The 49945-nt window shown below is 57.7% G+C and carries 46 protein-coding genes and 3 pseudogenes; 37 read left to right on the plus strand and 12 right to left on the minus strand.

Going from position 1 to position 49945, the window contains the following annotated elements; all coding sequences use genetic code 11:
- Positions 1-72: 72 nt before the first annotated feature.
- Complete coding sequence (locus ACR0AO_RS22280) at positions 73-696, minus strand: hypothetical protein (protein ID WP_480608637.1); 624 nt, start codon at positions 694-696, stop codon at positions 73-75.
- A 433-nt stretch (positions 697-1129) separates the two neighbouring features.
- On the opposite strand from ACR0AO_RS22280, the gene nadA reads away from it, so the two are divergent.
- The 3 genes from nadA to nadC are packed head-to-tail and all read left to right on the plus strand — an operon-like array spanning position 1130 to position 4601.
- Positions 1130-2182 carry a quinolinate synthase NadA gene (nadA, locus tag ACR0AO_RS22285; protein WP_480608638.1) on the plus strand — a complete coding sequence of 351 codons (1053 nt, stop codon included), beginning with the start codon at positions 1130-1132 and terminating at the stop codon, positions 2180-2182.
- A gap of 8 nt (positions 2183-2190) precedes the next feature.
- Positions 2191-3756 (plus strand): L-aspartate oxidase, encoded by a 1566-nt coding sequence (locus ACR0AO_RS22290; RefSeq protein WP_480608640.1) that lies wholly within the window; start codon positions 2191-2193, stop codon positions 3754-3756.
- Entirely contained in the window at positions 3753-4601 is an 849-nt protein-coding gene (gene nadC / locus ACR0AO_RS22295; protein ID WP_480608642.1) for a carboxylating nicotinate-nucleotide diphosphorylase, read from the plus strand. The genes ACR0AO_RS22290 and nadC overlap by 4 nt, the downstream gene beginning before the upstream one ends.
- Positions 4602-5007: 406 nt before the next feature.
- Here nadC and ACR0AO_RS22300 read toward each other — a convergent pair.
- Positions 5008-5172, minus strand: a pseudogene (locus tag ACR0AO_RS22300) (IS6 family transposase); the annotation flags it as partial.
- A gap of 489 nt (positions 5173-5661) precedes the next feature.
- Positions 5662-6303, minus strand: coding sequence for a TetR/AcrR family transcriptional regulator (locus tag ACR0AO_RS22305; protein WP_480608644.1), 642 nt, complete (start codon positions 6301-6303; stop codon positions 5662-5664).
- 156 nt (positions 6304-6459) lie between these two features.
- Here ACR0AO_RS22305 and ACR0AO_RS22310 point away from each other — a divergent pair, with 156 nt between their 5' ends.
- The 8 genes from ACR0AO_RS22310 (at position 6460) to ACR0AO_RS22345 (ending at position 16920) form a co-directional block, all read left to right on the plus strand.
- Positions 6460-7872 carry an aminotransferase gene (locus tag ACR0AO_RS22310; RefSeq protein WP_480608646.1) on the plus strand — a complete coding sequence of 471 codons (1413 nt, stop codon included), beginning with the start codon at positions 6460-6462 and terminating at the stop codon, positions 7870-7872.
- A 50-nt stretch (positions 7873-7922) separates the two neighbouring features.
- A complete protein-coding gene (locus ACR0AO_RS22315; RefSeq protein ID WP_480608647.1) occupies positions 7923-9014 on the plus strand; it encodes an extracellular solute-binding protein in 1092 nt (363 codons plus the stop codon).
- Positions 9015-9106: 92 nt separating this feature from the next.
- Positions 9107-10270: an ABC transporter ATP-binding protein gene (locus tag ACR0AO_RS22320; RefSeq protein WP_480608649.1), complete on the plus strand. Its 1164-nt coding sequence runs from the start codon at positions 9107-9109 to the stop codon at positions 10268-10270.
- Between the two features lie 10 nt (positions 10271-10280).
- Positions 10281-11177 carry an ABC transporter permease subunit gene (locus ACR0AO_RS22325; protein WP_480608651.1) on the plus strand — a complete coding sequence of 299 codons (897 nt, stop codon included), beginning with the start codon at positions 10281-10283 and terminating at the stop codon, positions 11175-11177.
- Positions 11174-11995 carry an ABC transporter permease gene (locus ACR0AO_RS22330; RefSeq protein ID WP_480608653.1) on the plus strand — a complete coding sequence of 274 codons (822 nt, stop codon included), beginning with the start codon at positions 11174-11176 and terminating at the stop codon, positions 11993-11995. The genes ACR0AO_RS22325 and ACR0AO_RS22330 overlap by 4 nt, the downstream gene beginning before the upstream one ends.
- Before the next feature lie 27 nt (positions 11996-12022).
- Positions 12023-13450: an aldehyde dehydrogenase family protein gene (locus ACR0AO_RS22335; protein WP_480608655.1), complete on the plus strand. Its 1428-nt coding sequence runs from the start codon at positions 12023-12025 to the stop codon at positions 13448-13450.
- A gap of 28 nt (positions 13451-13478) precedes the next feature.
- Positions 13479-14831, plus strand: coding sequence for an NAD(P)/FAD-dependent oxidoreductase (locus ACR0AO_RS22340; RefSeq protein WP_480608657.1), 1353 nt, complete (start codon positions 13479-13481; stop codon positions 14829-14831).
- 196 nt (positions 14832-15027) lie between these two features.
- The gene (locus ACR0AO_RS22345; RefSeq protein ID WP_480608659.1) at positions 15028-16920 is read left to right on the plus strand and encodes an SLC13 family permease; all 1893 of its coding nucleotides are present in this window, start codon (positions 15028-15030) and stop codon (positions 16918-16920) included.
- Between the two features lie 417 nt (positions 16921-17337).
- Here the strand turns inward: ACR0AO_RS22345 and ACR0AO_RS22350 are convergent, their stop codons facing one another.
- From ACR0AO_RS22350 to ACR0AO_RS22365, 4 genes are read right to left on the minus strand one after another with little or no spacing between them, the layout of a single operon-like run.
- On the minus strand, positions 17338-18120 hold the full coding sequence (locus ACR0AO_RS22350; RefSeq protein WP_480608660.1) for an arginine deiminase family protein: 783 nt from the start codon (positions 18118-18120) through the stop codon (positions 17338-17340).
- A 3-nt stretch (positions 18121-18123) separates the two neighbouring features.
- Positions 18124-19728 (minus strand): 5-guanidino-2-oxopentanoate decarboxylase, encoded by a 1605-nt coding sequence (locus ACR0AO_RS22355; protein ID WP_480608662.1) that lies wholly within the window; start codon positions 19726-19728, stop codon positions 18124-18126.
- On the minus strand, positions 19725-20909 hold the full coding sequence (locus ACR0AO_RS22360; RefSeq protein WP_480608664.1) for a pyridoxal phosphate-dependent aminotransferase: 1185 nt from the start codon (positions 20907-20909) through the stop codon (positions 19725-19727). Before ACR0AO_RS22360 ends, ACR0AO_RS22355 begins: the two co-directional genes overlap by 4 nt.
- 14 nt (positions 20910-20923) lie before the next feature.
- Positions 20924-21547 (minus strand): TetR/AcrR family transcriptional regulator, encoded by a 624-nt coding sequence (locus ACR0AO_RS22365; RefSeq protein WP_480608666.1) that lies wholly within the window; start codon positions 21545-21547, stop codon positions 20924-20926.
- Positions 21548-21641: 94 nt separating this feature from the next.
- Between ACR0AO_RS22365 and ACR0AO_RS22370 the strand changes: the two genes are divergently transcribed.
- The 15 genes and pseudogenes from ACR0AO_RS22370 (at position 21642) to ACR0AO_RS22440 (ending at position 37883) form a co-directional block, all read left to right on the plus strand.
- Positions 21642-22439, plus strand: coding sequence for an ABC transporter ATP-binding protein (locus ACR0AO_RS22370; RefSeq protein WP_480608668.1), 798 nt, complete (start codon positions 21642-21644; stop codon positions 22437-22439).
- A gap of 37 nt (positions 22440-22476) precedes the next feature.
- The gene (locus ACR0AO_RS22375; RefSeq protein ID WP_480608669.1) at positions 22477-23241 is read left to right on the plus strand and encodes a transporter substrate-binding domain-containing protein; all 765 of its coding nucleotides are present in this window, start codon (positions 22477-22479) and stop codon (positions 23239-23241) included.
- Positions 23242-23250: 9 nt separating this feature from the next.
- Positions 23251-24003: an ABC transporter permease gene (locus ACR0AO_RS22380; protein WP_480608671.1), complete on the plus strand. Its 753-nt coding sequence runs from the start codon at positions 23251-23253 to the stop codon at positions 24001-24003.
- Positions 24000-24782, plus strand: a complete 783-nt coding sequence (locus tag ACR0AO_RS22385; protein WP_480608673.1) for an ABC transporter permease — start codon at positions 24000-24002, stop codon at positions 24780-24782. The genes ACR0AO_RS22380 and ACR0AO_RS22385 overlap by 4 nt, the downstream gene beginning before the upstream one ends.
- A 628-nt stretch (positions 24783-25410) precedes the next feature.
- Positions 25411-26079 (plus strand): annotated as a pseudogene (locus tag ACR0AO_RS22390) (IS6 family transposase).
- Between the two features lie 319 nt (positions 26080-26398).
- On the plus strand, positions 26399-27070 hold the full coding sequence (locus ACR0AO_RS22395; protein ID WP_480608675.1) for a NapC/NirT family cytochrome c: 672 nt from the start codon (positions 26399-26401) through the stop codon (positions 27068-27070).
- A gap of 66 nt (positions 27071-27136) precedes the next feature.
- On the plus strand, positions 27137-27793 hold the full coding sequence (locus tag ACR0AO_RS22400) for a c-type cytochrome (RefSeq protein ID WP_480608677.1): 657 nt from the start codon (positions 27137-27139) through the stop codon (positions 27791-27793).
- A 15-nt stretch (positions 27794-27808) separates the two neighbouring features.
- A complete protein-coding gene (locus ACR0AO_RS22405; RefSeq protein ID WP_480608679.1) occupies positions 27809-30514 on the plus strand; it encodes a molybdopterin-dependent oxidoreductase in 2706 nt (901 codons plus the stop codon).
- A 63-nt stretch (positions 30515-30577) separates the two neighbouring features.
- Positions 30578-31150, plus strand: coding sequence for a 4Fe-4S dicluster domain-containing protein (locus ACR0AO_RS22410; RefSeq protein ID WP_480608681.1), 573 nt, complete (start codon positions 30578-30580; stop codon positions 31148-31150).
- Between the two features lie 24 nt (positions 31151-31174).
- The gene (locus ACR0AO_RS22415) at positions 31175-32179 is read left to right on the plus strand and encodes a 4Fe-4S binding protein (protein ID WP_480608683.1); all 1005 of its coding nucleotides are present in this window, start codon (positions 31175-31177) and stop codon (positions 32177-32179) included.
- Positions 32176-32790, plus strand: coding sequence for a 4Fe-4S dicluster domain-containing protein (locus tag ACR0AO_RS22420; protein ID WP_480608685.1), 615 nt, complete (start codon positions 32176-32178; stop codon positions 32788-32790). The genes ACR0AO_RS22415 and ACR0AO_RS22420 overlap by 4 nt, the downstream gene beginning before the upstream one ends.
- Before the next feature lie 111 nt (positions 32791-32901).
- Positions 32902-33423, plus strand: a complete 522-nt coding sequence (locus ACR0AO_RS22425) for a hypothetical protein (RefSeq protein WP_480608687.1) — start codon at positions 32902-32904, stop codon at positions 33421-33423.
- A 54-nt stretch (positions 33424-33477) separates the two neighbouring features.
- On the plus strand, positions 33478-35034 hold the full coding sequence (locus tag ACR0AO_RS22430; RefSeq protein WP_480608689.1) for a 4Fe-4S binding protein: 1557 nt from the start codon (positions 33478-33480) through the stop codon (positions 35032-35034).
- Positions 35035-35043: 9 nt separating this feature from the next.
- On the plus strand, positions 35044-35646 hold the full coding sequence (locus ACR0AO_RS22435; protein ID WP_480608691.1) for a 4Fe-4S dicluster domain-containing protein: 603 nt from the start codon (positions 35044-35046) through the stop codon (positions 35644-35646).
- Positions 35646-37883, plus strand: coding sequence for a thioredoxin domain-containing protein (locus tag ACR0AO_RS22440; protein WP_480608692.1), 2238 nt, complete (start codon positions 35646-35648; stop codon positions 37881-37883). Before ACR0AO_RS22435 ends, ACR0AO_RS22440 begins: the two co-directional genes overlap by 1 nt.
- A gap of 43 nt (positions 37884-37926) precedes the next feature.
- Here the strand turns inward: ACR0AO_RS22440 and ACR0AO_RS22445 are convergent.
- Together ACR0AO_RS22445 and ACR0AO_RS22450 are read right to left on the minus strand one after the other, a co-directional pair.
- Positions 37927-38115, minus strand: a pseudogene (locus ACR0AO_RS22445) (transposase); the annotation flags it as partial.
- Between the two features lie 347 nt (positions 38116-38462).
- Positions 38463-39485 carry a LacI family DNA-binding transcriptional regulator gene (locus ACR0AO_RS22450; protein WP_480608694.1) on the minus strand — a complete coding sequence of 341 codons (1023 nt, stop codon included), beginning with the start codon at positions 39483-39485 and terminating at the stop codon, positions 38463-38465.
- Positions 39486-39621: 136 nt separating this feature from the next.
- Between ACR0AO_RS22450 and ACR0AO_RS22455 the strand changes: the two genes are divergently transcribed.
- The 11 genes from ACR0AO_RS22455 to ACR0AO_RS22505 all read left to right on the plus strand — a co-directional run bounded on the left by ACR0AO_RS22455 (position 39622) and on the right by ACR0AO_RS22505 (position 48643).
- Positions 39622-39837 carry a hypothetical protein gene (locus ACR0AO_RS22455; RefSeq protein WP_480608696.1) on the plus strand — a complete coding sequence of 72 codons (216 nt, stop codon included), beginning with the start codon at positions 39622-39624 and terminating at the stop codon, positions 39835-39837.
- Positions 39830-40978 (plus strand): TRAP transporter substrate-binding protein, encoded by a 1149-nt coding sequence (locus tag ACR0AO_RS22460; RefSeq protein ID WP_480608697.1) that lies wholly within the window; start codon positions 39830-39832, stop codon positions 40976-40978. Before ACR0AO_RS22455 ends, ACR0AO_RS22460 begins: the two co-directional genes overlap by 8 nt.
- A 107-nt stretch (positions 40979-41085) precedes the next feature.
- Positions 41086-41598 carry a TRAP transporter small permease gene (locus ACR0AO_RS22465; RefSeq protein ID WP_480608699.1) on the plus strand — a complete coding sequence of 171 codons (513 nt, stop codon included), beginning with the start codon at positions 41086-41088 and terminating at the stop codon, positions 41596-41598.
- Between the two features lie 11 nt (positions 41599-41609).
- Positions 41610-42938, plus strand: a complete 1329-nt coding sequence (locus ACR0AO_RS22470; protein WP_480608700.1) for a TRAP transporter large permease — start codon at positions 41610-41612, stop codon at positions 42936-42938.
- 12 nt (positions 42939-42950) lie between these two features.
- Positions 42951-44258 (plus strand): histidinol dehydrogenase, encoded by a 1308-nt coding sequence (hisD, locus tag ACR0AO_RS22475; RefSeq protein WP_480608702.1) that lies wholly within the window; start codon positions 42951-42953, stop codon positions 44256-44258.
- Entirely contained in the window at positions 44251-45012 is a 762-nt protein-coding gene (locus ACR0AO_RS22480; protein WP_480608703.1) for an SDR family NAD(P)-dependent oxidoreductase, read from the plus strand. Before hisD ends, ACR0AO_RS22480 begins: the two co-directional genes overlap by 8 nt.
- Positions 45009-45989 carry a zinc-dependent alcohol dehydrogenase gene (locus ACR0AO_RS22485; RefSeq protein ID WP_480608705.1) on the plus strand — a complete coding sequence of 327 codons (981 nt, stop codon included), beginning with the start codon at positions 45009-45011 and terminating at the stop codon, positions 45987-45989. Before ACR0AO_RS22480 ends, ACR0AO_RS22485 begins: the two co-directional genes overlap by 4 nt.
- A gap of 20 nt (positions 45990-46009) precedes the next feature.
- Positions 46010-46426, plus strand: coding sequence for a universal stress protein (locus tag ACR0AO_RS22490; protein WP_480608707.1), 417 nt, complete (start codon positions 46010-46012; stop codon positions 46424-46426).
- Between the two features lie 49 nt (positions 46427-46475).
- Positions 46476-46982, plus strand: coding sequence for a sulfopyruvate decarboxylase subunit alpha (gene comD, locus ACR0AO_RS22495; RefSeq protein ID WP_480608708.1), 507 nt, complete (start codon positions 46476-46478; stop codon positions 46980-46982).
- On the plus strand, positions 46979-47533 hold the full coding sequence (gene comE / locus ACR0AO_RS22500) for a sulfopyruvate decarboxylase subunit beta (RefSeq protein ID WP_480608710.1): 555 nt from the start codon (positions 46979-46981) through the stop codon (positions 47531-47533). Before comD ends, comE begins: the two co-directional genes overlap by 4 nt.
- Before the next feature lie 3 nt (positions 47534-47536).
- Entirely contained in the window at positions 47537-48643 is a 1107-nt protein-coding gene (locus ACR0AO_RS22505; RefSeq protein ID WP_480608712.1) for an alpha-hydroxy acid oxidase, read from the plus strand.
- 80 nt (positions 48644-48723) lie between these two features.
- Here the strand turns inward: ACR0AO_RS22505 and ACR0AO_RS22510 are convergent, their stop codons facing one another.
- From ACR0AO_RS22510 to ACR0AO_RS22520, 3 genes are all read right to left on the minus strand, one after another.
- Positions 48724-49122, minus strand: coding sequence for an MFS transporter (locus ACR0AO_RS22510; RefSeq protein ID WP_480608713.1), 399 nt, complete (start codon positions 49120-49122; stop codon positions 48724-48726).
- A 24-nt stretch (positions 49123-49146) separates the two neighbouring features.
- A complete protein-coding gene (locus ACR0AO_RS22515) occupies positions 49147-49779 on the minus strand; it encodes a hypothetical protein (protein ID WP_480608715.1) in 633 nt (210 codons plus the stop codon).
- Between the two features lie 24 nt (positions 49780-49803).
- On the minus strand, positions 49804-49945 hold a 142-nt coding region (locus tag ACR0AO_RS22520; RefSeq protein ID WP_480608717.1), incomplete at its 5' end, for a transposase.

Here is a 49945-nt window from a genome sequence, read left to right on the forward strand (position 1 = left end):
CCCGCCAGCGCCCGAAACCATCATCCCGATGGATTACAGGCCGACGATGCACTAACAATCAATTTGGACCAGTCAGATGAGGCTGCTCACCACAACTTCGATGTCTACCCGCTGTGCCCCTGTTTCATAGTAGGCACTCACCTTGGCCATCTCGTTCATTGTTATACGGGTTCGACCAGTGAAATCTTCGATGATCCCCGAGAAGGTAACGGAGTCAGCATCGAAGTCAGCGCCGGAAGCGCTGTACTCCTCCAGCGCCATATTCACTCGGCCAACAGAACTGTCGAAGGTAATGTCTCCCGCTTCGCCAGTAGCCAGCAATTCAAAATTTTCCAGTTCGAACCCAACTGTCATGCTGATTTCGTCCTGCTCGGAAAGCTCTGCCGAAATTTTCAGAACAGCCGGCTCCACGTATCCTATGCTGACAGAACCATCGTCATTTTCCTTCAGCGTCATTCCTGGAGCCGTTACGTTGATAGCCCCGAGTTCAAACGGCAATTCGAAATGGAGTGAAATATCCCTGATCGTTTCCGTCTTGCCTGACCGTCTACCATATCCGGTTAGTTGGCCGCCTATGGTTTCGAAGTAGTCTTGCTGAATTTGCCAGACATCAGATGCGGAAATCTCCGCAGACGAAATGCCCGGAGCGCACAAGGCAATGGCAGTAAAACAGACAAATTGATGGGAGCGGATCATTCAGGCGACCTCAAATTTCTGAAAGTACAAACAACGACCCGGCATTACTGATGGTGTCAGGCATTTTTGTGACATCCTACGAACAAATTGGATCGAAAAGTGAAACTACACGCCTGGAAGTAGAGCCGCGTCAAAAGGTGCAAATTCGCAGGTGTCAACGGCGGTACGATTTCCGGCCACGGGCCTGCGCTATACTCGGCCATTTCAGGAGTGACTGGCGCATTGGCACGCGTGAACTCCACGAAGGTCAATGGTCAAAAGATTGCAACACAACCCCACAATGTTTCTATCGAAGGAGCAAGTTGGCAATTCCAGTCAATTGGTTCTGCAATGACGACGAAAATTGGCACGTTTTCCTTTATTGATTGGTGTTCAATTTAAAACGAGTCCGATACATAAGGTGTCACAAGTAAGCTAGGCAGAAATCAGACCCGTGTTCGACCTACCCGCGCAGCGCGCGCACCTTTCCGAAAAGTATGATCTGACTCCATCGCCCGAACTGGCCGCCAGTATGAGCGATATCTATGACCGCATGTCCCGTGTGGTCTCTCCCGTCGATTGGGCGATCTATGCGCCATATGTGAAGGCGATCAGCGATCTCAAGGCCAAGCGCAACGCGGTCATTCTGGGTCACAACTACATGACGCCCGAGATCTACCACGGCATTTCGGATTTTGGCGGGGACAGCCTGCAGCTTGCCATCAAGGCGACCGAGGTCGAGGCCGATGTAATTGTGCAATGTGGTGTGCATTTCATGGCCGAAACGTCCAAAATTCTCAGCCCGGACAAAACAGTCCTGATGCCGGATATGGAGGCTGGGTGCTCGCTGGCGGAATCGATCACCGCCGAAGGCATCGAAGAAATGCGCAACCGGTATCCCGGGGCTCCGGTTGTGTCTTATGTAAACACCACTGCAGAAGTCAAAGCGGCGTCGGATATCTGCTGCACATCGTCCAATGCAGCGCAGATCGTTGCGGCCCAGGACAGCCACACCGTGATCATGACCCCCGACCAGTATCTGGCGCAGAACGTTGCGCGCGATGTGCCCCAAAAGAATGTTGTCTGGTGGGAAGGGTCCTGCATTGTCCACGAACAGTATAGCGCCAGCGATCTGCGTGATTTTCGCGAATGGAACCCCGGGACACGCCTGATTGCGCATCCGGAATGTCCGCCGGACGTTGTGGCGGAATCCGATTTTTCCGGATCAACCAGCGGCATCATCAAATACGTCACCGACGAAAAACCTGAAAAGGCGTTGCTCATTACCGAATGTTCGATGGCATCGAATATTGCCGATGAACTGCCCGAGGTCGAGTTCGTCGGCCCCTGCAACATGTGCCCGTACATGAAGAAAATTACTCTGGAAAAGGTGCTCTTTGCGCTCGACACCATGACCGGTCAGGTTGAGGTTGACGCCGACGTTGCAGTCAAAGCGCGGCAGTCCGTACAGCGCATGATAGACCTGTCGCGGCAATTGGGTATCTGATCGTCCCAATGCAACACATAACCACAAATCGCGTGGTCATCATTGGTGCCGGTTTAGCCGCCGTTTATGCGGCGTTGAAACTGGCGCCGCGACCGGTTGTCATGATCTCACCGGAACCTTTGGGAACGGGGGCCAGTTCTGCCTGGGCCCAGGGCGGTGTGGCCGCTGCGCTGGCTCCAACCGACAGCGCCCAGGCCCATGCGGATGATACGATACGGGCCGGATCCGGGTCGGTTTTGCGCGAAGTGGCCGAATTTGTAACCCGTTCGGCGCGCGAGCACGTTCTGGACCTGTCAGATCTTGGCACCGGTTTTGATCGCAGGGCTGACGGAAGCTTTGTTCAATCGCGCGAGGCCGCCCACTCTGCTGCCCGTGTGGTGCGGGTCAAGGGCGATCAGGCCGGTGCTGAAATCATGCGGGCGCTGATTGCGGAATTACGCCGGACTTCTTCTGTTCAGGTGGTCGAAGGTGCGCAGGCTGTTGGATTGGAAAGTGACGGCGCTCAAGTCACCGGAGTATTTCTGACCAGCATCGACGCGCCTGATGCGCACCCGGTTTTGTTACGGGGAAGTGCGCATGTTCTGGCTACGGGTGGCTCATCGGGCCTGTATGAACAGACCACCAATCCTGCGCGCATCCGTGGGCAGGGGATCGGGATGGCGGCCCGTGCCGGCGCGCGTATTGCCGATGCGGAGTTCGTGCAGTTTCATCCCACAGCAATCGACGTGGGAGAAGATCCTACGCCGCTGGCAACCGAGGCGCTGCGCGGGGAAGGCGCTGCCCTGATCGACGAGACCGGCAATCGGTTCATGGCCGATATTCATCCCGATGGTGAACTGGCCCCACGCGACATCGTCGCCCGCGCCGTCTATCTGCACGCGCAATCCGGGCTACGCCCTGCGCTCGATACACGCGCGGCTATCGGGGCCGAGATTGCGACCCAGTTCCCTTCTGTTACCGACGCCTGCACCCGCAATGGCGTCGATCCGGTTTCCGAAGCCATCCCGGTAACGGCATCGGCGCACTATCATATGGGCGGAGTAGCGACGGATATGACGGGCCGTAGTTCATTGGCCGGGCTTTGGGTTTGTGGTGAGGCTGCCTGCACCGGTTTGCATGGTGCCAACCGTCTGGCCTCCAACGGACTACTTGAGGCTCTGGTTTTTGCCCGCGCCTGCGCCTGTGATATCGCAGAGGTTATACCTGCGCAAAACGCTCCGCCGGTCGATATCCGTTTGGCCTGCGGTATGCATAATGCAGATGAAAATGCCGTGTCCGCCTTGCGCCGAACCATGACCGTATATGTGGGCGTTGTACGCGAGCAGGCAGGGTTGAAAAGCGCCCTTTCCGATATCGCAGCGCTCGAGGCTCATCACGCGGATTCAGAAGTTTTCCTAAACATGACCGCAACGGCCACCCTGATAGCCGCAGCGGCGCTGATCCGCGAGGAAAGCCGCGGTGCGCATTACCGATCTGATTTTCCTGAATCCAACCCCGGCCCCGGCCAACGCTCGATTCTGACGCTGAGCGAAGCTATGGCGTTGAGGGACTGTATCGCAAAGGAAGCCACATGAGTTATCCGGCACTGCCCGACTTGATCCTTGAACCGCTGGTCCGGTCAGCGCTGATGGAGGATCTGGGGGCCAACGGGGACATAACCACCCTGACCGTTATCCCTGCTGCGGCTACTTACAGCGCTAGGTTGAACGCCCGCGAAGATGCTGTCGTCTCGGGTATGCAAGTGGCAGAGCTGGCCTTTCGTCTGGTCGATCCCAAGCTGGATATCGTCACCCATTTTCATGATGGTCAGCATTGCGCAAAAGGGGACACGCTGATGGAGATTCGGGGCAGCGCGGCCTCGATCCTTTCTGCGGAACGGGTGGCTTTGAACTTTGTTGGACGACTGGCAGGGATCGCCACTCTAGCTGCGGCGTTGGTTGCCGAAACAAAGGGAACCAAGACGCGTATAACCTGTACACGCAAAACGACCCCCGGGCTCCGCATTGTCGAGAAACAAGCCGTTCTGCACGGCGGCGGATTCAACCACCGCTTTTCGCTTTCAGATGCGATCCTGATCAAGGACAACCACATCGCCGCCGCCGGCGGCGTGCGCGCGGTTCTGGAATCCGCAAAAATGCGCGCCTCGCACATGATGAAGATCGAAATCGAGGTGGATCAATTGGGTCAGTTGGCCGAAGTGATTGAAGTCGGTGGGGCGGATGTCGTCTTGCTGGACAATATGTCTCCCGACGAACTGCAGCAGGCAGTAAAAATGGCCAATGGCCATCTGGTGACCGAAGCTTCTGGTAACGTCAGTCGTGACACTGTTGCGGCCATCGCCGCGACCGGGGTGGATTACATATCCTCTGGAGCGTTGACCCATTCATACCGCTCTGTTGATGTCGGTTTGGATTTTTGAATGTCATTGAAGGTGTTGTCTAATCGCACGGCTCGGATCAAGTTTTTCTTGCACTTTGAAGACCGGTTGCCGGGTGCTTGGTTGCCTTCGCGGTCGACAACAGCCGCCGCATGATGGAGCTTCGCGAGAGGAGCCTTCTAAATGTAGAAGACGCACTCAGCTGATCCAGCGGTGCAACACCTTCGGCGGCTTTGTCAGGTTGTTGAACGTTTTCGGAGGAGTTTGACCAGAACTCCCGTCATTCGATCAGTTCGAGTGTATACTCGCGCCAAAGTTCGAATGCGTCAGCACGGGTGTGGCGATAGGATTTGGCAGAAAGGCGGTGGCGTTTTGGGCGGAACAAAATGGCAGTTTGATCATGGGTGGAGAGGAACGAAGCTTGTCTGTTTCCAGCACGCGCAACCCGGTCCCGCACGGTTTCGTAGGAGACGTCGATCCCGCGTGACGCAAGAAGGTCCTCGACGTCTCTAAAGCTGAGGGCAAACCGATGATACAACCAGACAGCATAACCGATCACCGAACGAGGAAAACGGAACACTTTTATGCGGGGCAGGTCGGATAAATTCAGCATGAAAATTCTCTACCCTGACGTTACGCAGTCAACAACCTGACAAAGCCCGCTGGAGTTGGCGGTCATGGATAGGGAAATCCTCGGTCTACGCTTTGGGACAAATATCCGGTCTTAGAGAGAGGTCACCCGTATCGAATTTGGTCAGGCGGTATTCGAGTGGTAAACAAGACCCTGAAACAGGTCGATTGCGCGTCCAAGGCACAAACAATCGGGCCCGAATTTCTATGAACAACCTGATTGTACAGGATCACCGGTCTATCAAACTGCCTGTCCAGCACATGCGGGATCAAGTCTTTCGGATCTGCTTCAGCAACACTGGATGGGATCGAAGTACCCAACTTGATCCGAAAGAAGCAATTCGACATGCCGTGGACTCTGGGTTTCGCCGATATGCTGAAGTCGCGGGACAACGGTGTCAAACAGGGCGAACGTTTCCGGTCTCTCCGAAAATACTCGACACAGCCCACGAGTAATTTCCAGCGCTAATGCTCAGAAGTAACCTGGGAAGAAAGCGTGAGCGGTCGTTTGACAGATTTCCACCGCAGTTTCCCTGCTGAACTCTTCGGGATGAGCGTGAAAATCGGTCCACAACCCTTCCAGCAAAGACATGATTGCCATAGCCACTTTTTCGGGATCACCTTGAGTGCCGCAAGCCTCGCAGAGCACTTTGCAGCAGCCGCGTACATGATCATGCAGGTCAGTTCCTCGGGTCTCGATGTAACCTGACCCAACTGCCTGAAGATCAGGTTCAGCGCGGAAGGCGAAGGTTAGTCGCGCGCTGCGCTTGTTCAGTACGGCTTCTGAAAAATCCGTCTCGAAAAGCGCCTGCAGACGGGCAGCGGCATCTTCCGGGGTGCTTACTTCTTCCGGTGCCTGACTGGTAAAGCATTGCCAGGCCGCATTGTATTCCCGCGTCATGTGTAGAGCGAGTTCGCGAATCAGATTGTCCTTTGACTGAAAATGCAGGTTGATCATGCCGCGAGAGAGTCCGGATTCTTCCTGGATACGGCTGATTGTCGCGCCGCTCACCCCATGGCGCAGGATCACGCTGGCAGCAGCCTCCAGCAGCACTTCACGGTGCAGATCTTTGTCCACCTTCCGCTTTTTCTTTGTATCTTCGATACTTGTCATTTGCCTGCCCTTTTCTTTTCTCGACCGGGTTGGTGACCTTGGAGCACCTTGCCCGTGATTGGAACAAATTTCCATCGACAATGAACGATCATTCACTTATGTCATAATGTATGAACGTTCATTCATGAGAGCAACAACTCCGGACAGAGGGCCGTGATGACCAAACTTGGAAACGACTTCGAAAACTTCAAAACCTGGGACAAGGAGAATTACTTCCATCCGTGGGAAGGGCTGGAAGTCCAAGGCGCCGGAAAAGCCGACAGGACGTTCAGCGAATATGCCGAAGGCATCTATGTATACGACGAGCACGGCAACAAGGTGATCGACGGTCCCGGCGGCATGTGGTGCATGCAGCTCGGCTACGGCAACACTGAAATTGCCGAAGCAATGGCGGCGCAAGCCCGCAAGATGGCCTATTGCTCCCCCTTCAGCGAAGCAACATCGGTGAGCGCCGAGTTTGCCCATGCAATTGCCGAGCGGGCACCGGGCGACCTCAACCGGGTTTATTTCACCACCGGTGGCTCCACCGCAGTTGATACCGCCATCCGCTTTGTCCACTTCCGCAACAACCTGCTGGGCAAACCGTCCAAGAAGCGCATCATCACCCGGGCGCATGCCTATCACGGCGGCACATACCTTACTGCGTCACTCAGCGGCAAACCCAGCGAACGCCAGTGGTTCGACACCGATCAGGTTATTCCCCACTTTTTGCCAGACGTGAACGCCTTCCGCCGCCCGAATGGCATGAGTATCGAAGCCTTCCTCGACGAAAAAGTGGTGGATCTGGAAAATGCTATCCTTGATTTGGGCGCCGATAACGTCGCCGCTTTTGTCGCCGAACCGGTGCTAGGCTCCGGTGGCGTGATTGTACCGCCCGCCGGGTACCATAAGCGTTGCATGGAGATCTGCCGCAAACATGACGTCCTATACATTTCTGATGAGGTCGTCACCGGCTTTGGCCGCCTCGGCCACTGGTTCGCGTCCGAGGAACTCTTTGGTGTTACTCCGGATATTATCACCTGCGCCAAGGGGTTGACTTCGGGCTACGCACCGATGGGGGCGGCGATCTTTTCCGACCGTCTGTTCAAGGAAATCGAGGGTGATATCTCCAAGGACGTCTATTTCACCAGCGGCTACACTTATTCCGGACACCCGGTTTGTGCCGCCGCCGGTCTCAAAAACATCGAGATCTTTGAGCGCGACGGCATTCTGGAGCACGTCCGCAGCGTGACCCCGCATTTCCAGAAGCGCCTGAGTCAAATGTTGGAAATGCCGCTGATTGTGGATGTGCGTGGAATGGGGTTGGTGGGATGCATCGAATGCTCGCTGACCCGCGATGGTCTGGGCAGCGCCGAGATTGACGCGAACATTGGCGCAGTCATCGATGCCCGCTGCCAGGAACTTGGCCTGATGGTACGCCCCTATGGCAACATGGCGATTTTCTCACCACCGCTGGTGATCACCGAAGCGCAAATCGACGACATGTTCGACATGCTTACCGAAGGTGTCGAGCGTGCCACACAGGAATTGCTGGGCCAAGGGCTCGAACTGGAACAGGAGAGGGCCTGAGGTCACCACCGCAAGGAAAGAATGACACAACCCCAACACGGGAGGGAACCATGAAAACCAAGCTCACAACCAACTTGTTGGCCGGGGCCGCCACTATCTGGGGCGTCACCGCTGCAGCAGAGGGCGAACTGGTGATTTATAACTGGAGCGACTATCTCGACCCCGCGATCATTGAAGCCTTTGAAGCGGAAACCGGAATCGACGTCACGTATGACACCTATGATTCCAACGCGATGCTGGAAACCAAAGTACTGGCAGGGAGTTCCGGTTATGACATCATTGTGCCTTCCTCCACCGGAACTGCGCGTCTGATCTCGGCCGGTGTGCTGCAGAAGATCGACAAATCCAAGATTCCGAACCTGGAACATGTCTGGCCCAAAATCGCCGGACTGATCGAGACCTTCGATCCCGGCAACGAATACCTGGTACCTTACAACTGGTGGACCTTCGGCATAGCATATAACACAGACAAGCTTGCCGAGCGTCTGGGCGAAGACCATCCCAAATCCTGGGATCTTCTGTTTGATCCTGAGATTTCCGCCAAGCTGACTGATTGCAGCGTAATGATCGCCGATTCCCCGATCGACGTGATCGGTGCCGCGCTGATCGACATGGGCTATAACCCGAACACCAGTGACAAAGACCAGATCGCTGCAGCCGGAGCACATATCGGCGCGATCCGTGACAATATCGCCCAGATTTCGACCGATGGCATGATCGGCGCGCTGTCTGATGGCGACGCCTGTCTCGGCCTGACCTGGAGCGGTGATGCCTATTGGGCTGCTGACGGAGCCAAAGAAGCCGGCAATGGTGTTACTCTGGAATACATCATTCCGGAAGAAGGAACGATCCTGGACTTTGACGGCCTCGCCATTCTGGCCGACGCCAAGAATGTGGACGAAGCCCACGCCTTCCTGAACTATCTGATGCAGCCTTCAGTGTCGGCGCAAAACGCAAACTTCATCCGTTATGGCAGCGCCAACCTCACCGCTCAGGCCGAAATCAACCCGGAACTGACCAGCAACCCCGCCGTTTATCCAACCGAAGAAACGATGGCAGTCCTGACCACTCCGGTGTTGCAAGACCGCAAGACTGAGCGGCTTTACACCCGTACCTGGTCGAAGGTCCGTACCGGCGAATAATCTGACGCGCGGCTCTTGGGCCGCGCAGCTTTAGCTCTGCCGCGGGACTCGCCTGTCCACGGCAAAGACCCGCAACAGAGAAACCTGCAGTGATGAACCTCTTTGATCCAGCCCGCGCCGCCGCCCGCGCCGAACCCGCCAGCCCTCTGGAACCACCCCGGGCACCTTTGATCCGGTTCGAGAACGTTACCAAGTCCTTTGGCAGCTTCACCGCAATCTCTGACCTGACTCTCGACATTCAGGAACGCGAGTTCTTCTCGCTACTTGGCCCGTCCGGCTGCGGCAAGACCACGATGATGCGTCTGCTGGCAGGTTTCGAGGAAGCGACATCGGGCCGCATTCTGCTGGACGGACAGGATCTCACGGGCATCCCGGCAAACCGGCGCCCGATCAATATGATGTTTCAGTCCTACGCGTTGTTTCCACATATGTCGGTGGCCAAGAACATCGGCTTCGGTCTCAAGCAGGAACGCTGGAAGATGCGCGACATTCAGGACCGTGTGGACGAGATGCTGGCGCTGGTACAGCTCGAAGGGTTTGAGGATCGCAAACCGCATCAACTGTCTGGCGGACAGATGCAGCGGGTGGCCTTGGCGCGCTCTTTGGCCAAGAAACCCAAAGTGCTGCTGTTGGACGAGCCGCTGGGCGCGCTCGACAAAAAGCTGCGCGAGGAAACACAGTTTCAGCTGATGGACGTTCAGGACCGGCTGGGCCTTACCTTCATCATCGTCACTCACGATCAGGAAGAGGCGATGACCGTTTCCTCTCGTATTGCTGTAATGAAGGCAGGCAAGCTCCTGCAGACTGACACGCCCGCTCGGATATATGAACATCCCGCGTCCAGTTATGTTGCTGACTTCATTGGCAATGTAAACCTAATAGATGTCGAACTGTCGGGCATGGAAGGCGAACTGGCTTTGGCCCGTTGGGACGGCGGCACCCAGTTGGTGATCCGCCCGCAGCCCGGTGATGTGCTGACGCCCGGCGCGCGCAAGATGTTGGTGCTGCGCCCCGAGAAAATCCATCTCGCCAAGGATCGGCCCTCTGCAGCGCACAATGTGAACATGGTGGAAGGTACGGTCGAAGAGATTTCCTATACCGGCAGCGCCTCAACCTTTCTGGTTCGCCTTGACGGTGGTCTTCTGATCCGAGCGCAGGAAGCCAATCGGTTACTGACCTCTCGGCGCGAGATTGACTGGAACGATCGGGTGTGGCTCAGCTGGCGCGCAGGTGCTTGCGTGCTGGTCGACGAGTAGGGGCATTGTCATGAGCACATCCCGACGTCTGCTAATCCTTGTGCCCTACTTGTGGCTGGTGCTGTTTTTCCTGGTGCCCTTCCTGATCGTCATCAAGATTTCCCTGTCGGATTCCATCACCGCCAGCCCGCCGTACTCGCCCACCTTCAGCCTTGGTGACGGGTTGGCAGGATTGCGCGCTTTTCTGGCCGCTCTGGACTTTGAGAATTTCGTCTGGCTGGCCGAGGACGGCATCTACCTCAAGGCGTACCTCAACAGCGTCAAGGTCGCTGCTGTTGCAACGCTGCTGACCTTACTTATCGGCTACCCGGTGGCATACGCCATGGCCAAGGCACCTCAGGAATGGCGCAGGACCCTCCTGTTGGTAGTAATCCTACCGTTCTGGACCAGTTTCCTGATCCGAATCTATGCTTGGATCGGCATTCTCAAGAACGAGGGGTTCCTGAACCTCACCCTGATGAAGCTCGGCCTCATTGATCAGCCGCTGGCCATCATCCATACCGAAATCGCGGTCTATATCGGCATCGTCTATTCTTATCTGCCATTCATGATCCTGCCGCTATATGCTTCGCTGGAACGGATCGACGGCCGTCTGCTGGAAGCCGCTGAAGACCTGGGCTGCAGCGCTTTTGCAGCCTTTCGCCAGATCACCTTGCCGCTGTCGTTGCCAGGGGTAATTGCAGGTTGCTTTCTGGTCTTTATTCCGGCCATAGGCGAGTTCGTGATCCCCGACCTTCTGGGCGGCTCCGGCACCTTGATGATCGGTAAAACCCTGTGGCTCGAATTCTTCTCTAACCGCGACTGGGGCGTGGCGGCGGCGGTAGCCATCGTGCTGCTTACCATCCTGATTGTTCCGATCGTGCTGTTTCAGCGCTACCAGCAGAAACATCAGGAGGAGCTGGGATGATCCGCCGCTTCAACATGTTCAACCTGACATCGCTGACCTTCGGCATTGTGTTCCTCTACCTGCCGCTGCTGCTGGTGGTGGTCTACTCCTTCAACGACTCTCGCCTCGTCACAGTATGGGGCGGATTCAGCACCAAATGGTACGGTATCGTGCTGAATAATGAGGCTTACCTGGAGGCCGCCTGGATAACGCTCCGCATCGCCTTTGTCTCGGCGACGGTTGCCACGGTTTTGGGCACGCTCAGTGCCATCGTCATGGTCCGAATGGGTCGCTTCCCGGGACGCACGTTGTTTTCCGGTATGATCTTCGCTCCACTGGTGATGCCCGAAGTGGTAACCGGCCTGTCGCTTCTGTTGCTGTTTGTTGCAATCGGTCTTGACCGGGGATTTTGGACCATCACCATCGCTCACGCGACCTTTTCCATGTGCTATGCCTCAGTGGTGGTCACCTCCCGGTTGTCAAGTTTTGACAGGTCGCTGGAGGATGCGGCTCTCGACCTGGGTTGCACTCCGTTTTCGGCCTTCCGTCAGGTGACCCTGCCAGTAATCGCGCCTGCGGTAATCTCGGCCTGGCTGTTGTCCTTCACATTGTCGCTTGATGACCTGGTGATTGCCACCTTCACCTCAGGGCCCGGCTCCACCACCCTGCCGATGAAACTCTATTCCTCTGTCCGGCTGGGTGTATCGCCCGAGATTAATGCGCTTTCCACCATGCTGATCGGAGTCGTCGCCACTGGTGTCATTGCCGCGTCTCTCATCAACCGCCGGCAGGAGCGTCGCCAGAAACAGGAAACCCGCGCAGCGATAGCTGCTGCGTGACACCCTCAAAAAAGTTGGAATAGGTAAATGCAATACAACATGTCCCAGTTCTACATCGGCGGAAACTGGACTGATCCAAACCACAACGAGTTCGTGGACGTGATCAACCCCGCCACCGAACAGCCCATCGGCCCACTCGTACTTGGTAACGAAGCTGACGTTGATGCCGCCGTTGCGGCAGCCAAGGCCGCGCTACCGGATTTTAGTGCCTTGCCTCGTGAGGAACGCATTGCGTTGTTTGAACGGGTGTTGGAGATTTACACCACCCGCGTAGACGACTTCGCTCTGGCCATATCGCTGGAAATGGGCGCCCCAATTACCATGTCGCGCGCGATGCAAGCGCAGGTGGGCATCGACCATCTGGAAGCCATTATCGGTGACCTGAAAACAGTTGATTTCGAAGAAAGGCTGACCAATGGCGACACATTGGTTCGGATGCCGGTCGGCGTCTGCGGGCTGATTACCCCCTGGAACTGGCCAATCAACCAGATCGTATTGAAAGTAGGACCCGCGCTGGCGGCGGGCTGTACCATGGTACTGAAACCGTCCGAGTTGACACCGCTTTCCGCGATTCTTTATGCCGAAGTGCTACACGAAGCCGGCGTGCCTGCAGGCGTTTTCAATCTCGTCCACGGAGAAGGCCCGGTGGTTGGTGCTGCGCTGTCACGCCACCCGGATGTCGCCATGATGTCCTTCACCGGGTCCACTCGCGGCGGCGTTGCGGTGACGCGGGATGCGGCGGAGACCGTCAAGAAAGTGACGCTAGAGCTCGGAGGTAAGTCCCCGAACCTGATCTTCGCCGATTGCGATCTGGAAACGGCTGTCACCGAAGGTATCGAGGCCTGTTTCATCAATACAGGTCAGAGTTGCGATGCCGCCACCCGGATGCTCGTAGAGCACACCGTCTATGACCAGGCGGTGGAAATAGCGAAGGCAAAATGCGCGGCAATAGCTGTTGGCGACCCGGCCGAGCCCGGCGATCACTTGGGGCCGCTATCCAGCGCGCAGCAATACGTCCGCGTTCAAGAGATGATCGAGGTCGGTATTGCTGAAGGCGCACGGCTGATAGCTGGTGGTCCCGGCAAGCCAGAAGGTTTTGAAATCGGCTTTTTCGCCCGTCCCACAATTTTCGCCGATGTTAGTAACGAAATGCGCATCGCGCAGGAGGAGATCTTCGGACCGGTACTGGTAATCAGCCCCTTTGGCACCGAGGCGGAAGCCATCGCCATCGCCAATGACACGCCATATGGTCTTTCCGCCTATGTGCAAACCAGCGACAACGATCGCGCGGCCCGCGTCGCCCGCGCACTCCACTCGGGTATGGTAAATGTGAACGGTGCCTTCCTTGGCGCGGGCTCTCCTTTCGGCGGGATCAAGAAATCCGGAATCGGTCGCGAGGGCGGTCGCGAAGGTATTCTTGAATTTCTCGAAACAAAGGTGATCGCGGTACCCTGACGGGGTGCTGCCACTACGGACCAACACCATGAAAAACCTCCGCCGTATATATGATTCCTACGCATACGACTCTGAAATTCCGGTCGGCAACTATTGGGTCACCACTGAGCCAGACACCCCCGATTATCCGGCTCTGGATGGTGATCGGCGCGTGGGTTTGGCGGTGATTGGCGCGGGCTACACCGGTCTCAGTGCGGCATTGCATCTGGCCCGTGACCACGGTGAGTCGCCTCTGGTGATAGATGCTGCCCATCCCGGCTGGGGGGCATCTGGGCGCAATGCCGGCTTCTGCGGCTTCGGCGGCGCCAAACTGGGTGACAAAGCGATTGTCCGACGCTATGGCGAGGATGATCTGCGCGCTTTCTACAGCGCCCAGAAAGAGGCCGTCTCCCTTGTCCGAGACCTCACCTCCGGCGGTGGCATGGAGGCTGAGACCCAAGAAGACGGCGAATATTGCCTAGCCCACAACACCTCAGCGGCGCGTGCACTGCCGGAAATGGCAAAATGTCTGCACCGCTATGCCGGAGTGGACTGCCCGGTTCTTTCAACTCAGGAAATGCGCCAGGAAGGACTGTGCGGCAGCGGCTTCCACGGCGGGCTTTTTCTACCCTATGGCTTCGGCTTGAACCCGGGCAAATACGCGGTGGGCCTGGCCCGTCTGGCGGAGCAGGAAGGCGTAGAAATATTTGGCGGTACCCCGGCGCTTAAGGTGCATGAAGAACGTGGCGGGACTTATATCATTGAAACACCTACCGGCCGGATTGAAGCTGACCGGCTGATCGTCGCAAACAACGGTTATGGCAGCGACAATCTGCCGGATTGGCTGCGGGGGCGATATTTGCCGGTTGTATCGCATATTATGGTGACGCGGCCATTGACCGAACTGGAAAAACAGGCCCAGGGCTGGACTACACGGCGTATCGCCTACGATACCCGCAACCTGCTGCACTACTTCCGTCTGCTGCCGGACAACCGGGTGCTGTTCGGAATGCGTGGAATGAGCAACATCACGGGTGGCTCCATGCAACGGATGAAGCGTCAGATCCGCCGCGAGTTCGAGGCGATGTTTCCGGCGCTGGCCCGCGCGGAAACCGAATTTCACTGGAGCGGCCTGGTCTGCCTCACCCGCGGCCTTATCCCCTATGCCGGGCAGATCGGGCACTGGCCGCGCGCTTGGACCGGGTTCGGCTATCATGGCGGCGGTGTTGCGATGGCAACTTATACCGGGCGGCTGCTGGCAGGAATTGCGGCAGGCAAGCCCTACAAGTCACCCTTGCCTCGTTTCATGCAAGCACAACCTGCTACATTCCCTATCCCGACGTTTCGCCGCCACGGTTTGCCCCTTGCATACATGTATTACGGTGTCAGGGATCTGATTTAGGGGTTCCCAGGGCTTTGTCATGTGTGGAAGGTTCCTGTTTGGCAAGGTTTCTTCGAAACGGTGATCGTTGCGGGTTGCAGTCATGTGTCCGCGCAAGAAATTTTATTTCGGATTTTCGGCCAATATCGAAACATCATGACACGATCGGTGGGATCGTTTAGATGTTTAGACCACACTCGTAGAAGTAGGCGTCTCGATGAACCCTGTGGAAACTATAACCTTTTCGTTCGAGATGGGAGTAGTTTGCGCACTGCTTGCTTTCACCGTCTTCTTGTTCGTATCAGAAATTGTAAGGATTGACCTATCTGCAATTCTGGTGCTGGTCCTTGTCGGCCTTCTTAGCTACCTACCAGGGCTTGAGAACCTCGCAGATGTTACACATCTGTTCGATGGGTTTGCGTCAAACGCCGTGATTTCTATCATCGCAGTCATGATCGTAGGCGCGGGGCTGGACAAAACTGGCATAATGAACAAGGTGGCGGCGGTCATTCTAAAATACGGCGGCACGTCCGAGAGCAGGGTGCTACCGATCGTTTCGGGCACCGTTGGCGTAATTTCATCATTCATGCAAAATGTTGGGGCAGCCGCGTTGTTTCTGCCAGTCGTCAGCCGAATATCCTCAAGATCCGAAATTCCGCTGTCTCGCCTGCTGATGCCCATGGGATTTTGCGCCATTTTGGGTGGCACAATGACAATGGTCGGTTCATCGCCGTTGATTTTACTTAATGATCTGGTCCTGACCGCAAACGAGGGACTACCCGCCGGTCAAAAAATTGAACCATTTGGTCTCTTCTCGGTGACGCCTATCGGGGCGGTCTTAATCCTGACCGGGATCGGGTACTTTCTGCTACTTGGACGATGGGTATTGCCGAAAGACGCCGGATCTGAAAGTACCGGAACGGGGCAGGGCACACAGGAATACCTGCAACGGGTCTACGGACTCCAGGCAGATGTTTTCGAGGTGACTGTGCCGGCGGAAAGCCCGCTTGTGGGGCAGGTATTGGCCGATATCAACCACGAAAACCATCTCTACATAATCTCCACGTTCTATCGCGGCAAAACTTCGATGGTTCAGGTCCTGACCGCCGAGATTGCAGCGCCCTGCAGGCTCGCAATCATAGGTAATCGCTGGGCCGTAGAGAAATTTGCCCAGAAATTCGGTCTGACTGTTCTTCCCGAACTGGACATCTTCGTCGAAGATTTTGCGGCTACCAATGCCGGAATTGCCGAAGTCGTTGTGACACCCGACAGCAAACTGATCGGGAAATGCCCGCGAGAACTCTTGTTCCGCAAGACATACGGCATGTCGTTGCTTGCGATTCACCGAGGCGAAGAAACGCTCAGCCACGTAGAAAGCGAAACGCATGAGTCGACCCAAATCGGGCTCGAGAAATTTCAAGCGGGCGACATGCTTGTCGCGCATACCAGGTGGGACAACCTGATGCGGATCAAGCGAGATCCTGACTTTGTTGTCGTAACAACGGATTTTCCGCAAGATGAACTGCGACCTCAGAAGGTCGGTTGGGCTTTGGCCTTTTTCGCAATTTCGCTGTCGCTAATATTGCTTACAGACGTTCGGCTATCGCTTTGCCTACTGACTGGAGCAGCCGGAATGATGCTTACGCGTGTGCTTAGCGTGGACGAAGCATACCGCGCAGTCGGATGGAATACTGTTTTCTTGCTCGCATGCCTCATACCGCTGGGGCAGGCCGTGCAAAATACCGGAACTGCGGCGTGGATCGCGCAGCAAATCATGATCATTTTGGACGGTTGGCCAATTTGGGCGCTACAAGCTGGCGTCGCTATCTTGGCCACTGCTTTTTCGCTTGTAATGTCAAACGTCGGGGCTACCGTTCTGCTCGTGCCCCTTGCCGTTTCGATTGCGGTGGCGGCCGGTGGCAACCCCGCCGTCTTTGCGCTTACAGTGGCCATTTCGACCTCAAACAGCTTCATCATTCCGACCCATCAGGTAAACGCTTTGATTATGGGTCCTGCGGGTTATAAGGTTATGGACTTTGTGCGCTCGGGCGGGGTCATGACAGTTCTGTTTCTGGTTGTATCCTTGTTGATGCTCAACATCGTATATTAAGCAGCACGGAGTACAAACGCTTGTACCCTCAGTGTCTAGTATACTCGGTTAACCATCACATGTAGAATCGGCGATCACCTCAATTCGTTCCGAGTCGGGTTGACCCATTGGCGAGCAGGGGTCACGCTTACCGGCCGCTGATCAATTGGGTCTGCGCAGCATTTCCGCAGCGCTCGCAGTTAGGGCCGTCATTTCACAGAGCGCGGCCTCGGCATTGTTTGGAAACCGCTGGATAAAATGCCCATGTGGCAGACAGAACCGCTGGAAGGGGCTTAGCCTCGCAGGTGAACACCGGAATCCAACACCTGCGAAACGCTCAACCCGTCCTGCATGAACTCTCTCCCGAATGTTCCCAGCAGGGTGAGTTCTAACAACTGGAGGCTTAGATATTGCGGATAACTTGACTGACTGTTTGGGCTAAAATCTCAGGGAAAGGCAGGACATACCACCATCCAGTTTCGCGCAGTCAGTGTTGTCAATTGTGGCAACCTGAAAGCCCTCGCGGTCCAGCATTTCCGCGGTGCGCGGGAATCCCGCTGCCATCAGCACGAGGTTATTGAAGCGGATGGCATTGGCGGCCGCCTCTTCACCGTCGGGCACATGCAGCACCCGGTAACCTTCGAAACAGCCCGATGCATCCAGCCGTTTGGTCGACAGGATAGTTTCAGCGTCCATAAGAGAGCAGTCGGTCTTGAAATGCAGCACGCCCTCAGGTGTGAACACTTCACGCAGGCTGTGTCCCCATTCACGGATGATGGCCGCCAGTTCGGCAACTCCCTCGGCATCTGTCCGGTCGGATCGGCCAACGAGAATTTCTTTACCGGTGACAAGGATATCACCACCTTCGATGTGACCGGGGCCGCTGATTTCGCGTACGTCGCCGTAACACGCCCGGATGGCAGGGGCCATTTCCGCCACTTCCCCAAGCCGCGACGGGGCGCCCGGGCGCATCAGCACTGCACCCTGCGGCAGGCAGAGTGCGGTGTCTTCGACAAATTGGGCATCGGGAAAGGCGTCCAGGGGCTCCAGTTCGGTGACGTCTGCCCCTGTGCTTTTCAGGGCTGCGACATAGGCTTCATGGGCTTTCAGCATACTGCCGAGATCCGGATTGCCGCTGTCCACGGCCCTGAGACCGCCTGTGATCGAGGGGGCAGGGCGGCGAGTGATGGCTCGGGAGAATTCATGGGAAGGGTTGGTCATGGATCAGTCCTTTGCGGGCGCAAATCGGGGTGCCTCAATTTCAATAATTTGCGGGCCGGTCAGCCCGGCGCTCTCCTTCAGGGCGGCGGCGACGGCTTCCGGGTTCAACGGCGAACACTGGTAAGGAATGCCGTAGGACCACGCTGCAGCTTTAAAGTCAGGCGGTGTCGGGTCACAGCCCACCACAGCCACGCCGGCATCCTCCATCGAAGTGGCAATTTCTCGGTAGCCGTGGTTGTTCCAAATCATAAAAGTGATGGGCAGGTTTTCGTCTACCGCCGCCATAACCTCAGGCAGGGAGAACTGCGCGCCACCGTCGCCGGTGAGGCAGACCACTCTCGCGCCGGGATCCGCGATTGATGCGCCGATCGCGGCCGGGATCCCAAAGCCGAGTGCGCCGTAGCCGGTGGCCGCGTTGAACCAGCCGCCGGCGCGGTCATGGTCGTAATAGAGGTTGCCTGCGTAGATCGGCTGGGTTGAATCTCCCACCAGCAGGGCGTTGGGTACCGCATCGCGGATGGCGTTCAGCACCTCGACCTGCTGGCGGTACTCCTGACCGATTTCTTCCCAGGCGGCTGAGCGTGCATTTCCCGCCCGCCCGACACCGCCGTTACTCCGGTCCTCCGCCGGCACGTGCTTTAGCAGCTCGGCCACCGCGTCTGCAGCGCTTCCTTCGATCTTCAGTTCCGCCGGGTGTCGGGAAAGCTGGTCCGGGCAGATGTCCACCCGGATCAACCCCGGCATATGAGCCAATGTGCCGGTTGCATACATATCGTAATCGGTCTGTCCCAGCTCGGTCCCGAGCGCCATCACGCAATCGGCGTCCTCGATCAGGTGCCGCACTGCTTTTAGACTCGGGCTGGCCGGGACCGACAAAGGATGCCCGTAAAGCACGCCGCGAGCGTTCACGGTTTGAACTACCGGTGCATCCAGCCGCTCCGCCAGCAAGCGCAGACCGTCACCTGCAATTTTTGCACCGCCTCCGGCAAGTATGACGATTTTCCTGGCTGCCGACAGCATTGCGGCCGCCTGCTGCAGCGGGCCATCGGGGAACGGTGTCTTGCCGGCAGTGCAAACCGCCACCGGCTCCGCCTGCGCGTCTCCTGCAACGTCCAGCGGCACCTGAATATGAGCAGGCGCCGGGCGCCCTCCCGAAAGCGCCGTAAAGGCCTTGTTCAGAGCGCCGTCCAGATCCTGTGGCGCGGCCACGTGGGTCGAGACTTTTGCGACCATCTGTGCCAGGGCATGTTGATCGGGCAGCTCATGCAGATGTCCCAGCCCTTTTCCAAGCGAAGATGCCATATTCACACCGGAGACAACCAGCATCGGAACCGAATCCGCCCGGGCCTGCGCCATGGCAGTCAGCGTGTTGGTCAGCCCGGGCCCGGTAATGACAAAAGCGACACCCGGCTTGCCGGACACCCGGGCAAAGCCGTCGGCCATAAAGCCCGCGCCCTGCTCATGCCGCGGGGTCACGTGGCGGATGCCGGAGGCTGCCAGCCCGCGGTAGAGCTCGGCCGTATGCACGCCCGGAATCCCAAACACACATGTGACACCGCGGTCCTTCAGGCCCGAAACCAGTGCTTCGCCGACAGTGGTCCTGTTCACGCTGCACCCCTCTTCTTGCTGTTGGCGTGGGCCGCAATCCGGTCGACCGCAGCGGTGAATTCCGCGTCCGGTATGGTCAGTGCCACCCGGACCCAGTTTTTCAGGACCTCACCGAATGCGGACCCGGGCATGACCGCAACGCCGCTTTCCAAGAGGTCCCAGGCATAAGTTTCCCCATCCAGTCCCGTAGCGGAGACATCGATCATCGCAAACATCCCGGCATCAGGCCGGTGTACGGTAAGACCGGTTTCTTTGTGCAGTCGGGATGCAAGCAGATCTGCGCGTGCGGAAAACCGGGATACCATTCCGGCGGCAACCTCGGATCCGCCGCGTACAGCCTGTTCCGTCATGTCGGCGATGAAGGGCTGATTCCCAAACAGCATGGTTTCTGAATACGGCAGCAGAGCGTCGCAGAATCCTGCCGGACCAACACACCAGCCGCTGCGAAACCCCGGTGCCGCATGTGATTTTGATATCGATGAGACACCGACCACCCGATCGGCCAGCTTCGGATCGGACAGCGGCGAGACAAACTCCGCGCCTTCGAAAACCAGCTCTTCATAGACTTCGTCGGATATGATCCAGAGATCATGCTCGACAGCCAGTGCGCCGATGGCGGAAATGTCTTCGGCAGTCAGGATCGCACCGGTCGGGTTGTGCGGCGTGGTCAGAAGGATGGCGCGGGTGTGCGGCGTGATCCGGGAGGCCAAGGTTTCCGTCTGCATCCGGAAACCATGTTCCGGAAGCAACGGTACCGGTACCAGATCTGCGCCAGCGGCACGCACAACGCCTTCGTAGGTCGCATACATTGGATCCCCGACGAGCACCTCGTCGCCGACCTGGGCAACCCCGGCCATGACCGCAAAGAGCGCGGTCTGAGTGCCCGGAAAGCACAGGAAGTTTTCCGGCCCGAAAGGCCGCCCCCGGGTTTCGGTATAGCGTGCAGCCAGCGCCTCCAGCAGCCCGGGCTCGCCCCGACCGTTGGAATATCCGGTCCGACCCGCACGCAGGGAAGATACCGCGGTTTCGATCAGGGTGCCGGCCGCCGGCACGTCGGGTTCGCCGATGGTCATCTCAATGATATCTGCTCCCGCTTTCTTCAGGTCGCGCGCCTTCAGATGCACTTCCCACTTGGCTCCGCCCAATCCCGCCAGGCGGTCTGTCACATCAGTTATTCGCATGGCACGTCCAGCCTTTATTCCAATGAAATTCCAACGATTGCCCCGACTGCTTCGAGACCGATCTGCGCCAGTTCGCCTTCCTCGAAGGCATCCGGCAGCGCGCCGCCTTCCAGCCAGAGGCCGTCGATCACGGCGTTTGTCGCGGTTCCTAGATGCCGCAGCCGGGCCGGAGAAGCCGGTTGCCCTGTTTCTTCAAGTACGGCTGCGATCAATTCTTCCAAGTGGTCGCGGAAATAGTCGTATGTGCGCCGGTGAATCTCCCGCATATCTGGGTCCTGCTGCACCTTGTTCAGGAAGCCGGCCCAGAGCGCGACGGCCCGCGAATCCACGACTGGCGGCGTGAGGGAAGCGACCACAAATCCAGCCAGCCGGTTTCGTTCGGAACCTTCTTTAGCGGAGGCTGCCGTCTGATCGGTCAGCTCGTTCATGTGGAACTCGTAGGCCGCAGAAATCAGTTCCTCCTTGGAGCTGAAATAGTGCCGGATCAGCCCCTGGGTGACATCGGCTCGCTCAGCGATGCTGCGTACCGTTGCTCCCCGCACACCTTTTTCTGCAACCAAGTCCAGCGTTGCGCGAATGAGCGCCTCCCGCCTCGCCTCGGCGGGTTCGCGTTTGAATTTGCGGCGCTCGTCGTTCACAGCTCTTCCCTTTTTGCCGGGAGAAGAAATTATACACTTGCATAATTAGCAAAGACGCGTCTTACTGCAAGCCGAAAATCGAGGGTTTTGTTAGATGGACGCATCCGCCGCTGAATCGTTTGCCGCCGCTCAAGGATCGCTTGAAGAGGCGATTCGCGTTGAGGATCTGCACAAGTCGTTCGGGTCTCTGGAGGTTCTGAAAGGCGTGTCACTGTCGGCGAAAAAAGGAGATGTGGTCGCAATTATCGGCGGTTCCGGTTCCGGCAAGTCGACCATGCTGCGCTGCATCAATTTTCTGGAAACGCCCACTTCAGGCAAAATCGTGATCGATGGCGAAGAAGTTGCTATGCGGGCAGATGGCAGCCCTGCAAACAAGCGCCAGATCGAGCGTATCCGCACCCGGCTTGCGATGGTTTTTCAACAGTTCAACCTCTGGACCCACCGCACGCTCCTGGAAAATGTCATTGAAGTACCTGTTCATGTGCTGAAGGTTCCGAAAGCACAGGCCATTGAGCGGGCGCATGGTTTGCTGAAACGGGTGGGCTTGGGGGACAAGGCGGACACTTTTCCGGCCTATCTATCCGGCGGCCAGCAGCAGCGCGCCGCCATTGCCCGGGCACTGGCGGTCGATCCCAACGTGATGCTGTTCGACGAGCCGACGTCGGCGTTGGATCCGGAGCTTGTCGGCGAAGTTCTTACGGTGATCCGCGACCTTGCTGCCGAAGGCCGCACCATGCTTCTGGTCACCCATGAAATGAAATTCGCACGCGAGGTCGCCAGCCACGTTGTGTATCTTTACCAAGGCCGTATCGAAGAGCAGGGGCCGCCTGCCGAGGTTTTTGGAAACCCCAAATCAGAGCGCCTGAAGCAGTTCCTTAGCTCCGTCGCCTGATCCGGAATTCTCAACAAAATTCAACAGGGAGAGTACTATGAAACTGAAAGCAATCATTGCGGCTGGCGCCGCTACCATGGCGCTTTTTGTGGGCGCAGCTTCCGCAGAACAGGTGAAGATCGGGATCGCCGCCGAACCCTATCCGCCGTTTGCCTCGCTCGACAGTTCGGGAAATTGGGTCGGCTGGGAGATCGACGTGATCAACGCGGTTTGCGCGGCGGCGGATCTGGACTGCGTCATTACTCCAGTTGCCTGGGACGGCATCATCCCTTCGCTCACCGGCCAGCAGATCGATGCTATCATGGCCTCCATGTCGATCACTGAAGAGCGCTTGAAAACCATCGACTTCAGCGATCCTTACTACAATACCCCGGCGGTGATCGTGGCCGACAAGGCGATGGCGATTGAAGCAACCCCGGAATCGCTGGCGGGCAAGATCGTCGGCATCCAGGCCTCCACCATCCACCAGGCCTATGCGCAGGAATACTTCAAGGATGCTGAGCTGCGCGTCTACCAGACCCAGGACGAGGCGAATCAGGATCTGTTCTCGGGCCGTATCGACGCAACACAGGCTGACAGTATCGCAATGGCTGACTTCGTCGGTTCCGACAGCGGTAGCTGCTGCGAAATTAAGGGTGCGGTGAAGGATGACCCTGCCATTCTTGGCCGCGGTGTCGGTGCGGGTGTGCGCAAAGGGGAGACGGAGCTTCTGGAAGCTCTGAACAAGGGGATTGCGGCCATTCTCGCGGACGGTACGCATGAGAATATCACCGCAAACTACTTCACCACCAGCATCTACTAGGGTGCTGCGGTGACCGGACTGCTGGAAACGCTCGGCCTGGCCAGGAGCGCAGAACTTCTGTCGCTCTCGGCACCAGGATGGGGAAGCAACCTGCTGCGCGGGCTGGCCAATTCCCTGCAAATCGCCATTGGCGCATTCGGGCTTGGCCTGCTGATCGGGCTGTTCGGAGCCTATGGAAAACTTTACGGCGGGAAGATCACACGCGATCTTCTCGCCATCTATACTACGGTGATCCGTGCGGTTCCCGAATTGGTTCTGATCCTTATCCTTTATTACGTTGGCAGTGATGTCATAAACAAAATCTCCGCCGCGATGGGCGGCGGAAGGGTCGAGATCAACGGCGTCGCCGCCGGCATCTGGGTTCTGGGTGTGGTGCAAGGGGCATATGCCACCGAAGTTTTGCGCGGCGCCATCCAGGCAGTGCCGCCGGGCCAGATTGAGGCCGCCAGATCCTACGGAATGCCCGCGTTCATGACCATGCGGCGGGTGACGATCCCGGCAATGATGGGTTTCGCTGTGCCGGGGCTGGCAAACCTGTGGCTGATTGCCACCAAAGACACCGCGCTGCTGGCCGTGGTCGGGTTCAACGAGCTGACGCTGGAAACCAAGCAAGCTGCCAGCAGCACCCGCGCCTATTTCACCTTCTTCCTTGCCGCTGGCTTTCTCTACCTGATGGTAACTCTTTGTTCAGGATCTGTTTTTGCCCGGATCGAAAAATGGGCACGCCGCGGCCAGCCGTCCCTGAAAGGAGGCGCGCAATGACGGGTATAAAAGACCTGCTCCAGCCGCATCGTATCGTGATGATGCTGGCATTTGCCGCGCTGGTGCTCTGGTGCGCGCTGACTTTGCGCTGGGACTGGATTCCGACATACGCTCCGCTGGTAGCGCAGGGGCTTTGGACGACAATCTGGATATTGGCGGTTTCTACCGTGCTGGGCTTCCTTTTTGCAGTGCCTCTTGGGCTGGCTCAAGCGGTTGGCCCCTGGTATCTGTCGGTGCCTGCGCGGGCATTCTGCACCGTGATCCGGGGTACGCCGCTACTGTTGCAAATTTGGCTGCTTTACTACGGGCTCGGGTCGCTTTTCCCGCAGTTTCCCTGGATCCGCTCGTCGGACCTCTGGCCCTACCTTCGGCAGGCGTGGCCCTATGCTGTGCTGGCCCTGACGCTCTCCTACGCAGGTTATGAGGGAGAAGTCATGCGCGGGGCCTTTTCGGGTGTTGCCAAAGGTCAGCTGGAAGCGGCCAAATCATTTGGTATGCCCAGGTTCACATTGTTCCGCCGGATATGGCTGCCGCAGGCTGTCCGCAATGTTTTGCCCACACTGGGCGGAGAAACTATCCTTCAGCTGAAGGCAACGCCTCTGGTGGCAACCATTACTGTTGTCGAGATCTACGCGGTTGCCTCTCGCGTGCGAGCCGACACGTTCATAGTTTACGAGCCGCTCTTACTGTTGGCGGTTTTCTATATGGCGATAGCGGGACTGATTGCGCTGGGGTTCGGCTGGATCGAAGGTCGCACGCGAGCAAAAAGGACTATCTAGGCGACGATAGTCCAAAACCTGCGCCCATCTGGACGCGTTTTTTTCGAGCTCGTCCAAACCTAGACTCCGGTGTGGCATTGCCCCCTCAAACTGTGTCTAGCCCCTAAAACGGTGCCATTACACTGTTCGCGAGAGGGGGATTTGGCATGGCGAGAACCCTGTCGGACAGCTTGTTCAGCCAGGAGGGGCAGGGAAGTCGGAGCGCTTTCAGCTCAGTGGCAGAGACACCTCAGCTTCCGGACAGGCACCTGATCAACTCGTCCGATGCTGAGCTGATGAGAAACGCTTCAAGCACGTCCATTGAAGCTCTTGGGGCGCCATCCTTTGAAAGCAGTATGTTCAGATGATTTTCGGCGGCGACAGCGCCATGTTCTTCGAGGAAGCACGCTGGCAATGAAGCAGCTTTCAGACGCCGCGATTGCTCATGCGACGATGTGCGTTGACCCAAAACGCATGGCGACGCTTGTTTCAAATGCTCTTCACCGGCTTCCAGCCGAATCCACCGCAGATTGTGTTTTCGTTCCGCTGACCACGTGAAGCGGTTGTGTCGCAAACTTTGGGTCAGGCTTGACGAAACTGCGTGCCCTGGTGCTTGTTGCCTTCAAGTCAATCGCGAGCAGGTTTCAGAATGGTCACTTTGAATGGCTGCCACCTCCTCAAGGATGTGGTTTTTTACGCTAAATTTTTCAATTTGCGCTTCACTGTCTCTTATCGCGATCTGGAAGAGATCACGGCTGAACGGGGAAATTCCGTCGATCACGCCACATTGAATAGGTGGGTTATGAAGTACTCGCCGATGGTCGAGGCTAAAGCACAATCAAAGAAGCGCCCTACGCTGAATTCCTGGCGCATCGATGAGACCTATCTGCTCGTCCGCGGCAAGTGGGTGTATCTCTAGCGAGCCGTCGACAAAGCAGGAAACACCCTTGATTTTTTGTTTTCAAAGCGTCGAAACAAGCCTGCAGCCACGAAGTTCTTTGCCAGGATGTTGGAGGTCAAAGGATTGCCGAGTAAGATTGTCATCGACAAGAGCGGTGCTAACAACGCAAGCATCAGGGCTATCAACAGAATGCTCAAGGGCTTCGGCTGTCCGATCCTGATTGAGATGGTAAGGCGCAAGTATCGCAATAACATCGTGGAACAAGATCACCGGTTCATCAAAAGAAGAAAACGCCTGACGCTCGGGTTCAAATCGTTCACCTCTGCAACTTCGACGTTGGAAGGCATCGAAGTTGCGAATATGATCCGAAAGTGTCAACTCAGACCAGCACACTGTCCATTTCGTCAGTTCGCCTAGCCCAGCGAAAATTTCGAAACAGAATCCCTCTATCCTGGTCCCAGGCATTGCCACGGCAAGGATCGCTTATCCGGGCCCTTTTTGATCTAGATCAAACTCGACCGGACCTGCATGGCGTACCCTCGAACCCAATAGCCGAAATCCATGATGTGTTCCTGTTGGCCCGTTTGGCCACTTGTCACGCACGATATAGCCGCTGGCAACTTCAATTTCCGGAAGCACCGGCCATTGCTGGTAACAGCAACGCCTTTTGAATGGATGTGGCAGACAGTTGGCCTGATCCACGGATGGCCGGCAAAACTGGGGATCTTACATTGGGATGACGCCGCCGGGATGGCTAAGACCCAACATACCCAAGTCGACCTATTCTCGTTCTCTGATGAGTGTGAGCGGCATCTTTCTGGCAGGCGTTCTGTTCTGGGGCGGATTCAACTGGAGCCTGGAAGTCACCAACACCGAGACCTTCTGCACATCTTGCCACGCAATGCGGGCCTATCCGTTCGAGGAGTACAAATCCTCGGTTCACTATTCCAACCCAACCGGCGTTCGGGCGTCGTGCCCGGACTGTCACGTGCCTCGGGAATGGGGGGCCAAGGTTCTTCGAAAGATACGGGCCACTAACGAACTCTACCACTGGGCGAGAGGGACGATTGATGCGCCCGAGGACTATCGTGCCAGGCGGCTCGAACTCGCGCAGAACGTGTGGGAACGCATGGAGGAAACCGACTCGCATGAATGCCGCAACTGCCATGAGTTTGCCTATATGGACACCGCGGCGCAGCGAACCAAAGCGGGCATGCTGCACGACCTTGGGACACAATGGCAGATGACCTGCATCGATTGCCATAAGGGAATTGCACATTCCCTGCCGGAAGGATTCGACCGCCACGCGGTCATGGACGAAGTGCATATCCGGCTGGAGGCCGACGAAGTGGAGTGCCGTCTGTGCCACGAGGGCATGGCGCGACCGAAACCCGGCGATGACTGGTAGCCACTCTGAACAACGAAGGCACCAGTAAAAGCGAGAACAAGTCGCACGGAGACAGAGGAGGAGAAAATGTTTGTTTCAAGGCACAAGGTGCTGGGGTTGATGAGCGGAGCCTTGTTCGCCACGGTACAGCCTGCACCGGCGCAGGCGGCGTCACCGGAAATGCTGCAAGAGGGCGAAGAGCTTTTCGTGGACAATTGCGAGGCCTGCCATCAGGCCGACGCCATCGGTGAACCGGGCATCGCGCCTTCGCTGACCAATCCCGAGTTTCTGAGCATCTCTTCGGACGAGTTCCTTCTGGGAACGATCCGCGACGGGCGAGAGGATACCGGGATGCCGCCCTTCTCGCATATTGGCCGCAGCGGTGCTCAGGCTATCGTCGCATATCTGCGGTCGCACTCTGATCGTCCGAACCGGGCAGCCGAGGTGGACGCCCAGCCCGAAGCGCATGGCGACCCGCGCCTCGGCGAGCAGTGGTACAACAACATCTGCTCGACCTGCCACGGGGCCGATGCCGAAGGCTATGACGCAGGCGGCGCCGGCACCGCTATCGGACTCCCGGGGTTCCTGACCAAGGTCTCGGACGGGTTCATCCGCGAAACCATCAAGAAAGGCCGTTCCAATACCAGGATGCTGGCATTCCAGGGACCCGAAGGACTAGCGAACCTGTCGGATCAGGAAATCGACGACATCATTGTCTATCTGCGCAGCCTTCCCGCGAATTGATCGGAGAAACACGTCATGAAACGCATCAAGAAAGAGCTGTCGCGCCGCGATATGCTGAAAACAAGCGCCTTTGTCTCGGGAGCCGCCGCGACCGGCGGCCTGATGGCGGGCGATAACCCCGAACTTTTCATCGGTGCCGCCGAAGCGGCCGAGGGCGCGGCCGAACGTACGACCGCGATCGCGCAATGCCCCTATTGCGGGGTCGGCTGCGGTACGATCATCATCGCCGAGAACGGCAAAATCGTTTCCATGCGCCCCGACAAGGATCACCCGACCAATTTCGGCTTGCAATGCATCAAGGGGCTGACCGCCGCGGAGCCGATGTATGTCGACCGGATGGAGGGCGATTCCTATGTCCGCAAGGACGTCTGGGAAGAATGGAATAAACCCGGCCACGGCGATCTTGAATATGTGTCAAAGACAAAGGGCTCGTTCGACGAAGAACATTTCGTCCGCGTCCCTTACGAGGAAGCCTCGGAGTTGGTCGATCACAAGATCGCCCATCTTGCTCAGACCTATGGCGGCAACTCAATTGCGCTTTACGGATCCGGCCAGCTGACAATGGAAGGCCAGTATCTGGAAAACCTGTTCATGAAGGGCGTGCTGGGCTCGAACACGATCGAGGCCAACGCCCGCATGTGCATGACTTCCGCCGTTACCGGTTACTTTGCGACGCTGGGCTCGGACACCCCACCGCTGGCTTATGACGATATCGAGCTGTGCGATATGATCATGCACTTCGGTCACAACGCCCGTGAATCGCACCCTATTATTTTCTGGCGCGCCGCCGACCACAAAAAGAAGAATGACATTCCCACGGTGATCGTTGACCCTCGCCGCACCGGCACGGTGATGGGATATGAGGATATCAATACCGAAAATACTGTCCACGTACCAGTGCTGAACGGCGATATCAGCTTCCTGAATGCTATTGCCCATGTCCTGCTCAAAGACCATGACGACGTGATCGATTGGGATTTCGTCAAGGAGCACGCCACCGGCTGGGAGGAATATGTCGACGGCGTACTCAATAACTACAGCCCCGAACAGGTGCAGGACCGGATGGGTGGGCCCAACCACGATGTGTCGCCCGAATTGATCCGCCGCGTGGCCGGTATGTTCGCGGACGCCACTCGTAGGCGGCTGGCCCGCTCGAAAGGCTCCCAGGAGGGGGGCTATGGCGGTGTCATCATTATGTGGGGCATCGGCTATAACCAGCACATTCACGGCCAGCACAACGTGATCTCGATCATCAACCTGCTGACCCTGACCGGCAACCTGGCGAAACCTGGCTGCGGCCCGTTCTCGATGACCGGCCAGCCCAACGCGATGGGCGAACGCTTTACCGGCGGCCTGACAGGGCGGTTGCCGTTCAACATGCCGCTAAGTGACGACAGCTTCCGCGCCAAGATGGCCAGGGCCTGGGGCATTCCGCAGCAGAACCTGGACAATGCCCACAATTCCGGCAATCCCGGATACGCCGTCGGCATGATGGAGCGCGCGCTCAAGGACGAAGTTAAAGCGATGTTCCTTGTCTACGCGACCCATATAGATCTTCCGGATCAGTACAACCTCGTTCGGCCGGCGATCACCAAAACCTTCAATGTGGTGCAGGAAATCTATCGCCACGCGCCCAACAACCTTTATGCCGACGTGATCTTCCCGGCGGCGACATGGGGAGAGGTTGAAGGTGTCTACATAAGCTCCGAACGTAGGATCAACCTGTGTCAGAAAGGCGGTACGCCACCTCCGGGCTGTCGGCCTGACCTGGACATGGTGATCGACAAGGCCAAGGGGATCGGCAAACTTTTGGGCTTGGATATGTCCAAGGCGTTGCCCTACGAGCGGCGCGAAGACGGGTTCTATAACGCGGAAGAGGTTTTCCGGGATGTCATCAGGGCATCCGAAGGAACCGATACCGATCTGACCGGCATTCTGGAGGTCGAGAAGCTGGACGGCGACACACCCTATGAACAGCTTGAAAACCTTCGCGGCATCCAGTGGCCGGCGCCGACCTACGAAATCGCCCAGAACGGTGGGGCTAAGCGACGGTTCATGCTTCAGGAAGGCGACTGGGCCGACAAGCCCTATGGCTACTTCCGTACTAAAGACGGAAAGGTGCACATAAAGCTGGTGCACCAGGATTATTCCGACCGGGAAGCTCTGACCAAGGAAATGATGCGCTACGGCACCGAAGAAGGTCTCTACACGATCGACAACTTGGATCTGATTGAAAAGGTCCGTGATGCCGGCCTGACGCCGGACATGCCCGATGAAGAACATCGCGGGAAGAAGTGGCAGGATGTTCCTGACGACAAGTTTCCCTACTGGTTCGGCCTCGGTGTGGTTTACGAACATTTCCACACAGCCAAGTCCAACCGCAGTCCGACGACACGGCGGTTAGTGCCGGAAATGTATGTCGAGATGCATGAACTCGATGCGCAAGACCTGGGCATCGAGGACGGCGATCAGGTCCGCGTCATCACGCGACGCGGCTCGCTTCAGGCCCGGGCCCAGGTTGGTACGAATTCGCTGGTCAAACCGGCGCGCAACAATGTCCCGCGAGGCTACATGTTCGGGCCTTGGAACCTGTCGGTGGCCGACAGCGCCGATCCCAAGAAGAATAAGTGGCTGGCCAATGGCGTAACCAGCCGGATTTGGGACCCGGTGTCCGGCCAAGTGGACTTCAAGAAGAGCGCTTGCCGGATCGAAAAGGTCTGAGCCAACCGAGACAACCGCACAGGCGGGACGGTCCCGCCTGTGCCATGGCAAGAAAGCCGCACTATGAAACGCAGAACCTTTGTAAAAGCCGCCGCCATGACCGCTACGGCTGCCGCCATGACCGGCAGCGGCGTCGCCGCGAAGAGCCAGGGTTCGCTTCGGTTTCTGCGCCCGCCGGGAGCATTGCCCGAAGAGGATTTTCTCGGCCGCTGCATACATTGCGGGCAATGCGGCGAGGTCTGCCCGAACCGCACAATCAAGTATTTCAACACCGAGAATGGCTATGCCTCAGTGGACACGCCCTACATCGTGCCGCGCGAAAAGGGCTGTATTCTGTGCATGAAATGCGGCGAAGTTTGCCCGACCGGCGCAATCCAGCCCATTGAATACGAGATCGAAGCCATCCTTGAGAATGTCAACATGGGCACGGCCAGGGTGGATGAACAGCTGTGTCTTTCATTCCAGGGCAAGACCTGCGGGGTCTGTTACCGCGCCTGTCCGCTGCAAGACGTGGCAATCAAGGCCGGCCGGCTGGAACAACCGCAGGTGACGGATCAATGCGTCGGCTGTGGGCTGTGCGAACGGTCCTGTATTCAGATGCCGCAGGCCATTCGCATAGTCCCCAACCGCGGATAGACCGCACCGAACCAGAGGATAACCATGCAGACCGGCAAACCTTTCTTTCTCTGGCGCCAGTTGAACAAGCTTAGGTGGATCAGCCTGAGCATCGTCTTCGCGATGCTCGTCGCCCTGCCGTTCCTGCACCTCTATCAGACCTATGTTTCGGCCCATGCCTACGATCTGCTGGCACCATCCGAGCAACGGCTCTACGACGTGGTGGAAACACTGACCGAGCCCTTTGTCGACGACCCGGAGAAGGATCTGGACGCGATCAAGGGCACGACCTGGTCGGGCACATTCTGGGGGCTGCAACTCAGCGATCCGCTGGCTGCGGTGGGGCAGTCTGCCGCTGGGCGCTCGTTTTATTGGCCGTTCCTTTCGACGGCACTGATCCCGGTGGTGCTGACCGTGATTTTCGGTCGGTTCTTTTGCGGCTGGATCTGCCCTGCGACCTTTCTATATGAGCTCAACAGCAACTTCGCCGGATGGCTTCGCTGGGCGGGGCTGCATACCGGCAACCGGACTTTTGACAAGCGCCTCAAATACGGGGTCCTTGCCCTGGGACTGCTCCTTTCGATGTTGTCCGGTTCGATCCTGGTTGCAGCGGTATATCCACCAGCCATCATCGGGCGCGAGATCTATTACGCGGTGGCGCTAGGCGGATTTGGCGCGGGTACGGTGTTTTTCATTGGTACATTGCTGTTCGATCTGCTGGTCGCTCGGCGCGGATTCTGCCGCTACGTCTGCCCGGGAGGAGCCCTCTATTCGCTACTCGGACGCTACCGGCTGGTACGCATCCGCAGGATCGTCGAGAACTGCAACGACTGCGCCAAATGCAATGTCATTTGCGAGTTTGGCCTTGATCCAATGCGCGATCACATTGGCCTGGAATGCAACAACTGTTCCGCTTGCATTGCGGTCTGCCCCACCGATGCCCTGACCTTCACGCTCAGGCCAACGGATTATCCCAAGCAGGGTCCCGGTCATCTGGGACGGCAATATCGCCGTGACAGGGTGCAGCAGGAATTGGAGGCCGCGGAATGAAACGACGGGGTCTCCTGCGGGAATTGCTGGCGGGAACCGCGTTTCTTGCGACGGGCCTTCTGCCCTATGGCATTGCCGCATCGCTTGCCCCGTCCGGGCCGGCACGCGCCTTCGGAAACCACCTTCGGCCACCCGGTGCGCTCAAGGACGATGATGCCTTTGTCACCGCCTGCATCGGTTGCGGTCTTTGCGGCGAGGTTTGCCCGCCCCGCTGCATCAAGTTCCATACTCGCGATGGCGGCGGGGCGGTGAATACGCCATATATCGACGCCGCCGAAACGGCCTGCATCCTGTGCAACAAGTGCATGGAGGTCTGTCCGACCGAGGCCTTGACTGAGATTTCCCGCACGGAAATCAACATGGGCTTTGCGGATATTGACGAGACGGCCTGCTTCCCATGGGTGGACCGCGGCATCTGTGGAGCCTGCGTCGCGGTCTGCCCGCTGGGCGAAAAAGCAATCAGCTTCGATTTTGCCAATGTTTACCGGCCCGTCGTGCGATCCGGATGCGTCGGGTGTGGCATGTGCGTCGAGATTTGCCCCCATCCAAGCAAACCAATTTGGATCGTGGAGAATGCAAAGCAGGCCAATCAACTATTTTCCACAGGGTGAAAAATGCCTAGATCTGACCTGAGTAATCGCCGCCCTCAACGCTTGATAGCTGCTGTTGTCATGATACTGATTTGCTGGCTTGCGGCGACGCAACACGTGCAGGCGCATCATGTGCTGGGCCGCCCGTCCTACAGCCTGGGCGAGGATTCCAACACGCCTTCGAGTCTTCAGGCCGAGCTCCAGATCGGAGATTTCTTCGTGACCTATATGGTGTTTCCGGCGTTCCCCAAGCCGGACAATCCGGGGCGGATCAACCTGTATGTAATGCGCCTTGGCGGTCACGAACTGTTTGGCGGCCAAGTGACGTTCACGGTGCGTGATGACACATGGGCGTCACGGTTCGGCTTCGGCGATGCGGCAGAAGTGCTTGGAACGCAATCTCTGGACGACGGCGTTTTCCGGCAGGCGTTCAGTTTTCATGCTAACGGAAATTACATCATTCGTGCCGCTTTCGATGCGGACGGCGAACCGCATGAGATTGATTTTCCCCTGCGTGTTGGACCACCTTCGCCGATTGGCCCTATCGGAATTACCATCGGCGTTCTGACCGCTATCTTGGTGTCAGTCACGGTAGTACAGCGTCGCCGATCAATGACTGGCAAAATCCGCAGCGCACATGACCAGCCCGAGTGACATGCGGAAAGTCTGTGCCCAGATCAAAACCGACCAAGGAAGAAAGGAACTGGTTTGGAAGTTTGCACCATCGATGGCAGCGTGATGACACATCCGGGCCTCCCGGTGAACTGGGGACTGGCGGTTACGGCCTCTATGCTGATCGTGGGCCTTGGCGTAATGTACACTTCCACGGGCGATGAGCGCCAAACGCGATATTTTGAGCTGGCTACTGTACCAGGTATCGGCAGCGCATTTAGCCATGGCGCGTCTTCGGCCCGGTTGCTCCGGTCATTGAAGCTCATCTTTCTTGCGCTTTTCCTGCTGATCATCGCGGCAGGGCTCGCGGGTACGCCAATACCGGAACGCAACGCCGCCACCGTTCTGACCTGGAACCTGTGGTGGTCTGGGCTGATCCTCGTCGTTTTCTTTGCCGGATCGGTTTGGTGTGGTGTCTGTCCCTGGAACACGCTCGCCAACCTGCTGGTAAACCGCCGCGTAACCGGACGCGCGCAACAAGGCAGCAGCCTTGGATTGAGAGTGCCGAAACTTCTGCGAAACCTCTGGCCCGCCCTGATCATGTTTATCGGGCTGACGTGGCTTGAACTTGGTGTGGGCGTAACGATCAGCCCCTACGCGACCGCTCTCTTGGCGCTTCTGATCGTTGTGCTGGCAACCGCTTCTCTGGCGATTTTCGAGCGTCGCGCCTTCTGCCAGTTCTTTTGCCCGGTCGGGCGAACGGTCGGGTTCTACTCGCAACTCGCCCCAGTCGAGTTGCGACCGCGCGAAGCTCACGCCTGCGCTGACTGCACGACGCTGGATTGTTACTTCGGAACGGACGAGGTCGAACCCTGCCCAACGCATCAGGTCATGGGACGCATGCGCCAGAACACCTATTGTGTATCCTGCGGCAACTGCGCCCGATCCTGTCCAAAGGAAAACGTAGTCTGGCGCCTGCGCAGCCCAAGCGCCGAGGCGATACAAGATGCGCGGCCGCATTGGGACGAGGCCTGGTTCATGCTTGGCCTGCTGGCGCTTACGGGTTTTCACGGGCTGACAATGATGGAATTCTGGGACAACTGGATCAGTGTGTTGGCACAGGCCATCGGCGACTCGGGCCAGTTGCTCGCAAGCTTCACCATCGGTCTTGCGGCAACCCTTGCGGTACCAGCGGTGTTCTATGCAGCGGCTGTGTGGCTGACAAGGCGACTGTTATGTCCCACCTCCAGCTATGCTGCTGTATTCTCGCGTTTTGCGTTTTCCGCGTTGCCCCTCGCCTTCGCTTATCATCTGTCCCACAATCTGAACCACCTGGTCCGCGAGGGCTCCGGATTGGGAGCGGTCCTCGCCAATCCATTCGGCACCGGAACCCTGCCACTCGGCGACTTTGAAAGACATGCGCGCGCGATGGAGATGATGCTTCCGCAAGGCGCCGTTCACGCCATTCAGGCCGGCATAATAGCTTTGGGATTTCTGATCGCGATGCGCATCATACTGTGCCGGGGGCAAAAGCTCTCAGGAAAAGGGGGACGAGGCGGAATTTTGCCGCTTGCGCCGATGGTGTTCTTTGCCGCCGGCATGACGGGTTTTCACCTCTGGCTGCTGATGCAACCGATGGTGATGCGGCTATAGGGTAACATGATGGCACGCGAGCGTGAGAAAAACCTGAACCGCCGAGAGCTGCTGACAGCGGCCTGGCACAAGGCCGGGACCGGGAATGAGGCACACCGCCACCGCCGGTGGGTGCGCCCTCCATTTGCTCTGGCGGAACCCGCGTTTCTCAACGCATGCACCGGCTGCGGCGACTGCACCGCCGCCTGCCCCCATGATGTCATATTTACGCTTCCCCCCGCTGCCGGCCTCCGGTCCGAAGGCACTCCCGCCCTGAACCTGCTCAACCGGGGCTGTCACATGTGCGAGGACTGGCCTTGCGTAGCTGCCTGTAAGACTGGCGCCCTAGTGCCTCCCGAAGCCGACGAGGATGAACGACCGGACCTGCCCAAGCTCGCCCGTGCCGAAATCAATGTCGGCGCGTGTATTGCCTATTTCGGACCGGAATGCGGTGCCTGCGCCCATGCTTGCCCTGTCGACGGCGCACTCGATTGGGAAATGAGTACCCGACCGGTGATCCGGGCCGACCTGTGTACCGGATGTGCCCTCTGCCGCGAAGTGTGCATCGTGGACCCGAAAGCGATTGTGATCAGCGTTGGTATCCGCAGCCAGGAATCGGCGGAGGGCCCCTGATGCTGAAGTTCCGTCATCGGTGGATCAAAGCAAAACTCGCAACCACATTGAGGCGTTTTGTGTTCATGTTGAAGGACGATCCAAACCAGAAGCGCTTTATTGTCTTGCGGCTCTCCAAATCTCGCATTGCTTTGACTAAAAGTGGAAAGGCTTTGGGGTTGATCTGCGCACTATATTGCGGACCGGTAGCCGCAGGAAATCTGGATGGTGCAATCAGTCCTTATCTGAAAATGCACGCCGATGACGAGATTGAATGGCATCCCTGGTCGGACGGCGCACTCCAGCGTGCAGCAAAGGAACAGAAGCTTATCTTTCTCTCCATCGGTTACGCCACCTGCCACTGGTGTCACGTTCAGTCGCGCACGACTTATTCCGACGCGGCTGTGATATCGCTTCTGAACCGGCATTTTATAAGCATCCTCGTTGATCGCGAGGAACGACCGGACCTGGACCACCACTTTCTGCCGATCATGGCCGCCATGACCGGGCAAAGCGGATGGCCAGCAAATTTTATCCTGACGCCTGACCTGACACCACTATTTGCATCGGGATACATCGCGCCAGAACCGGAATACGGCGCGCCCGGTTTGCTGCAGGTCGCTCAGATGCTGAGCAGCAAGTGGGACCGCAACCGAGAGGCACTGCACAGCGAGGCCGAAGAAATCAAAAAGGAACTTTCCGCCCTCTTTGCAGCGCCGTCCAAGGATGCGGCCCAGCCCCGCGCGGACCCGCGCGCGGCGGCCCGCCGCGCCTGGGAGGCAAGTCTCGATCCGGACTTTGGTGGCTTCGGCAGAGGCCAGAAGTTTCTTTTGTCAAATGTGCTTTCGTTCCTCCTGCGCGAGGCTGTTCGCAAGAACGACTCCGATCTCATGTCCCGGGTAATGCTGACGCTTGATCACATGGCCGCAGGCGGCGTTCGCGACCAACTGGGAGGCGCCTTTCATCGTTACACGGTCGACCGTTATTGGCAGCTGCCGCATTTCGAGATCATGCTCGATGAGAACGCGTTGATGGCCATGCTCTATCTCGACGCGTTCAAGGCAACGGGTCAAGCTCGCTATGCAGCTGTCGCGCGGGACGTGCTGGAGGATCTGCTGGCGCGGTTCCGATTGCCGGAAGGCGGCTTTGCCACGGCACTGGATGCCGAGTCTGGCGGCGTCGAAGGCGGATATTACACTTGGACCGTCGAGGAGGTTCATGCCGTGCTGGGCCCCGAAGCGGCTGCGCTTTTTATGGACGCCTATTTGGACTCCGATTTCGGTTTGCTCAAGGGTCGGAGTGTTCTCAGATTGCGAAAGGAACCCAGCACGCTTCTCGACAGTCAGACCCGGCTCGCAGCAAGCATTGCTCGATTACGCGAGGCGCGCGCCAAGCGCTCGGCACCGCTTCGCGACGAGAAGGTGCTTACGTCCTGGAATGCCCTCACGGTCAGTGCGTTCGCAAAAGCGGCGCAAGTTCTGGAAGAACCTCGGTTCTACAAGGTCGCACAAGAAGAGATGGCCCGTCTGCTTTCCCAAACGGGCACCAAGGACCATCTCGTGCATAGCCGCCTTGGCAAGGTGCACGGTAATAAGGTCTTTCTGGACGATTACGCGTTTCTCGTGCAGGCCCTGCTCGACCTCTACGAAACCGATTACCGTGTCGGTCACCTCGACGAGGCCCATGAGTTGATGGAAACGCTTTTCTCTCTGTTTCAAATCGAGCCCGGAACCCCTTTCCACTTCGCGCCCGCAGATCAAGAAACCGACATCCCTACCCGTGCTGTCCTTGACGAGTTTGGCGCGCCATCGGGCAACGCTGCGGCGCTGACCGCCTTGAACCGATTGCTTCTCTATGGCGGCGAGGCTTCCTTTGAAGCCCGGCGTAACTCCCTCATGGAAACGGTTGGCCGATACGTCTCCGCATCCGGTTCCTCTGCCCCAGGATTGCTTGGCGCGCTGGACTACCAGCCAGCAGAAGCGCGGGAGATTGTGATCGTTGGGGATATCAATTCCGCTGCGACCCGTAGCTTGGTAAGGGAAGTGTACCGGCGCCTATTACTCGGCACCGTGGTGGCGGTTCTTCCACCGGATGCGCCCGAGGAAAACTTACGTTGGCCACTACTAAATCGTCGGCCGCTCCTTGCGGACAAGCCCACAGCCTATCTGTGCCGTAACCGGCTTTGCAACCTGCCGGTCGATACGCCCCAAGAGCTCGCGTCCCAACTCGACGCGATCGGCACCGGTGCTGAACAGTGAAATAGCACACTGGGACTGTAAAGTTATCGCTCCACCGCTTCTATCGATTGTAGAGCGTCTTGTAGGGCCCGTATTCCTTGGGTGCATCCCACCAACGTAAGCCGTTGCGGTTGATGAAGATTATTCCGCTTAACACACGCCGATCATCAACGCGAGGTTTGCCATGAGACTTTGGGAAGTAAGGTTCAAGACGCGCCATCCGGGCATCGGGCAACCAGAAAGGATCAGACATGTTCACCGCTCGTTTTTCAAGCCGTGAATCACACCCCTGATCGGAAATCAATTGGTCCTGAGCGTAACGAGAGAGAACGCCAGGCCGAGTTTTAACACAGCTTCAGCCCAAAGTGATCAATGCTGCATCGCGCATGGATGAAAGTGATTACTTGTACAGCTGACACTATGTGCGGTGTGATCGCCCCAGGGCTATCGGCTCTGCTTTTTCGAGACGTGAAGCGCTGAACCAACCACAGCCGATCTTCATTCGTGGTTTGGTTTTTCCTACGAATACTGGTACTTGGCCATGCAATTCATGTGCTGGATCGAACATCGAGGAAAACGGTGGCAGTGAGTGCTTTGTCGTCAAGTGACAACGGCGCTTAGCGATTCTCTGAAACTCAGTACACTCTCAAGTTCCTGAGATTCTCCCGAGCTTCTTTTTTCGACCATGCCAACAAGCTCGTTTGCCGCCTTTCGGCCCATCTCATGGTGCGGGACATGAACGGTGGTCAGGGGTGGAACAACAATCCGGGCCAGCTCGATATCATCAAATCCCGTGACCGATACGTCGCGTGGCACGTTCAGTCCCATGTTCCGCGCCTGCAAAAGTGCGCCTGCAGCAAGCACATCGTTGCCGCACATGACAACGGTTGGCCGAGCGCTCGAAGCCATCAACTGTTTAAACGCTTTCGCACCGCTGTCGATGTCGTAGGTCGTTTCGATGACGTTCAGGGTGTTCGGATCAAGCTTGGTCGCTTTTAACGCATCCTGAATACCTTGCAACCTTTGCGTTGCGCGGTCGTTTCCCTTTGTAACCCCGGAAATCACCCCGATGCGCCGGTGCCCCAGTTTCAGAACTTCGCCGGCCAGGGCAAACATAGAAGCGCGGTTGTCGAACCCGATCGAGACCTGTTCACTTTCCGCGGAAAAGGCCCAGGCGACCAGAGAAGGTATCTCTTGGCGTTCCAAGAAACGATAGATGGATGGGTCGCGATCGTAGCCGATCAACAACAAGCCTTCTGCACCGCGTGCCACCAGGGCGCGGATTTGCACTTCCTCGATTTCAGGCCGATAGGCTGAACTGGACACAAGAAGCGTGTACCCGTGACTCAGCAGCTCTTCCTGAAAGGCCTGAAGGCCGCGGGCGAAGATTGCGTTTTCCATCGTAGGAATGATTGCACCGATCGTGAAGGTGCGCTTGGCGGCCATCACGCGTGCGCCAAAATTCGGAGTATAGCCCAGATCATCCACGGCCTGCATGACGCGTTTGCGTGTGCTTTCCGTCACGCGATCTGGGGAATTCAGACAGCGCGATACCGTCGCGGTCGACACCGCAGCCGCCTTTGCAACGTCGTCCAGTGTTGGGGTGGTCTTCATGACTGCCATACTCAAATCCAAACCCGTGTTAGGCCATTCTTACCATTGTATCAACGACTAAGCATTAAACAATGTAAGCGCTTGCATAAAGAGCATGTAAGGGCTTACATTGGTGAAGCAACCGATTCTTTCTGGAGCCTCACCCATGTTTCTCGCAGCATCTGTCGTCGTGTTTGTCTTTTACTTTGCAAACGTGGCTTTGGGCGCATTCGCGGGCAGCGCTTTCCTGGGTGATGTCGGGGAAATGCTGGTTCTATTCGCGGCGTCCATTCTGTTCGTCGTTGCAATTCTGAAAAAGGAAGCCGACCGGAAGAACAACAACGACGGCTCAAAGTCCAATGGGAGGACTACTGATGGATAAAGATCGTAAGGAGATGGTTTCGGCCGAGCGCCGCAACTTTTTGAAGCTTTCGACAAGCGGGGCCTTCACGGCTGCGATGGTCGCCGGTGCCGGTGGTATGCTTTGGTCATCCAAGGCGGTGGCACAAACTGCCAACGAAGAGCGCGAGCGTGAAAAAGCGGCTGAGCATGTGATGACGGTGGCGACGGCCTATGTTCTGGGTGCCTCGCGCAGCTATCCGATCATGCAGCTGGACCTGAAAGAGAACATCCAGAACGCCACCAACGGCAAGGTGTACGTCAAGCTTGCCCCTGGCGGCCAGTTGGGTGCCGGCGGTGCATTGGTGCAGAAAGTACAAGGCGGCACGATCCAGGCGGCACAGCATTCTCTGTCGAACTTCGCGCCGTTCGCGTCGACCGTGGACCTGATCAACATGCCGTATCTGTGCGGTTCGAACCAGCGGTTCACGAACCTTGTCACCTCCGACTACTGGAATGCAGAAGTGCACCCCAAGGTCGAGGCGGCCGGTTTCAAGGCGCTGTTTTATGTAAACATCGACCCACGCGTTGTCGCGGTGCGCAAAGGTGGCGCCGGTGCGGTACTAAGCCCGGGCGATCTGTCGGGTGTGAAGTTCCGGGTGCCCGGGTCCAAGATGTTGCAGCAGTATTACCGGATGGTCGGCGCCAACCCGACTCCGGTGGCCTGGGGCGAGACACCGTCGGCGATCAAACAGGGCGTGGCCGATGCTCTCGATCCGTCGGTCGGCGCGCTTTATGTCTTTGGTTTCAAGGACATCCTGAGCCACGTTACCTTCACCCAGGCGGTGCCGGACAGCCAAGTTTATTCGTGCAACCTGGAATGGTTCAACTCAATGCCAGGCGATGTCCAGGATGGCATCATGTGGGCCGCCGAGATGACCGGCCACCAGAACCTGTCCAAAGTACCTTCAGCGCGTGCCTATGCGATGGCCGAGCTGGCAAAGGCTGGCGTCGAGTTCCATTCTCTGAGCGGAGATCAGCTGGCCGAGTGGAAAGACGCCGGGGGTTACCAGCGGTCCGAGTGGGATGAGTTCAAAACGGAACTTGCCGGGTCGATGGATGCCTTTGCCAAGCTTGAAGAAGCGGCGGGCACGCAAGGCAAGTATTACGTGCACGACGCCTAACCCAAGACAGCGGGCGCTCCATCGAGCGCCCGTTTTTCCTGCCTCAGCAATATCCGCCAATCCGCCTGGGCGGGTCGGCCTGCTGTACTCAGAAGAAAGGAAAAGACGTGGACGTATTGCGCCGAATTGACCGCGACGCCGAACGCTGGCTGTTGTTGGTCTTCTACGTGATGTTGGTCGCCACGATGTCGATCGAAGTGTTGCGGCGTGAGGTCTTTTCCTACTCCTCGATCTGGGGCGAAGAGATCGTGCGATACTCGTTCATCTATCTCGCCTGGATCGGGGCCTCTGCTGCCGTCAAGGAACGCGCGCATATCCGGATCGATGTCGTGATGCACTATCTAGGTCCACGCCCCAAGGCGCTTTTGTATATTTTCGGTGATCTGGTGATGTTCGCCGTCGCGATTATCGCTCTCTACTGGTCCTACGAGGCCGTTCATGTCTCAGCCAAATTCGGGTCGGTTACCGATGGCCTCAGGGTTTCCAAGGTCTGGTTTCTGATGGCGGTGCCCCTGGGATTTGCCATGATGATGGTCCGGCTTGTGCAATCCTTCCTGCGCGATTTTCGATCCCTTCGAGACGGCACGCCCGTTTTTGAAGGCGACAAACTGTTTGATTAAGGAGCGTCAAGATGCTTTGGAACACTCTTAATCAGACGGTCGAGTTGGGCTGGGATTTCTATCTGCCCGTGATCATGTTCGTGACCCTCATCGCGTTGGCAGTCCCGGTCTGGGCCGCCATTGGCGCGGCCGCGATCACCATGTTGTTCATGTCGGGCGACCTGCCGCTCAGTCTGGTGGGTGAAAGCCTGTTTGCTGGGATTGACGCATTCGCACTCACTGCTGTGCCGTTGTTCATCCTGACCGGCGACGTCTTGGTCCGCACCGGGTTATCACGCAAATTCCTCGATGTGGCCGAGGCGTTGACTTACTTTGCCAAAGGTGGCTTCGGGTCGGCCACGGTGCTGGTCTGCGGAATGTTCGCTGCAATCTCGGGTTCAGACGCCGCGGGTGCCGCGGCGGTGGGACGTATGACAATCGATCGATTGGTCGAAAGCGGCTATCCACGTCCGTACGCCTGCGCACTGGTCGCGGCCGGCGCATGTACCGGCATCCTGATCCCACCATCCATCGCCTACATCATCATCGGTCTTGTCCTGGGCATATCAGCGTCCACGCTGTTCTTGGCAGCCCTGATACCCGGCCTCGCTATTCTGGTGGCCATCCTGATCACAAACCTGATCATGAACCGTATCTACGCCTACGAGGGTGGCGGCATGATGACTGCAGGCGAATGGTTCGCAAACCTTGGAAGGTCGCTCAAATCAGGTTGGTACGCCTTTATCGTGCCCGGCATCATTTTCTACGGTATCTTCTCGGGCCGATTGACCCCGACCGAGGCCGGTGCGACCGCCGTTGTGGTGACAATCATCATGGGCTTCATTCTGGACACCCTGAGATTATCAGACTTTCCCGCCATGCTGGTCAGCTCGGCCAAGGTGAACGGAGTGATTCTTCCCATCATTGCCTTTTCCGCGCCTCTGGCAGAAGCACTGGCGATCATGGGCGTGCCGCAGGGGTTTGTAACGTCGGTCACTGCTTTGACCGATGACCCTTATGTCCTGATCCTTTTGATGATCGGCATTCTGATCGCGGCGGGATGCGTCATGGAGACAACCCCGAATATCGTGATCCTGGCGCCGATCCTGAAGCCCCTAGCAGACAATATCGGGATGAACGAAATCCAATTCTGCATCATGATGATCACGGCCCTCGGTGTCGGGTTCATCACTCCTCCGTTGGGTTTGAACCTCTTCGTGGTGTCCGGAATTACGGGTGAGTCGATCCTCAAGATTGCGGCGCGTGCCGTACCATACGTCCTGTGCATGTTCATCGTGGTGCTGCTCATTGCCTATGTGCCTGCGGTATCCACGACGCTCCTTCCAAAAATCTACCAATAGGTCTTGTTGAAAATGACACGTGAATACCTGAAGAAAGCCACCCTCACCGCGAAGTCGGACGCGTCTGAGGTTCATGAAACCGTCAAGGCCATTCTGACTGATATCGAGGCCGGAGGAGACCAGGCCGCGCTGGACTACGCCGCCAAGTTCGACAAGTACGAGGGCAGCGTGATCCTCAATGCTGACGAGATCGAGGCGGCCTGTGCGCTGGTGCCGGAAAAACTCAAGCAAGACATACAGTTTGCGCATGACAACGTGAAACGTTTTGCGCAAATGCAGAAAGCCACAGTCTCGGATGTCGAACTGGAAGTGGTGCCGGGTCTAATCGCCGGACAAAAGGCGATCCCGGTAGACGCGGCGGGATGTTACGTGCCGGGCGGGCGCTACAGCCATATTGCGTCTGCGATCATGACCGTAACCACCGCCAAGGTGGCCGGGTGCCATCATATCACTGCCTGTTCACCGCCGCATCCCGGTGTCGGCGTTGCCCCGGCGATTGTCTATGCCGCGAATATTTGTGGCGCCGACAAGATCATGGCGATGGGCGGCGTACAGGGCGTGGCCGCCATGACTTTTGGCCTGTTTGGGTTACCAAAAGCCAAGATCCTGGTAGGCCCTGGCAACCAGTTTGTGGCCGAAGCCAAGCGCATCCTGTTTGGCCGCGTGGGCATCGACATGATCGCCGGACCGACCGACAGCCTGATCCTGGCGGATGTCGGCGCTGATGCGCATATCGTCGCCACCGACCTCGTCAGTCAGGCCGAGCATGGTTACAACTCTCCGGTCTGGCTGGTCACGGACACGCGGGCACTGGCGGAAAAGGTTATGGAGCTGGTGCCCCGGCTGATCAATGACCTGCCAGACGTGAACCGCCAGAACGCCACCGCCGCTTGGCGGGACTATGCCGAGGTGATTCTGTGCGCCGACCGCGAGGAAATGGCGGCAACGTCGGACGCTTATGCGCCCGAGCATCTGACGGTGCAGGCTGATGACCTCGACTGGTGGTTGGAACGTCTGACCTGCTATGGCTCGTTGTTTTTGGGCGAGGAAACTACCGTGTCATACGGCGACAAGGCGGCGGGTACAAACCACGTGCTACCGACCTCCGGCGCGGCCAGCTATACCGGAGGCCTGAGCGTGCACAAGTACATGAAAATTGTCACGTGGCAGCGGGCCACCCGTGAAGGATCCAAACCCGTGGCCGAGGCCACCGCACGGATCGCGCGGCTCGAAGGCATGGAGGGGCATGCCCGCGCGGCGGATGTCCGGCTGGCCAAGTATTTTCCCGATGAAAAGTTCGATCTGACGGCCAATGGTTGATCCGCGTAAATTGTTTGACCTCACGGGCCGAGTTGCCTGTGTGACCGGGGCCAGTTCGGGCCTGGGCAGGCAGGCGGCCACGGTTCTGACCGCAGCGGGCGCAAATGTGGTGGGCGTTGCCCGGCGCAAGGAGCCGCTGGAGGCCTGGCAATCCGACACCGGATTGTCGGCCGCATATGTTGTGGCCGACATGGCGGATCGGGACGCTGTGTCGGTGCTGTACGAAAAACTGTCAAAGCCGTTTGGCGCACCCGACATTGTGGTCCATGCGGCCGGGATGAATACGCGGCAGGCAGCAGATGATGTCACCCCCGAGGGATGGGATGCAACGCTGGCCCTAAACCTTTCAGTGCCTTTTTTTCTGAGCCAGGCCATGGTGCCCGCTATGAAGGCCAAAGGTTGGGGCCGGATCGTCAATTTCGCCTCGCTTCAGACAACGCGTGCCTTTCCCGGCGGGATCGCCTATGGCGCCAGCAAGGCCGGGATCGGCCAGCTAACCCGCGCCATGGCCGAAGCCTGGTCGCCTTTTGGCATCACCGCAAACGCGATTGGCCCCGGGTTCTTTCCAACGGAACTGACCGAGGCGGTCTTTGCTGATCCTGATCGCGCCGAACGCAACGCGGCGCAAACCTGCATCGGCCGAAACGGCCGGATGGAAGATCTGGACGGGCCTTTGCTGTTCTTGTGCTCGAATGCGTCCAGCTATGTGACGGGCCAGATTCTCATGGTCGACGGGGGGTTCACTGCAAAATGAAGGCTTTGGTCTACCTGGGAAGTGAAACGCTGGGCTATCGTGATGTGCCGGATCCCCAGCCCGCGGCGGATGAACACCTGATCCGGGTTGAAGCTGTGGGCATCTGCGGATCAGACATGCATGCCTATCTGGGCCATGACGCGCGTCGACCCGCGCCCCTGATACTGGGGCACGAAGCCGCCGGCACGATTGAAGGTGGTCCGCGGGACGGGGACCGCGTGACTGTCAATCCATTGGTAACATGCGGCGCTTGTGCTGCCTGCAAAAGCGGCAGGGAAAACCTTTGCCCGACACGCCAGATCATCTCGATGCAACCACGTGAAGGCGCGTTCGCCCAATATATCGCGATGCCGAGCCAGAACCTGATCACCGTGCCGGAAAACGTCGCCTTGGCAACGGCCGCACTGGTAGAACCCCTGGCGGTAAGCTGGCATGCTGCGCGCCTCGCACTTGAGGCGCGGCCCCCGCAAACGGACTGCAATGCACTGGTCATCGGCGGTGGTGCGATCGGCTTGGCTGCGGCGCTGGCGCTGCGTGCGATGGGTGCGTCAGATGTGACGATTGTTGAGCCCAACGACAAACGCCGCGCCTTTCTTTCCGAGACATGTGGCGAACACGTGGTGGCCAAAGTGGATGAACAATTCCCGGTGATCATCGACGCCGTCGGCTACGCCGCGACGCGCGCAATTGCCTCTGCGTTGGCGGAACCAGGCGGTGTGATTGCGCATGTCGGCCTGGGCGAGGATGCAGACGGTCTCGACGTGCGCCGAATGACTCTGCAGGAAATCACCTTTGTCGGCACCTATACCTATACGACTCAGGACTTTAGCCAGACCGCTCAGGCCATTTTCGATGGCCGCTTGGGCGCATTGAACTGGTTCGAAATGCGGTCATTGGACGAGGGAGCGCAAGCGTTCAGGGATTTGCGTTCGGGTGCCGTGGCGGCGCCCAAGATTGTTCTGGATCCCTGGAACTAAGCCCATGATGGAGAGACATGATGTACACAAAAATCCTTGTGCCGATGGCGCTTGACCACGGCATTTCGCCCCAAACTCTGGAAGTGGCGGAAGCATTATGCGGTTCGGGTGGAGAGATCGTGGCCCTGCACGTCTATGAAGCGCCCCATGGTACGGTGAGCGTCTATCTTGATGAAGACGCGGTCAGGGCAAGCTATGCCCGCGCGAACGCCGAATTGGAGGAAAAGCTCGTGGGCCTTCCCCATGTCAAACCCGTGATGATCAAGGGGCACTCGGCGCGCGGCATCATCGACTACGCCGCATCGAACGGCTTTGATTGCATCGTCATCGGCTCTCACAAGCCAGGCCTGAGTGATTACTTCCTCGGCTCGACCGCGGCGCGGGTTGTTCGGCATGCACCCTGTGCCGTGCATGTTCACCGCGACAACAGCAACTGATCTTACCCAACAGCGCGGGCCGGTTGGCCCTACAGAAAGGCTTCCCAGAATGAATATCGACAAGAAGATCGTGGATGATCTTGTTGCCAACGACATTTCCTTCGTAACCACGGTTCCGTGCAAACAGCTTGCCGGCGTGATCGACGAGGTTGAGGCACGCGACGAGATATTTCACATCCCCTCCAACAAGGAAGACGAGGGGATGGGCTTGTGCGCCGGTGCTTACATGGGCGGCAGGCGGCCAGCGATCATCATGCAGAACACCGCGATCGGCGTGACGATCAACACACTCGCCACGCTGATCCAGTACTATCGCATGCCACTTCCGATGCTGATTTCCTATCGCGGAGAACTACGCGAGCCTGTGGCCTGCCAGGTGGAAATGGCGGTGCACACCAAGGCGCTCTTGGCGCAGATGAACATCCCCACCTACCATTTCCACAAGCAATCCGACGTGGACGAACTGGATATGATCCTGAATTACACCTTCATGTGCAACAAGCCGGTCGCGATCCTGACCGACGCAAGCTTCTGGGGAGGCTATGGCGACCAATGATTCGTTCTGAAATCCTGAAAGACATTGCCCCGATCCTGCGTGACCAACTGGTCGTCTGTAATATCGGCATCCCCAGCCAGGAGTTGCACGCCATCGACGATCAGCCCAGCAACTTTTACATGCTCGGCACCATGGGGCTGGCCTCGTCCATCGGACTGGGCCTTGCGCTTGCGCAACCCAAGCCGGTGATCGCGATTGACGGGGACGGCTCTGTCCTGACCAACCTTGGCACGCTGCCGACCATCGCCAACAACGTGGCCGACAACTACATCCTGCTGATCATCGACAACGGGTCGTATGGGTCAACTGGCGATCAACCGACCTATGCGGGGAAGAAAACCCGGCTGGAAGACGTCGCCGCGGCCTGTGGATGTGAGAACGTCGTCACCTGTGCGGCCGAGGACACCGGCAAGGTCCTGCGGGCGGCATTGGATGGCGGCAAGATGACAGTCATCGTTGTCAAATGCGAAAGCGGCAATGCAAAACATCCGGTCATCACGATGGATCCCGTCGTAATCCGTGATCGCTTCATGAAAGCCGTACAGGCCTGAGCCATGTCCACCGCAGCGCATATTCATTCAGCCGAAGATGCGCGGCGGCTGGCCCGTCGCCGCCTTCCGTGGATGGTGTTCGACTATATTGACGGCGCGGCCGGGGCCGAGACCGGTGTGCTTCGCAATCGGGCAGAGATCGATGCAATGACGCTCACCCCGCGCATTTTGCGTGATGTGAGTACCCGGTCGCTGGCCACGACCCTGTTTGGCGCCACGACCGAACGTCCCTTTGGCATCGCGCCGATGGGCATGTGCAACCTGGCGGCCCCGGGCGCGGACCTGATGTTGGCACGCCTGGCAGCGCGGTACAAAGTGCCGCACGGCGTATCGACCGTTGCTTCCACGCCGCTTGAACGTATCATCGAGGTCGCTGAAGGCCACGCATGGTTCCAGATCTACTTCAGCGGAGACGGCACCGGCACGTTCAAACTCGTGGAACGCGCGCGTCAGGTTGGATATCAGACCTTGGTGCTAACCGTCGATGTTCCGGAAGTTGGCCGCCGCCCGCGCGAACTCCGCCATGGGTTCAAGATGCCTTTCCGCATCGGTTTGCGTCAGTTTGCGGATTTTGCCCTTCACCCCCGTTGGTCGCTTGCCGCCTTGTTCAGGGGCAAGCCTCAAATGGGGAACTTCTGCATGCCCGGGTACGAGTTTAACCGGACCGAGAGCCGTGCCCGCGCCGATTGGGACACGCTAAAGCAGATGCGAGATGCCTGGCCCGGCAATCTTGTTGTCAAAGGCGTGCTTGACCTGGAAGATGCAGCACGGCTCAAGGCACAGGGCGTTGATGCGATCCAAGTGTCCAGCCATGGTGCCCGACAGCTGGAAAGCGCACCCGCGCCGTTTGGCCTCATCCCGAGTTTCCGAGACACGTTGGGGTCGGAATTCCCGTTGTTCTTCGACAGTGGCCTGCGGTCCGGTGAAGATGCCCTGAAGGCTCTGACATGCGGAGCCGACTTTGTCTTCTTCGGGCGTGTTCTGCAATATGCCATCGCGGCCGCGGGCGAACCCGGTTTGGCGCGGCTTTGGGAAGTGTTGAGCGACGAGCTTAGCATCGCCATGGCGCAAATGGGCATGAACCATTTGAGTCGAGAGCTTTCTCGCTGATCCCAAGGAAACCGTTATTGGATAGCATTCGTCCGCGAGGCGAAACCAGGTTTTTGACAGCTCACAGTGAACACTCAGCCTCATTGTTTCTTACAGGGATCTGCTGCAGAGTTTTGATCATTTGCATTCGCGCGGCTAGAGCATGCCCGACTAGCGGTGGTAACCAGTTGGTGGACCACTTTCAGGGGGCTACTCCGGCCGCCCATCAAGCCGATCGAAATCAGCATGCCGGTCTTTCTACCGATTTTGTCTCCGATATGGCCAAAAAGAACACCGTCTAGTGGGCGGGCCAGAAATCCAAGGGCAAAGACTCCAAAGGAAGCCAGCAGTGATGCCGTCGGATCATCTGCGGGAAAGAAATGTTTGCCAATGATCGCCGCCAGGAAACCGTAAATTGCAAGATCGTACCACTCCAGCACATAGCCCACAGTGGCAGCTGTGAAATTAACTGGATTGGAAATCCCGAGAGATCTTTTCAATCGCAATCCACTTGGTAAGTCTGTTCAGACATATTTCATTTCCCACTCGGCGGGACCGATAATTTGCATAAGGACTTTCGTACCAAGCGAGGCACCGCTGAGTGATCCAATGTGCGGCAGGTCGCCATCATAGGTCAGGGTCCAACCCTGGTTCGGCGGGCAATTGATTTCCAACCGAAATGAACCATAATCCGGAATTTTCTGACGCAGGACCACGCCATTTCCGGAAAGCACATGCATTACTTCGTCGACACCTGTTTGTGTCAGGCTGCGATTGACGTGGAAACGGTCAAAACGTGTATAGTCGATCCCTTCCAACACCTGGTAGAGTTGGGGATATGTTACTTCGTGAGTTTTGTCGGTCGTTGAAAGAAGCCCACCCCCATCCGTTCCAGGCGTTCGTCCTGCGGTGTCGATGCACTCCAGAAGCCGTTCGCGTGACCATAGAAAATGGTCCTGAACATTCTGGCTCTGCTCATGATCCAAACTATCAACGTCCAATAGGGCGCGAATTTGAGCAGGGGCGGAGGCCGTATCGAGAGGCCAAACATACGCGCCCACTCTTTGTAAGACAGTATTGATTTCTTCCCCGTCGCAGACGGCAGCATCGCCGTCAGGCAACCAAAGTCGAAGATTATCAGGAGCTTCTCTGCTCATATGTCAGGCTCCTAGGGTCAGGACTCATAGCCAATAGATAACGAGTGCTGCGAGGGCGATTGCTGACAGGAAGACCTTCGGGCACCTGTCGTAGCGGGTTGCCACACGCCGCCAATCCTTCAACCTGCCGAACATGATCTCGATCCGGTTGCGCCGTTTGTAACGA

The organism is Ruegeria sp. AF8, from assembly GCF_056541825.1.

Coding starts and splice junctions, on each gene's coding strand:
- ACR0AO_RS22375 (WP_480608669.1), top strand. CDS start 22,477: ATGAAACTGAAAGCAATCATTGCGGCTGGCGCCGCTACCATGGCGCTT.
- ACR0AO_RS22455 (WP_480608696.1), top strand. CDS start 39,622: ATGTTTCTCGCAGCATCTGTCGTCGTGTTTGTCTTTTACTTTGCAAAC.
- ACR0AO_RS22450 (WP_480608694.1), bottom strand. CDS start 39,485: ATGGCAGTCATGAAGACCACCCCAACACTGGACGACGTTGCAAAGGCG.
- ACR0AO_RS22340 (WP_480608657.1), top strand. CDS start 13,479: ATGAAAAACCTCCGCCGTATATATGATTCCTACGCATACGACTCTGAA.
- hisD (WP_480608702.1), top strand. CDS start 42,951: ATGACACGTGAATACCTGAAGAAAGCCACCCTCACCGCGAAGTCGGAC.
- ACR0AO_RS22345 (WP_480608659.1), top strand. CDS start 15,028: ATGAACCCTGTGGAAACTATAACCTTTTCGTTCGAGATGGGAGTAGTT.
- ACR0AO_RS22490 (WP_480608707.1), top strand. CDS start 46,010: ATGTACACAAAAATCCTTGTGCCGATGGCGCTTGACCACGGCATTTCG.
- ACR0AO_RS22350 (WP_480608660.1), bottom strand. CDS start 18,120: ATGACCAACCCTTCCCATGAATTCTCCCGAGCCATCACTCGCCGCCCT.
- comE (WP_480608710.1), top strand. CDS start 46,979: ATGATTCGTTCTGAAATCCTGAAAGACATTGCCCCGATCCTGCGTGAC.
- ACR0AO_RS22400 (WP_480608677.1), top strand. CDS start 27,137: ATGTTTGTTTCAAGGCACAAGGTGCTGGGGTTGATGAGCGGAGCCTTG.
- ACR0AO_RS22335 (WP_480608655.1), top strand. CDS start 12,023: ATGCAATACAACATGTCCCAGTTCTACATCGGCGGAAACTGGACTGAT.
- ACR0AO_RS22415 (WP_480608683.1), top strand. CDS start 31,175: ATGCAGACCGGCAAACCTTTCTTTCTCTGGCGCCAGTTGAACAAGCTT.
- ACR0AO_RS22405 (WP_480608679.1), top strand. CDS start 27,809: ATGAAACGCATCAAGAAAGAGCTGTCGCGCCGCGATATGCTGAAAACA.
- ACR0AO_RS22395 (WP_480608675.1), top strand. CDS start 26,399: ATGACGCCGCCGGGATGGCTAAGACCCAACATACCCAAGTCGACCTAT.
- ACR0AO_RS22440 (WP_480608692.1), top strand. CDS start 35,646: ATGCTGAAGTTCCGTCATCGGTGGATCAAAGCAAAACTCGCAACCACA.
- ACR0AO_RS22480 (WP_480608703.1), top strand. CDS start 44,251: ATGGTTGATCCGCGTAAATTGTTTGACCTCACGGGCCGAGTTGCCTGT.
- ACR0AO_RS22290 (WP_480608640.1), top strand. CDS start 2,191: ATGCAACACATAACCACAAATCGCGTGGTCATCATTGGTGCCGGTTTA.
- ACR0AO_RS22435 (WP_480608691.1), top strand. CDS start 35,044: ATGGCACGCGAGCGTGAGAAAAACCTGAACCGCCGAGAGCTGCTGACA.
- ACR0AO_RS22410 (WP_480608681.1), top strand. CDS start 30,578: ATGAAACGCAGAACCTTTGTAAAAGCCGCCGCCATGACCGCTACGGCT.
- ACR0AO_RS22310 (WP_480608646.1), top strand. CDS start 6,460: ATGACCAAACTTGGAAACGACTTCGAAAACTTCAAAACCTGGGACAAG.
- comD (WP_480608708.1), top strand. CDS start 46,476: ATGAATATCGACAAGAAGATCGTGGATGATCTTGTTGCCAACGACATT.
- ACR0AO_RS22315 (WP_480608647.1), top strand. CDS start 7,923: ATGAAAACCAAGCTCACAACCAACTTGTTGGCCGGGGCCGCCACTATC.
- ACR0AO_RS22360 (WP_480608664.1), bottom strand. CDS start 20,909: ATGCGAATAACTGATGTGACAGACCGCCTGGCGGGATTGGGCGGAGCC.
- ACR0AO_RS22485 (WP_480608705.1), top strand. CDS start 45,009: ATGAAGGCTTTGGTCTACCTGGGAAGTGAAACGCTGGGCTATCGTGAT.
- ACR0AO_RS22325 (WP_480608651.1), top strand. CDS start 10,281: ATGAGCACATCCCGACGTCTGCTAATCCTTGTGCCCTACTTGTGGCTG.
- ACR0AO_RS22505 (WP_480608712.1), top strand. CDS start 47,537: ATGTCCACCGCAGCGCATATTCATTCAGCCGAAGATGCGCGGCGGCTG.
- ACR0AO_RS22370 (WP_480608668.1), top strand. CDS start 21,642: ATGGACGCATCCGCCGCTGAATCGTTTGCCGCCGCTCAAGGATCGCTT.
- ACR0AO_RS22320 (WP_480608649.1), top strand. CDS start 9,107: ATGAACCTCTTTGATCCAGCCCGCGCCGCCGCCCGCGCCGAACCCGCC.
- ACR0AO_RS22330 (WP_480608653.1), top strand. CDS start 11,174: ATGATCCGCCGCTTCAACATGTTCAACCTGACATCGCTGACCTTCGGC.
- ACR0AO_RS22515 (WP_480608715.1), bottom strand. CDS start 49,779: ATGAGCAGAGAAGCTCCTGATAATCTTCGACTTTGGTTGCCTGACGGC.
- ACR0AO_RS22470 (WP_480608700.1), top strand. CDS start 41,610: ATGCTTTGGAACACTCTTAATCAGACGGTCGAGTTGGGCTGGGATTTC.
- ACR0AO_RS22305 (WP_480608644.1), bottom strand. CDS start 6,303: ATGACAAGTATCGAAGATACAAAGAAAAAGCGGAAGGTGGACAAAGAT.
- ACR0AO_RS22460 (WP_480608697.1), top strand. CDS start 39,830: ATGGATAAAGATCGTAAGGAGATGGTTTCGGCCGAGCGCCGCAACTTT.
- nadC (WP_480608642.1), top strand. CDS start 3,753: ATGAGTTATCCGGCACTGCCCGACTTGATCCTTGAACCGCTGGTCCGG.
- ACR0AO_RS22385 (WP_480608673.1), top strand. CDS start 24,000: ATGACGGGTATAAAAGACCTGCTCCAGCCGCATCGTATCGTGATGATG.
- ACR0AO_RS22420 (WP_480608685.1), top strand. CDS start 32,176: ATGAAACGACGGGGTCTCCTGCGGGAATTGCTGGCGGGAACCGCGTTT.
- ACR0AO_RS22280 (WP_480608637.1), bottom strand. CDS start 696: ATGATCCGCTCCCATCAATTTGTCTGTTTTACTGCCATTGCCTTGTGC.